Source organism: Streptomyces sp. NPDC059852 (assembly GCF_042731455.1).
GTDB lineage: Bacteria > Actinomycetota > Actinomycetes > Streptomycetales > Streptomycetaceae > Streptomyces.
Genome location: NZ_JBHWJK010000010.1, coordinates 137,881 through 194,523 on the forward strand (window position 1 = coordinate 137,881; position 56,643 = coordinate 194,523).

Annotated in this window: 52 protein-coding genes and 1 tRNA gene (2 of these 53 cut by a window edge); 37 read left to right on the forward strand and 16 right to left on the reverse strand. The window is 72.3% G+C overall.

Annotation, left to right across the window (positions count from 1 at the left end; translation table 11 throughout):
- From ssd to ACFV46_RS15760, 7 genes are all read left to right on the forward strand, one after another.
- Window positions 1-537, forward strand: partial view of a septum site-determining protein Ssd gene (gene ssd / locus ACFV46_RS15730; protein ID WP_385498561.1) — the 3' end only. It extends 576 nt beyond the left edge of the window; the window shows 537 of its 1,113 coding nt (coding positions 577-1,113); the start codon falls outside the window, past its left edge; the stop codon is at window positions 535-537.
- Window positions 538-869: 332 nt separating this feature from the next.
- Window positions 870-2,042 (forward strand): TadA family conjugal transfer-associated ATPase, encoded by a 1,173-nt coding sequence (locus ACFV46_RS15735; protein ID WP_385498625.1) that lies wholly within the window; start codon window positions 870-872, stop codon window positions 2,040-2,042.
- A complete protein-coding gene (locus tag ACFV46_RS15740) occupies window positions 2,035-2,916 on the forward strand; it encodes a type II secretion system F family protein (RefSeq protein ID WP_385498562.1) in 882 nt (293 codons plus the stop codon). Before ACFV46_RS15735 ends, ACFV46_RS15740 begins: the two co-directional genes overlap by 8 nt.
- 85 nt (window positions 2,917-3,001) lie before the next feature.
- Window positions 3,002-3,805 carry a type II secretion system F family protein gene (locus ACFV46_RS15745; RefSeq protein WP_385498563.1) on the forward strand — a complete coding sequence of 268 codons (804 nt, stop codon included), beginning with the start codon at window positions 3,002-3,004 and terminating at the stop codon, window positions 3,803-3,805.
- A 101-nt stretch (window positions 3,806-3,906) separates the two neighbouring features.
- Window positions 3,907-4,116, forward strand: coding sequence for a DUF4244 domain-containing protein (locus tag ACFV46_RS15750; RefSeq protein ID WP_385498564.1), 210 nt, complete (start codon window positions 3,907-3,909; stop codon window positions 4,114-4,116).
- Window positions 4,103-4,546 (forward strand): TadE family type IV pilus minor pilin, encoded by a 444-nt coding sequence (locus tag ACFV46_RS15755; protein WP_361931527.1) that lies wholly within the window; start codon window positions 4,103-4,105, stop codon window positions 4,544-4,546. Before ACFV46_RS15750 ends, ACFV46_RS15755 begins: the two co-directional genes overlap by 14 nt.
- Window positions 4,543-4,974, forward strand: coding sequence for an Rv3654c family TadE-like protein (locus ACFV46_RS15760; RefSeq protein WP_361931524.1), 432 nt, complete (start codon window positions 4,543-4,545; stop codon window positions 4,972-4,974). Before ACFV46_RS15755 ends, ACFV46_RS15760 begins: the two co-directional genes overlap by 4 nt.
- 56 nt (window positions 4,975-5,030) lie before the next feature.
- Here the strand turns inward: ACFV46_RS15760 and ACFV46_RS15765 are convergent, their stop codons facing one another.
- Window positions 5,031-7,643, reverse strand: a complete 2,613-nt coding sequence (locus ACFV46_RS15765; protein WP_361931522.1) for a DEAD/DEAH box helicase — start codon at window positions 7,641-7,643, stop codon at window positions 5,031-5,033.
- Window positions 7,644-7,725: 82 nt separating this feature from the next.
- On the opposite strand from ACFV46_RS15765, the gene bldG reads away from it, so the two are divergent.
- From bldG to ACFV46_RS15830, 13 genes are all read left to right on the forward strand, one after another.
- Window positions 7,726-8,067, forward strand: coding sequence for an anti-sigma factor antagonist BldG (gene bldG / locus ACFV46_RS15770; protein ID WP_003975386.1), 342 nt, complete (start codon window positions 7,726-7,728; stop codon window positions 8,065-8,067).
- A 122-nt stretch (window positions 8,068-8,189) separates the two neighbouring features.
- A complete protein-coding gene (locus tag ACFV46_RS15775) occupies window positions 8,190-8,615 on the forward strand; it encodes an ATP-binding protein (protein ID WP_151785173.1) in 426 nt (141 codons plus the stop codon).
- Between the two features lie 316 nt (window positions 8,616-8,931).
- The gene (locus ACFV46_RS15780; protein WP_361931519.1) at window positions 8,932-11,337 is read left to right on the forward strand and encodes a sodium-translocating pyrophosphatase; all 2,406 of its coding nucleotides are present in this window, start codon (window positions 8,932-8,934) and stop codon (window positions 11,335-11,337) included.
- A gap of 215 nt (window positions 11,338-11,552) precedes the next feature.
- A complete protein-coding gene (locus ACFV46_RS15785; protein WP_361931518.1) occupies window positions 11,553-12,134 on the forward strand; it encodes a small secreted protein in 582 nt (193 codons plus the stop codon).
- A gap of 35 nt (window positions 12,135-12,169) precedes the next feature.
- On the forward strand, window positions 12,170-13,714 hold the full coding sequence (locus ACFV46_RS15790; protein WP_385498566.1) for a methyltransferase: 1,545 nt from the start codon (window positions 12,170-12,172) through the stop codon (window positions 13,712-13,714).
- A 190-nt stretch (window positions 13,715-13,904) separates the two neighbouring features.
- Window positions 13,905-14,102, forward strand: coding sequence for a hypothetical protein (locus tag ACFV46_RS15795; protein ID WP_385498567.1), 198 nt, complete (start codon window positions 13,905-13,907; stop codon window positions 14,100-14,102).
- Window positions 14,103-14,349: 247 nt separating this feature from the next.
- Window positions 14,350-17,214, forward strand: coding sequence for a type I DNA topoisomerase (gene topA, locus ACFV46_RS15800; protein WP_385498569.1), 2,865 nt, complete (start codon window positions 14,350-14,352; stop codon window positions 17,212-17,214).
- A gap of 196 nt (window positions 17,215-17,410) precedes the next feature.
- Window positions 17,411-20,641, forward strand: a complete 3,231-nt coding sequence (gene tmk / locus ACFV46_RS15805) for a dTMP kinase (RefSeq protein WP_385498570.1) — start codon at window positions 17,411-17,413, stop codon at window positions 20,639-20,641.
- Window positions 20,642-20,730: 89 nt separating this feature from the next.
- Entirely contained in the window at window positions 20,731-21,936 is a 1,206-nt protein-coding gene (locus ACFV46_RS15810) for a DNA polymerase III subunit delta' (protein WP_385498571.1), read from the forward strand.
- Between the two features lie 104 nt (window positions 21,937-22,040).
- Window positions 22,041-23,669 carry an alpha/beta hydrolase gene (locus tag ACFV46_RS15815; RefSeq protein ID WP_385498572.1) on the forward strand — a complete coding sequence of 543 codons (1,629 nt, stop codon included), beginning with the start codon at window positions 22,041-22,043 and terminating at the stop codon, window positions 23,667-23,669.
- A 129-nt stretch (window positions 23,670-23,798) separates the two neighbouring features.
- Window positions 23,799-23,875 (forward strand) — tRNA-Thr (locus tag ACFV46_RS15820).
- 528 nt (window positions 23,876-24,403) lie between these two features.
- Window positions 24,404-25,804 (forward strand): Tat pathway signal sequence domain protein, encoded by a 1,401-nt coding sequence (locus ACFV46_RS15825; RefSeq protein ID WP_385498573.1) that lies wholly within the window; start codon window positions 24,404-24,406, stop codon window positions 25,802-25,804.
- Between the two features lie 99 nt (window positions 25,805-25,903).
- Entirely contained in the window at window positions 25,904-26,797 is an 894-nt protein-coding gene (locus ACFV46_RS15830; protein ID WP_385498574.1) for a glycosyltransferase family 2 protein, read from the forward strand.
- Between the two features lie 28 nt (window positions 26,798-26,825).
- Here ACFV46_RS15830 and ACFV46_RS15835 read toward each other — a convergent pair whose 3' ends face one another.
- Window positions 26,826-28,535, reverse strand: a complete 1,710-nt coding sequence (locus ACFV46_RS15835; RefSeq protein WP_361931495.1) for a bifunctional 3'-5' exonuclease/DNA polymerase — start codon at window positions 28,533-28,535, stop codon at window positions 26,826-26,828.
- Window positions 28,536-28,569: 34 nt separating this feature from the next.
- Window positions 28,570-29,340 (reverse strand): Clp protease N-terminal domain-containing protein, encoded by a 771-nt coding sequence (locus ACFV46_RS15840; protein ID WP_385498575.1) that lies wholly within the window; start codon window positions 29,338-29,340, stop codon window positions 28,570-28,572.
- Window positions 29,341-29,421: 81 nt separating this feature from the next.
- Here ACFV46_RS15840 and ACFV46_RS15845 point away from each other — a divergent pair, with 81 nt between their 5' ends.
- Complete coding sequence (locus ACFV46_RS15845) at window positions 29,422-30,540, forward strand: DUF2786 domain-containing protein (protein ID WP_385498576.1); 1,119 nt, start codon at window positions 29,422-29,424, stop codon at window positions 30,538-30,540.
- Window positions 30,541-30,546: 6 nt separating this feature from the next.
- Here the strand turns inward: ACFV46_RS15845 and ACFV46_RS15850 are convergent, their stop codons facing one another.
- Window positions 30,547-31,077 carry a DUF4232 domain-containing protein gene (locus ACFV46_RS15850; protein ID WP_385498577.1) on the reverse strand — a complete coding sequence of 177 codons (531 nt, stop codon included), beginning with the start codon at window positions 31,075-31,077 and terminating at the stop codon, window positions 30,547-30,549.
- A 46-nt stretch (window positions 31,078-31,123) separates the two neighbouring features.
- Window positions 31,124-31,594, reverse strand: coding sequence for a hypothetical protein (locus ACFV46_RS15855; protein ID WP_361931486.1), 471 nt, complete (start codon window positions 31,592-31,594; stop codon window positions 31,124-31,126).
- Between the two features lie 277 nt (window positions 31,595-31,871).
- Between ACFV46_RS15855 and ACFV46_RS15860 the strand changes: the two genes are divergently transcribed.
- The 4 genes from ACFV46_RS15860 to ACFV46_RS15875 all read left to right on the forward strand — a co-directional run bounded on the left by ACFV46_RS15860 (window position 31,872) and on the right by ACFV46_RS15875 (window position 33,520).
- Window positions 31,872-32,243, forward strand: a complete 372-nt coding sequence (locus ACFV46_RS15860; protein WP_385498578.1) for a VOC family protein — start codon at window positions 31,872-31,874, stop codon at window positions 32,241-32,243.
- A 16-nt stretch (window positions 32,244-32,259) separates the two neighbouring features.
- Entirely contained in the window at window positions 32,260-32,613 is a 354-nt protein-coding gene (locus tag ACFV46_RS15865) for an ArsR/SmtB family transcription factor (RefSeq protein WP_376729235.1), read from the forward strand.
- On the forward strand, window positions 32,610-33,128 hold the full coding sequence (locus tag ACFV46_RS15870; protein WP_376729236.1) for an SRPBCC domain-containing protein: 519 nt from the start codon (window positions 32,610-32,612) through the stop codon (window positions 33,126-33,128). The genes ACFV46_RS15865 and ACFV46_RS15870 overlap by 4 nt, the downstream gene beginning before the upstream one ends.
- Window positions 33,129-33,241: 113 nt before the next feature.
- Window positions 33,242-33,520, forward strand: coding sequence for a DUF397 domain-containing protein (locus ACFV46_RS15875; RefSeq protein ID WP_055624727.1), 279 nt, complete (start codon window positions 33,242-33,244; stop codon window positions 33,518-33,520).
- A 90-nt stretch (window positions 33,521-33,610) separates the two neighbouring features.
- Here the strand turns inward: ACFV46_RS15875 and ACFV46_RS15880 are convergent, their stop codons facing one another.
- Window positions 33,611-34,126: an ATP-binding protein gene (locus ACFV46_RS15880; RefSeq protein WP_376729237.1), complete on the reverse strand. Its 516-nt coding sequence runs from the start codon at window positions 34,124-34,126 to the stop codon at window positions 33,611-33,613.
- Window positions 34,127-34,459: 333 nt separating this feature from the next.
- Between ACFV46_RS15880 and ACFV46_RS15885 the strand changes: the two genes are divergently transcribed.
- The 3 genes from ACFV46_RS15885 (at window position 34,460) to ACFV46_RS15895 (ending at window position 37,449) form a co-directional block, all read left to right on the forward strand.
- Entirely contained in the window at window positions 34,460-35,284 is an 825-nt protein-coding gene (locus ACFV46_RS15885) for a helix-turn-helix transcriptional regulator (protein WP_062673215.1), read from the forward strand.
- Window positions 35,285-35,375: 91 nt separating this feature from the next.
- Entirely contained in the window at window positions 35,376-36,836 is a 1,461-nt protein-coding gene (locus tag ACFV46_RS15890) for an aldehyde dehydrogenase family protein (protein ID WP_385498579.1), read from the forward strand.
- Between the two features lie 10 nt (window positions 36,837-36,846).
- Window positions 36,847-37,449, forward strand: a complete 603-nt coding sequence (locus tag ACFV46_RS15895) for a PadR family transcriptional regulator (RefSeq protein WP_385498580.1) — start codon at window positions 36,847-36,849, stop codon at window positions 37,447-37,449.
- Here the strand turns inward: ACFV46_RS15895 and ACFV46_RS15900 are convergent.
- Window positions 37,446-38,873: a glutamate decarboxylase gene (locus ACFV46_RS15900; protein ID WP_385498582.1), complete on the reverse strand. Its 1,428-nt coding sequence runs from the start codon at window positions 38,871-38,873 to the stop codon at window positions 37,446-37,448. The two genes, ACFV46_RS15895 and ACFV46_RS15900, sit on opposite strands and share 4 nt — an antisense overlap.
- Before the next feature lie 87 nt (window positions 38,874-38,960).
- Between ACFV46_RS15900 and ACFV46_RS15905 the strand changes: the two genes are divergently transcribed.
- Window positions 38,961-39,722: a MerR family transcriptional regulator gene (locus ACFV46_RS15905; RefSeq protein WP_385498583.1), complete on the forward strand. Its 762-nt coding sequence runs from the start codon at window positions 38,961-38,963 to the stop codon at window positions 39,720-39,722.
- 13 nt (window positions 39,723-39,735) lie between these two features.
- Here the strand turns inward: ACFV46_RS15905 and ACFV46_RS15910 are convergent, their stop codons facing one another.
- Entirely contained in the window at window positions 39,736-40,101 is a 366-nt protein-coding gene (locus tag ACFV46_RS15910) for a YbjQ family protein (RefSeq protein ID WP_361931465.1), read from the reverse strand.
- A gap of 138 nt (window positions 40,102-40,239) precedes the next feature.
- On the opposite strand from ACFV46_RS15910, the gene ACFV46_RS15915 reads away from it, so the two are divergent.
- Window positions 40,240-41,187 (forward strand): DedA family protein, encoded by a 948-nt coding sequence (locus tag ACFV46_RS15915; protein ID WP_385498584.1) that lies wholly within the window; start codon window positions 40,240-40,242, stop codon window positions 41,185-41,187.
- Between the two features lie 58 nt (window positions 41,188-41,245).
- On the opposite strand, the gene ACFV46_RS15920 is transcribed toward ACFV46_RS15915, so the two are convergent.
- A complete protein-coding gene (locus tag ACFV46_RS15920) occupies window positions 41,246-42,877 on the reverse strand; it encodes a threonine/serine exporter family protein (protein WP_361931461.1) in 1,632 nt (543 codons plus the stop codon).
- 112 nt (window positions 42,878-42,989) lie between these two features.
- Window positions 42,990-43,481, reverse strand: coding sequence for an inorganic diphosphatase (locus ACFV46_RS15925; protein ID WP_031487466.1), 492 nt, complete (start codon window positions 43,479-43,481; stop codon window positions 42,990-42,992).
- A 79-nt stretch (window positions 43,482-43,560) separates the two neighbouring features.
- Here ACFV46_RS15925 and dacB point away from each other — a divergent pair, with 79 nt between their 5' ends.
- The 6 genes from dacB (at window position 43,561) to folE (ending at window position 51,344) form a co-directional block, all read left to right on the forward strand.
- Window positions 43,561-45,123 carry a D-alanyl-D-alanine carboxypeptidase/D-alanyl-D-alanine-endopeptidase gene (gene dacB, locus ACFV46_RS15930; RefSeq protein ID WP_385498585.1) on the forward strand — a complete coding sequence of 521 codons (1,563 nt, stop codon included), beginning with the start codon at window positions 43,561-43,563 and terminating at the stop codon, window positions 45,121-45,123.
- Window positions 45,124-45,202: 79 nt separating this feature from the next.
- Window positions 45,203-46,336 carry a zinc-dependent metalloprotease gene (locus ACFV46_RS15935; RefSeq protein ID WP_385498586.1) on the forward strand — a complete coding sequence of 378 codons (1,134 nt, stop codon included), beginning with the start codon at window positions 45,203-45,205 and terminating at the stop codon, window positions 46,334-46,336.
- A gap of 211 nt (window positions 46,337-46,547) precedes the next feature.
- The gene (gene tilS, locus ACFV46_RS15940) at window positions 46,548-47,711 is read left to right on the forward strand and encodes a tRNA lysidine(34) synthetase TilS (protein WP_385498587.1); all 1,164 of its coding nucleotides are present in this window, start codon (window positions 46,548-46,550) and stop codon (window positions 47,709-47,711) included.
- A gap of 113 nt (window positions 47,712-47,824) precedes the next feature.
- Window positions 47,825-48,385, forward strand: coding sequence for a hypoxanthine phosphoribosyltransferase (hpt, locus tag ACFV46_RS15945; protein ID WP_062673159.1), 561 nt, complete (start codon window positions 47,825-47,827; stop codon window positions 48,383-48,385).
- A 174-nt stretch (window positions 48,386-48,559) separates the two neighbouring features.
- On the forward strand, window positions 48,560-50,599 hold the full coding sequence (gene ftsH / locus ACFV46_RS15950; protein ID WP_361931638.1) for an ATP-dependent zinc metalloprotease FtsH: 2,040 nt from the start codon (window positions 48,560-48,562) through the stop codon (window positions 50,597-50,599).
- 139 nt (window positions 50,600-50,738) lie between these two features.
- Entirely contained in the window at window positions 50,739-51,344 is a 606-nt protein-coding gene (gene folE / locus ACFV46_RS15955) for a GTP cyclohydrolase I FolE (protein ID WP_361931450.1), read from the forward strand.
- Between the two features lie 8 nt (window positions 51,345-51,352).
- Here folE and ACFV46_RS15960 read toward each other — a convergent pair whose 3' ends face one another.
- The 6 genes from ACFV46_RS15960 to ACFV46_RS15985 all read right to left on the reverse strand — a co-directional run bounded on the left by ACFV46_RS15960 (window position 51,353) and on the right by ACFV46_RS15985 (window position 56,408).
- On the reverse strand, window positions 51,353-51,844 hold the full coding sequence (locus tag ACFV46_RS15960; protein WP_283287365.1) for a DUF3180 domain-containing protein: 492 nt from the start codon (window positions 51,842-51,844) through the stop codon (window positions 51,353-51,355).
- A gap of 61 nt (window positions 51,845-51,905) precedes the next feature.
- Window positions 51,906-52,517, reverse strand: coding sequence for a 2-amino-4-hydroxy-6-hydroxymethyldihydropteridine diphosphokinase (gene folK, locus ACFV46_RS15965; protein ID WP_361931447.1), 612 nt, complete (start codon window positions 52,515-52,517; stop codon window positions 51,906-51,908).
- Window positions 52,514-52,873: a dihydroneopterin aldolase gene (gene folB, locus ACFV46_RS15970; RefSeq protein WP_385498588.1), complete on the reverse strand. Its 360-nt coding sequence runs from the start codon at window positions 52,871-52,873 to the stop codon at window positions 52,514-52,516. The genes folK and folB overlap by 4 nt, the downstream gene beginning before the upstream one ends.
- 248 nt (window positions 52,874-53,121) lie before the next feature.
- Window positions 53,122-53,628 (reverse strand): nuclear transport factor 2 family protein, encoded by a 507-nt coding sequence (locus ACFV46_RS15975; protein WP_361931443.1) that lies wholly within the window; start codon window positions 53,626-53,628, stop codon window positions 53,122-53,124.
- Window positions 53,625-54,515 carry a dihydropteroate synthase gene (folP, locus tag ACFV46_RS15980; RefSeq protein WP_385498589.1) on the reverse strand — a complete coding sequence of 297 codons (891 nt, stop codon included), beginning with the start codon at window positions 54,513-54,515 and terminating at the stop codon, window positions 53,625-53,627. The genes ACFV46_RS15975 and folP overlap by 4 nt, the downstream gene beginning before the upstream one ends.
- A gap of 66 nt (window positions 54,516-54,581) precedes the next feature.
- On the reverse strand, window positions 54,582-56,408 hold the full coding sequence (locus ACFV46_RS15985; RefSeq protein ID WP_385498591.1) for a phosphatidylglycerol lysyltransferase domain-containing protein: 1,827 nt from the start codon (window positions 56,406-56,408) through the stop codon (window positions 54,582-54,584).
- A 180-nt stretch (window positions 56,409-56,588) separates the two neighbouring features.
- On the opposite strand from ACFV46_RS15985, the gene ACFV46_RS15990 reads away from it, so the two are divergent.
- On the forward strand, window positions 56,589-56,643 hold the 5' portion of the coding sequence (locus tag ACFV46_RS15990) for an alpha/beta hydrolase-fold protein (RefSeq protein WP_361931435.1). The gene runs 1,091 nt beyond the window's last position; only the first 55 of its 1,146 coding nucleotides appear in the window; its start codon is at window positions 56,589-56,591; its stop codon lies off the right edge, out of view.

Below are 56,643 nucleotides of genomic sequence, written 5' to 3' on the forward strand. Positions count from 1 at the left end.
CCCGCCTTCGCCGGCTCACGCGGACGGCTGGGCAGCGGCGCCCTCGAGGAGTCCCTGCCCGAACTGCACTCCCTGCGGGTGCTCAGCTGGGACCGGGGCGACAGCGTCGCGGTGCCTCCCCAGGCGATGCGCGCCGTCCTGGCGGCGGCCCGGCGCCGCGGTGGAGCCGTCGTCGTCGACCTGCCCCGCCGGATCGACGACGGCGTCGCCGAAGCACTGGCCCAGCTCGACGTCGGCCTCCTCGTCGTCCCCGCCGAGCTGCGCGCCGTCGCCGCCGCCCGGCAGGTGGCCTCGGCGGTCCAGCTGCTGTTGAGAGACCTGCGCCTGGCCGTACGAGGCCCCTACGCGCCCGGACTCGACGACCGGGAAGTGGCCCGGCTCCTGGACCTGCCACTGGTGGGCGAGGTGCCGGTGGAGCCGGGGCTGCTGCGGCCGCACGAGCACCGGGAACCACCCGGCGCGGCGGCGCGGGGTCCGCTGGCCCGCTTCTGCCGGGAGTTCTGGGAGCGGGCGCTGTGCGAGGCGAGGGCGGCGTGAGCGGCCGGAGCGAGGTGGAGGGCGGAGTTGTGCGAGAGGTCGGCGGTGGCCGGGTGCGTGCGGGGTCGGCGCGTGGAGGTGCAGAGATGGTGACCGGTGCGAGTGCGAGTGCGAGTGCGAGTGCGCGTGCTGGTGCACGGGCGCGGGTGCCCAGTTGGGCGGCGCGGGGTTCCGAGGGCGCAGGTGGGGCGCGGGTCCGGTCGGACGCTCATGAGGGGCCAGCTCGGACGGTGGTCGGTGAAGTCGGGGCCCGGTCGGGTGGCGTGGGTGGTGCGGCCGGCGGGCGGTGGACGCCCGGCGGTGTCGGTGGCGCGGCGGACGTGCCGGCGGGGCTGCTCGACGGGGTGCGGCAGTGGCTGGCGGAGAGCGGGTCCGAGCCGACTCCGGCCCGGGTCGCGCAGGCCCTGCGGGAGCAAGGCAGGGTGCTGGGTGACGCCGAAGTGCTCGGCGCGGCCGAGCAGTTACGGTCCGAGCTGGTCGGCAGCGGGCCGCTGGAGCCACTGCTCGCCGATCCCGCCGTGACCGACGTGCTGGTCTCGGCACCGGACCGGGTCTGGGTCGACCGGGGCGGGGGCCTGGAGCTGACCTCCGTGTCCTTCCCCGACGCGGCGGCCGTACGACGTCTCGCGCAGCGCCTCGCCGCGGTGGCCGGCCGGCGCCTGGACGACGCGCGGCCCTGGGTGGACGCCCGGCTCCCCGACGGGACCCGTCTGCACGCGGTGCTCCCACCGGTGGCCGTGGGGTGTGCCTGTCTGTCGCTCCGGGTGGCGCGGCCACGGGCGTTCAGGCTCGGCGAACTGGTCGCGGCGGGGACGGTGCCGCCGGGCGGCGACCGGGTGCTGCGGGCCCTGGTCGGCGCGCGGCTCTCCTTCCTCATCAGCGGCGGGACCGGCAGCGGCAAGACGACGCTGCTGAGCGCCCTGCTCGGGCTGGTCGGGCCGGGCGAGCGGATCGTGCTCGCCGAGGACTCGGCCGAGCTGAAGCCGGACCACCCCCATGTCGTACGGCTGGAGAGCCGGCCCGCCAACCAGGAGGGGGCGGGGCTCGTCACCCTGGAGGATTTGGTGAGGCAGGCGCTTCGGATGCGGCCGGACCGGCTGGTCGTCGGCGAGGTGCGCGGACCCGAGGTGGTGCATCTGCTCGCCGCCCTCAACACGGGTCACGAAGGCGGCTGTGGAACTGTCCACGCCAACGCGGCCGGCGATGTCCCCGCCCGCCTGGAAGCCCTCGGGACGGCGGCGGGGCTCGACCGGGCCGCCCTGCACAGCCAGTTGGCCGCCGCGTTGTCGGTCGTCCTTCATCTCGTACGGGACCGGACCGGCCGCCGGCGGATCGCCGAGGTGCATGTGCTGGAGCGGGACCCGGCCGGGCTGGTGCGGACCGTGCCGGCGCTGCGCTGGGCCCCGGAGGGGTTCGTGGCCGAGCGGGGCTGGGAGCGGCTCCAGCCGCTTCTGCGCGGGGGCGGCGAGGTCAGGAGCGCCGCGGGCGGTGGGAGCCATGGGTGAGCTGGTCTCCGGCGCGCTGGACGGGTTGGGCGCGGCCGGTGCGTGCCTCGGAGCGGCGGCCGTCTGTCTGGTGGGTGGGCGGGACCAGGGTGTGCGGCGGGCTCGGGTGCTGCTCGCGGGCGGCGAGGGTCTGGATGCCGGGCCGTCCGACTGGCGGCGGGTGACCGGGACGCTGCGCCGGGTGCGGGGGCGTCTGAGACCCGAGGGGTGGGCCCTGGTCGCCGGTCTGGTGCTGGCGGTGCTCGGCTCGTCGGTGTTGCCGCTGGTCGCGGGGGCGGTCGGGGTGCCGTTGCTGAGACGGATGCGGCTGGCCCAGGAGGCGAGGCGCGCGCGGGAACGGCGCGGAGGTGCGGTGATCGCGTTGTGCGGGGCGTTGGCCGGTGAGGTGCGGGCCGGACGGCAGCCGGGCGAGGCGTTGCTGCGGGCGGCGCATGACTCCGGCGGGCTTGGCGCGGCGCAGTCCGCGGTGCTGGCGGCGGCGCGGTTCGGCGGTGATGTCCCCGGCGCGCTTGTCTCCGCGGCTCGGCAGCCCGGTGCGGAAGGACTGTCGGGGCTGGCCGCGTGCTGGCGGGTCGCCGTCGACCAAGGCGCCGGCCTCGCGGCCGGGCTGGATCGGCTGGAGGCGGCACTCCGCGCGGAGCGCGATCAACGTGCGGATCTCCGGGCCCAGTTGGCGGGCGCTCGGTCGACGGTGGTGATGCTCGCCGGGCTGCCGGTGCTCGGGTTGCTGCTCGGAGCGGCCATAGGCGCCGATCCACTGCACGTGCTGCTGCACACCGGCGCCGGCTTCGGGTGCCTCGCGGTCGGCGGGGTGCTGGAAGGGGCCGGCATGTGGTGGGCGGCGCGGATCGTGCGGGGAGCGGAGGTGGGGTGAGAGGCGGGGTGAGGAGGCGGGGTGAGGAGGCGACCCCGGATGTGGACGGCGACAGGTTCGAGAGGAACAGGAAGGGGGCTGCGGTGTGAGCGGGGAAGTTGTCCACAGGCTGGGGATGGCTGTGGGGGCGGTACTGATCGCCGGGTGGCTGGTGCGGTGGTGGGCGGACGTCCGCCGGGAGCGCAGGGTCCGGAGGCGGCTGGTGGACCTGATGAGGAGAGCCGACCTGGCACCGACTCGTAGACGGCTCGACGTCCGGCGCGGGATGCGGCGCTGGGCGCCCGTCGCGGCCGTCGGGGTGGCCGGATGGGCCCTGGTGGGCGGTGTGGTGGGGCTGGTGGTCGGGGCGGCCGGGGCCGTCGGCCTGTGGTGGTGGCGTCGGAGGCAGGGGGCCGGTGGAGGCGCGGCGGGCACGGAGGTGGACGCGGTCGACGCGGGGGAGGTGTCACGTCGACTCCCGCTCGCAGGGGACCTGTTGGCGGCCTGTATCGCCGCCGGCGCGAGTCCGGTGGTCGCGGCGCAGGCCGTGGGCGAGGCGTTGGGCGGGCCGGTCGGCGATGCGCTGGCGAGGGGTGCCGCGGAGTGCCGACTCGGTGGTGAACCGGGGGATTCATGGCGGCGGTTGGCCTCGATGCCGGGGGCCGGGGCGCTGGCGCGGCTGCTGGAACGCGCCGGTGTCTCCGGTCTCCCGGCGGCCGGACCGGTCGCACGGCTCGCGGCGGAGGCCCGCGCCGACTGGACGCGCGCGGCGACGGAGCGGGCCAGGAGAGCGGCCGTCATGGTCACCGCGCCGGTGGGCCTGTGCTTCCTGCCCGCGTTCATCGCGGTCGGGGTGGCACCCGTGGTCATCGGGCTGGCGGGCGGCGTGTTGGGAGGAGGTGGCACGTGACGGAGTGAGCGGTGAGGACGCGCGGCGCGCGGAGAGAGCGCGTCGAGCGCGGATGTGTGTGGGACCTGGATCAAGAGAAGCGGACCTTACGGGGGTTACGGATGTTCAAGGCGGTACGGGCACGGATGGCGGCTCTGGTGCGTAGGGCGCGGGCGGCGCGGAGGGACGCGGGGATGGTCACCTCCGAATACGCGATGGGCATCGTGGCGGCGGTGGCCTTCGCCTTGGTGCTCTACAAGGTCGTGACGAGCGGGGAGGTCAGCGAGGAGCTCCAGGGCATCGTGAAGCGGGCGCTCGATGGCGGGGCGTGAGCGGGGTGACCGACGCGGGCCGGGCGGTCGTCCGGCCCGTGGGGCCCCCGCGGGGAACGGGAAGGGCCGGGTGGGAGTGCTCGGTTCGGATCGGGGGTTCGTGACGGCCGAGTCGGCTGTCGTGCTGCCGGTGCTCGTGATGTTCGCCATGGCGCTGGTGTGGGGGTTACTCGCGGTGGCGGCGCAGATCCAGTGCGTGGACGCGGCTCGCGCCGGGGCCCGCGCGGCGGCCCGGCAGGACCCGGACGACGCCGTCATCGAGGTGGCCGGCGACGTCGCGCCGGACGGGGCGGACGTCACGGTCGCCCGGGAGGGGGGCGTGGTCCGAGTGGTCGTGGTGGCCAGACCGCCGGTGCTGCGAGGGCTGCCCTTCGAGGTGCGCGAGGAGGCCGTGGCGTCGGCGGAGGAGATGGTGGGGGTGGAGTCGTGAACGCGCGGTGCGGGCGCAGGCGCCGTTTCGCAGCGTCCTGTACCGGTCCCGGTTCCGATCGGGGATCGGCCACCGCCTGGAGCCTCGGCCTGATCGCCGTCCTGTGTGTCGTGTTCGGCGTGGTGCTGGCCCTCGGACAGGCGGTGGTGATCCGGCACCGTGCGGCGGGTGGCGCGGATCTGGCGGCCCTCGCGGCGGCCGACCACTGGGCGGAGGGCACGGCCGGGGCCTGTGCCCGGGCGGAGCGGGTCGCTGCGGCGAGCGGGGCGCGGCTCGTGCGGTGCGTGGTCGCGGGCGACGTGTCGGACGTGACGGCGGCGTCGGGGCGAGGCCCGTTCACCGCGGAGGTCAGGGCTCGGGCAGGACCTGGGGGACCGGGTGTGCCTGGCCCGAGTCCGGGAGGTGCGGCTGGCGCCGGGAAGCCGTAGGAGTCTCCCCCGGAGGATGGCCGTGGGCGCTGAACCCACCGCCTACCGCCCACCGCCTACGCCCGCGCCTCCTCCTCGTCCGGAGCCGGGAAGGCCCCTTCGTCCGGAGCCGGCGATGCCTCCTCGTCCGGAGTCGAAGAAGCCCCTTCGTCCGGAGCCGGCGATGCCCCCTCGTCCGGAGCCGGGAGGGCCCCACCGTCCGGAGTGAGCGGAGCCTCCTCGTCCGGAGCCCCCCGCAGCAGCACCGTCAGCAGCCGTACGGCTCCCCGCTTGTGCAGAGGGTCGTTGCCGTTGCCGCACTTGGGGGACTGGATGCAGGACGGGCAGCCGGCCTCACACTCGCAGGAGGCGATGGCCTCGCGGGTGGCCGTCAGCCAGGCGCGGGCCGTGTGGAAGGCGCGCTCCGCGAAGCCGGCGCCGCCGGGGTGGCCGTCGTAGACGAAGACCGTCGGGAGCAGCGTGTCGGGGTGCAGCGGGATCGACACCCCGCCGATGTCCCAGCGGTCGCAGGTCGCGAAGAGGGGCAGCAGGCCGATCGAGGCGTGTTCGGCGGCGTGGAGGGCGCCGCCGAGGATCTCCGGGTCGATCCGGGCCTCGTCGAGCTGGTCCTCGGTGACCGTCCACCAGACCGCGCGGGTGCGCAGCGTCCGAGGAGGGAGGTCGAGTTTCGTCTCGCCCAGCACTTCGCCGGTGATCAGCCGGCGCCGGAGGAAGGAGACCACCTGGTTGGTGACCTCGACGGAGCCGTAGCAGAGGCGGCCGTCGCCCCACGGGATCTCGGTCTCGGTCTCGAGGACGGAGATGGCCGTCGTGTCCCGGGCGACCGTGGAGTACGACGGGGACGCCTGCTCGACCAGGGCGACCGAGTCCTCGAGGTCGAGGGAGCGGACGAGGTAGGTCCGGCCCTGGTGCAGATGGACCGCGCCCTCGTGCACGCTCGTGTGTGCGGCGCCCGCGTCGACGGTGCCGAGCAGGCGGCCCGTGCCGGCCTCGACGACCTGGACCGGGCGTCCGCCCTCGCCGCGGATGTCGGTGAGGTCGGCGGCCCGTTCCCGGCGGGTCCAGTGCCACGCCCGGGTGCGGCGGCGCAGCAGCTTCGCGGCCTCCAGCTGGGGCAGCAGCCCCTCGGCCTCCGGGCCGAAGAGGGTCAGGTCCTCCTCGGTGAGCGGGATCTCGGCGGCCGCAGCGCACAGGTGGGGGGCGAGGACGTACGGGTTGTCGGGGTCGAGGACCGTCGACTCCACCGGGCGGTCGAAGAGGGCCTCCGGGTGGTGGACGAGGTAGGTGTCCAGCGGGTCGTCACGGGCGACGAGGACGGCCAGCGCGCCCTGCCCGGAGCGGCCGGCCCGCCCCGCCTGCTGCCACAGGGAGGCGCGGGTGCCCGGATAGCCGGAGATCAGGACGGCGTCCAGACCGGAGACGTCGATGCCGAGTTCCAGGGCGGTGGTGGCGGACAGGCCGAGGAGTTCGCCGGAGTGCAGGGCCTGTTCCAGGGCGCGGCGCTCCTCGGGGAGGTAGCCGCCCCGGTAGGCCGCGACACGCCCGGCGAGCGAACGATCTACTTCGGCCAGCCGTTCCTGCGCGATGACCGAGATGAGCTCGGCGCCACGCCGGGAGCGGACGAAGGCGACCGAGCGGATGCCCTGCACCGCGAGGTCGGTCAGGAGGTCCGCCGTCTCGGCGGTGGCGGTACGCCGGACGGGTGCGCCTTTCTCACCCTGGAGCTCGGTGAGCGGCGGCTCCCAGAGGGCGAAGACGAGCTCACCGCGCGGGGAGGCGTCGTCGGCGATCTCCACCACGGGCAGCCCGGTCAGGCGCCGCGCCGCGACGGCGGGATCGGCGGCGGTGGCGGAGGCCAGCAGGAAGACGGGGGAGGAGCCGTAGCGGGCGCACAGGCGGCGCAGACGCCGCAGCACCTGGGCGACGTGGGAGCCGAAGACACCGCGGTAGGTGTGGCACTCGTCGATGACGACGTACTTCAGCGCCTTCAGGAAGGAGGACCAGCGCGGGTGGGACGGGAGTATGCCCCGGTGGAGCATGTCGGGGTTGGTGAGGACGTAGTTCGCGTACTGACGGATCCACTCGCGTTCCTCGAACGGAGTATCGCCGTCGTACACGGCCGGCCGGACCGCATTGCCCAGTGGATGTGAAAGTTCCTTCACGGAGCGGCACTGATCCGCCGCGAGGGCCTTCGTCGGCGACAGGTACAGCGTGGTGGCGCCGCGTCCGTTCGGGGCCTCGGAGCCGTCCAGGAGCGTGGAGAGGACCGGCACGAGGTACGCGAGGGACTTGCCGGAGGCGGTGCCCGTGGCGACGACCACGGACTCGCCGTCGAGGGCGTGCTCGGCGGCGCGTGCCTGGTGGGCCCAGGGATGCTCGATCCCGGCGCTCTGCACGGCGGCGATGACCTCGGCGCGGATCCGGTCGGGCCAGACGGCATGGCGGCCCGCTCGCGGGGGCACATGCTCCGTATGAGTGATGCGCGAAGCCCGACTCGGCCCCGAGGCGAGTCGGCCCAGCACCGCGCCCGGGTCCATCCGGGAGGCGGTGCCCGTCGGGGATCGATCGGATCGGTGATTCTCGGCCATCGGCACCGAGTGTGTCACTGGAGTGACGGACAATGGGACCAAGGCGTCGTGCACGCCTGCCGGTAAGTGATTGAATGCCATCGCGGCTGGCGAACCGACCTTGGGGTTGCAAGCCGAGGTGTCCCGAGGGGCGACCGCTCGATAGCAAGGTGCTGGAGGATCCGTGGACCTGTCCCTGTCGACCCGTACCGTCGGCGATCGTACGGTCGTCGAGGTCGGTGGCGAAATCGACGTATATACCGCGCCCAAGCTGCGCGAGCAGCTGGTCGAGCTGGTGAACGACGGGAGTTTCCACCTCGTCGTCGACATGGAGGGCGTGGACTTCCTCGACTCCACCGGGCTCGGCGTGCTGGTCGGCGGCCTGAAGCGCGTGCGTGCCCATGAGGGCTCCCTGCGCCTGGTCTGCAACCAGGAGCGCATTCTGAAGATTTTCCGTATCACCGGCCTGACCAAGGTGTTCCCGATCCACACCTCGGTCGAGGAAGCGGTGGCGGCGACCGACTGAGTCACCGCACACCCGGGGGCGCGGTGACGCGTGCCCGGGGTGGGAAGTGGTAGGAGACGGGGGACCGGGCTTTCGGCGGCCCGGTCCCCCTGACAGCACGCCCGAAGTTCCGAGGGGGATGCATGGCCACCGTTGAACTCCGCTTCAGCGCGCTGCCCGAGCACGTCAGGACCGCCCGTCTGGTGGCGGCAGCGGTGGCGCGCAGGGCCGGAGTGGACGAGGCCGTCCTGGACGAGGTCAGGCTCGCCGTGGGTGAGGCGTGCAGCCGTGCCGTCGGACTGCACCAGAGCGTCGGCATCACGGCGCCGGTGAAGGTGGCGCTGATCGAAGAGGAGAAACAGTTCTCCATCGAGGTCGGCGACGAGGCTCCGCACACCGTTCCCGGTGAGCGGGTCGTCGGCGCCGACGAGGCCGACGCCGAGGAGGACGAGATGGGTCTCGCGGTCATCAGCGGGCTCGTCGACGACGTCGAGGTCTCGGCGGGCGAGCACGGCGGCCTGATCCGTATGACGTGGCCGACCGCGCCGCAGACCGTGGTGCTGCCCTGATCCATCCCCGTACTTCCGAAGGGGCCCTGCTGAGCAGGGCCCCTTCGTGTTTTATCGCACGGCGGCGGTGAATTCGTGAAGGAATTCACTATCGATTGTCCGATCATTGATCAAGGTCGCGATCATCGGATCAAGGGTCAATCAGGGCGTCAATGGTTTTGGGGCATTAGCGCTTTCGGGTTCTGTGGTCGGATGTCGATCATTTGCTGAACGGCATGTGAAGGCCAATTCCGCTTACCGCCATCTGTTTTGATCAGGTTCCGGTACCTAGAATCCGTCCACATCTTGAGCTCAGCCCAAGCGTCAAGGAGGACGAATGGCGGGGCTTTCTACCCCTCATCAGCTTGACCATCCCACTACTCTCGCAGCGGCCGTACTGACGGATGACAACCGGGTGATCATCTCGGTGATCGGCGTGGTCGCCCTGGCGGCGCTCGTCGTCGCCGGCGTCCTGGTGCGTCAGGTGCTCGCCGCCGGCGAGGGCACCGACAGCATGAAGAAGATCGCCGCCGCGGTCCAGGAAGGCGCCAACGCCTATCTGGCCCGGCAGCTGCGCACGCTCGGCGTATTCGCCGTCGTCGTGTTCTTCCTGCTCATGCTGCTGCCCGCGGACGACTGGAATCAGCGCATCGGCCGATCGGTCTTCTTCCTGATCGGCGCCGCGTTCTCGGCGGCCACCGGCTATATCGGCATGTGGCTCGCCGTGCGCAGCAATGTGCGCGTCGCCGCGGCGGCACGGGAAGCGACCCCCGCGGAAGGTGAACCGGAAAGGGACCTCACCGCCGTATCGCACAAAGCCATGAAGATCGCTTTCCGCACGGGCGGCGTCGTCGGCATGTTCACGGTGGGGCTCGGTCTGCTGGGCGCCTCCTGTGTGGTGCTCGTCTACGCGGCCGACGCGCCGAAGGTGCTCGAAGGATTTGGTCTCGGTGCCGCGCTGATCGCGATGTTCATGCGTGTCGGCGGCGGCATCTTCACCAAGGCCGCCGACGTCGGCGCCGACCTGGTCGGCAAGGTCGAACAGGGCATTCCGGAGGACGACCCGCGCAATGCCGCGACCATCGCCGACAACGTGGGCGACAACGTCGGAGACTGCGCCGGAATGGCGGCCGACCTCTTCGAGTCGTACGCGGTGACGCTGGTCGCCGCCCTGATCCTGGGGTCGGCCGCGTTCGGCGACCTGGGGCTCGCGTTCCCGCTGATCGTGCCCGCGATCGGCGTGATCACCGCGATGATCGGCATCTTCGCGGTGGCCCCGCGCCGCTCCGACCGCAGCGGCATGACCGCGATCAACCGCGGGTTCTTCATCTCCGCGGTCATCTCGATCGTGCTGGTCGCGATCGCCGTGTTCGCCTACCTGCCGTCGTCCTACGCGGACCTCGACGGCGTCACCGACGGCGCCATCGCGGCCAAGGCCGGCGACCCGCGGATCCTGGCGCTCGTCGCCGTCGGCATCGGCATCCTGCTCGCGGCCGTCATCCAGCAGCTGACCGGGTACTTCACCGAGACCAACCGGCGCCCCGTCCGGGACATCGGCAAGACCTCGCTGACCGGTCCCGCGACCGTCGTCCTCGCCGGTATCTCCGTCGGCCTGGAGTCCGCCGTCTACACCGCCCTGCTGATCGGCCTCGGCGTGTACGGGGCGTTCCTGCTCGGCGGCACGTCGATCATGCTGGCGCTGTTCGCGGTGGCGCTGGCCGGCACCGGTCTGCTCACCACGGTCGGTGTGATCGTCGCCATGGACACCTTCGGTCCGGTCTCGGACAACGCGCAGGGCATCGCCGAGATGTCCGGCGACGTCGAGGGCGCGGGCGCCCAGGTGCTCACCAACCTGGACGCGGTCGGCAACACCACCAAGGCCATCACCAAGGGCATCGCCATCGCCACCGCCGTCCTGGCGGCCGCGGCGCTCTTCGGGTCCTACCGTGACGCCATCACCACCGGTGCGCGGGACGTGGGCGAGAAGCTCAGCGGCGAGGGCGCGCCGATGAACCTGATGATGGACATCTCGCAGCCCAACAACCTGGTCGGCCTCATCGCGGGCGCCGCGGTCGTCTTCCTCTTCTCCGGGCTCGCCATCAACGCCGTGTCGCGGTCGGCGGGTTCCGTGGTCTACGAGGTGCGGCGGCAGTTCCGTGAGCGGCCCGGGATCATGGACTACACGGAGAAGCCGGAGTACGGCAAGGTCGTGGACATCTGTACCCGGGACGCGCTGCGCGAGCTGGCCACGCCCGGTCTGCTCGCCGTGATGGCGCCGATCTTCATCGGGTTCACCCTCGGCGTCGGCGCCCTGGGCGCCTACCTCGCGGGTGCCATCGGCACCGGCACGCTGATGGCGGTCTTCCTCGCCAACTCCGGTGGTGCCTGGGACAACGCCAAGAAGCTCGTCGAGGACGGCCACCACGGCGGCAAGGGCAGCGAGGCCCACGCCGCGACGGTGATCGGTGACACGGTCGGCGACCCCTTCAAGGACACCGCCGGACCGGCGATCAACCCACTGCTGAAGGTGATGAACCTGGTCGCGCTGCTCATCGCGCCCGCGGTCATCCAGTTCAGCTACGGCGACGACAAGAACGTCGCCGTGCGCGTGCTGATCGCCGTCGCCTCGCTGCTGGTGATCATCGGCTCGGTCTACGTCTCCAAGCGCCGTGGCATCGCCATGGGCGACGACGGCAACGCCGAGAGGGTGTCCAACCCGGCGGATCCCGCGGTGGTCTCGTAGGCGGTCTTACGGCAGCACGGCTCCATGGGCGGGCGGCCCGGCGCGCATCGACGTGTCGGCCGCCCGCTCCGCGCTTGTTCACGCCCCACGCCGTGACGCTTGTCTCACATGGTGTAAACGGCGCGAAGAGGTAATAAAAGCCGCAAATAGCATGCTGTCATCATCTGCCCGCCGTGTAGGGTCCCGTGGCCGAGAGCCACGAAGGGACCAGACCGGTGAACAAGAAGCTCGCTGCCTCGCTGTCCGGCGGTGCGGTACTGATACTGGCGCTGACGGGCTGCACGAGCGACGAGGGCAACAAGGAACTCGACGCCTGGGCCAAGAAGGTCTGCGACCAGGTGCCGGCCCAGAACGCCAAGATCTCGGCCGCCTACGTCGCGATCACCAAGGCCGCCAAGGACACCTCCAGCACGCCCAAGGAACTGCAGGCCGCCGACTCCAAGGCCTTCCAGGACCTCGCCGACGGCTACAAGGCGCGCGCCACGCTCATCCGTGACGCCGGTGCGCCCCCCGGCGTCGAGGACGGCGCGAAGAACCAGCAGGATGTCGTCAAGAGGCTGACGGAACTCTCCACCGCCTACGGCGACCTGAAGAAGCAGGTCGACGGGCTGGACACCAAGGACCAGGGGAAGTTCGCGTCCGGCCTGAAGGACGTGTCGGCCGAGATGAAGCAGGTCGAGACACAGCGTCAGAGCGCCATCGCCTCGCTGAAGAAGCTCGAGTCGGGTGACGTGAAGACGGCCCTCACCTCCCAGGAGGGCTGCAAGCAGGCCGTCGAGTCCGGCTCCGCCGGCTGACCGCCGCATGAGGCGGCACGGGTCACAATGAGGGCGTGAGCGACTCCAGCCAGCCTGACCCGACCGTCCTGCCCGACCTCCCCGCGCTGCCCGGCTCCGGGCAGCCGGATGTCGCAGCCCGTCTGCGGGAGGCCCTGCTCGGGGCCTCCTTCACCGCCGACGGGCTGCTCGAGCTGCTCGGCGCGCCCGCGTACGCGGCGCTCGCCCGCAGCGAGACGGTGCCCGCGCTCCGGGCCACGCGCGGGGACACCCCGCTCGAGGCGCTCGTACGGCTGTTCCTGCTCCAGCAGCCGGTGCCGTACGCGCGCGTGGCGGACGTCCTGCCCCTCGAACCGTGCCTGGAGAGCGGCTGGCTGGCCCGGGCCGGCGACGACGTCCGTGCCACGGTCGATGTGCGGCCGTACGGCGGGCCGGGGGGCGAGGACTGGTTCATCGTGTCCGACCTGGGGTGCGCGGTCGGCGGGGCCGGCGGTATCGGGAACACGGCCGAGGAGGTCGTCCTCGGCGTCGGCGGCGCCTCCACGACACTCGCCGGCATCACCGTGCGCACGCCGGTCGCCTGCGCGCTCGACCTCGGCACCGGCTCCGGCATCCAGGCCCTGCACGCCGCGCAGCACGCCACGCGCGTGACGGCGACCGACCTCAACCCGCGCGCGCTGCACATCACCGCGCTCACCCTGGCGCTCTCCGGAGCCCCGGCGGCGGACCTGCGGGAGGGGTCGCTGTTCGAGCCGCTCGAGGACGGGGAGACGTACGACCTGATCGTCTCCAACCCGCCCTTCGTGATCTCGCCGGGCGCCCGGCTGACGTACCGCGACGGCGGGATGGGCGGCGACGACCTGTGCCGCTCGGTCGTCCAGGGGGCGGGGGACCGCCTGAACGAGGGCGGGTACGCCCAGTTCCTCGCCAACTGGCAGCACGTGGAGGGCGAGGACTGGCAAGACAGGGTCCGCGCGTGGGTGCCGCGCGGCTGCGACGCGTGGATCGTGCAGCGCGAGGTGCAGGACGTCACGCAGTACGCCGAGCTGTGGCTGCGGGACGCCGGTGACCACCGCGGGGACACGGCCACGTACCAGGCCCGGTACGACGCGTGGCTGGACGAGTTCGAGGCGCGCAAGGTGAAGGCCGTCGGGTTCGGCTGGATCACCCTGCGGCGGACGTCGGCCGCCGAGCCGTCGATCACGGTCGAGGAGTGGCCGCACCCCGTCGAACAGCCGCTCGGGGACACCGTGCGCGCGCACTTCGAGCGCCTCGACTACCTGCGCGGGCGGGATGACGCCGCGCTGCTGGAGGACCGCTTCCGGCTGGTGGCCGAGGTCGTGCAGGAGCAGATCGGGCTGCCGGGCGCCGAGGACCCCGAGCACGTGGTGCTGCGGCAGCACCGGGGCATGCGCCGGGCCACCCAGGTCGACACGGTCGGCGCGGGCTTCGCCGGCGTGTGCGACGGCTCGCTCACCGCGGGCCGGATCCTGGACGCCATCGCCCAGCTGATGAGCGAGGACCCGGTGGTGCTGCGCGACCGTACGCCCGCGCAGATCCGGCTGCTGGTCGAGCAGGGGTTCCTCGAACCGGCTCGCTGACGGGGCGCCGAGCGCGGCCGGGAGGCGGGCGAAACAGGCCAACCTCCAGGAACCGGCCAGTGCGCGGGCGCCCCGCGCGAACTCCCGTTCACCCCGGGTTCGCCTGCCCGTCCCCCGCGCCTGACAGCCTCGCCGGGCCGAGGCACGCGCCTGTGGGGACGGGCGGCGGGAAAGAGGGGCGAGCGGGATCATGGAAACCGGACCGGCGATCTTCACAGGTGTCGTGTTCGCCCTGTTCGGCGGGGGCCTCCTGATCTGGACCGGGGTCCGGGTGCGGCAGCGCCGGCCCGTCGCCCTCGGTGTGAACCCCGTCGCATCGGCGGCGCTCGCGGGCCTTGTCTCGGTGCTCGCGCTGATCATCGGCTTCTGGGGCTTCGGCCGTCTCTGAGAACGGCTCGTGAGCTGCGCGGCCGATATTTGAGGGCCGATCTTCCGGAAAGGCTCGAAAAGGCCGGTGGCCACTCCGGGCGGCAGGAATGGCGGAAGTCGGGTTACCGTTCGAGTGGCCGTTGCGGGCTTTTCCCGTTTGACAACGGGGCGGGATGTACCGTCACACTCCGCAGCGTCACCACCACCCGACCCCGGGCGCTACCGATCCTGGGGAGGCCCAGCGTCGACCGGAGAGAAGAGCGAAGTTGTCCCCGACCAGCGAGACCGCACAGGGCGGCCGCCGACTCGTCATCGTCGAGTCGCCTGCCAAGGCGAAGACGATCAAGAGCTATCTCGGCCCCGGCTACGTAGTCGAGGCGAGCGTCGGGCACATCCGCGACCTTCCCAACGGCGCCGCCGAGGTGCCGGAGAAGTACACGGGTGAGGTCCGCCGTCTCGGCGTGGACGTCGAACACGACTTTGAGCCGATCTATGTGGTCAACGCCGATAAGAAGGCTCAGGTCAAGAAGCTCAAGGACCTGCTGAAGGAATCCGACGAGCTCTTCCTCGCCACCGATGAGGACCGCGAGGGCGAGGCCATCGCCTGGCACCTCCAGGAGGTGCTGAAGCCCAAGGTCCCGGTCAAGCGGATGGTCTTCCACGAGATCACCAAGGCCGCGATCCAGGCCGCCGTCGCCAATCCCCGCGAGCTGAACCAGAAGCTGGTCGACGCCCAGGAGACCCGCCGCATCCTCGACCGCCTCTACGGCTACGAGGTCTCGCCGGTCCTGTGGAAGAAGGTCATGCCGCGCCTGTCGGCCGGCCGTGTCCAGTCCGTCGCCACGCGTCTCGTCGTGGAGCGGGAACGCGAGCGCATCGCCTTTCGTTCTGCCGAGTACTGGGACCTGACGGGTACCTTCGCGACCGGCCGCGCGGGGGACCCCTCGGACCCGTCGACGCTGGTCGCCCGCCTCCAGACCGTCGACGGCAGGCGGGTCGCGCAGGGCCGCGACTTCGACTCCCTGGGACAACTCAAGAGCGCGAACACCCTCCACCTCGACGAGGCCAACGCCCGCGCGCTGGCCGCCGCCCTCGAGCAGACGCAGTTCGCCGTCCGCTCCGTCGAGTCCAAGCCGTACCGGCGCTCGCCGTACGCCCCGTTCCGTACGACGACGCTGCAGCAGGAGGCGAGCCGCAAGCTCGGCTTCGGCGCGAAGGCCACCATGCAGGTCGCGCAGAAGCTGTACGAGAACGGCTACATCACGTATATGCGTACAGACTCGACGACGCTGAGCGACACCGCGATCGCAGCCGCCCGCGCCCAGGTCACGCAGCTGTACGGCGCCGACTACCTGCCCCCGCAGCCCCGCACCTACGCGGGCAAGGTCAAGAACGCGCAGGAGGCGCACGAGGCGATCCGCCCCTCCGGCGACCGCTTCCGCACGCCCGCCGAGACCGGTCTGACCGGCGACCAGTTCAAGCTGTACGAGCTGATCTGGAAGCGGACCGTCGCCTCCCAGATGAAGGACGCGACCGGCAACAGCGTGACCGTCAAGATCGGCGGCACCGCGGCCGACGGCCGGGACGTCGAGTTCAGCGCGTCCGGCAAGACGATCACCTTCCACGGCTTCCTCAAGGCGTACGTCGAAGGCGCCGACGACCCGAACGCCGAGCTCGACGACCGCGAGCGCCGCCTGCCGCAGGTCGGCGAGGGCGACCGGCTGACCGCCGAGCAGATCACGGTCGACGGGCACGCCACCAAGCCCCCGGCCCGCTACACCGAGGCGTCCCTGGTCAAGGAGCTCGAGGAGCGCGAGATCGGCCGGCCGTCGACGTACGCGTCGATCATCGGCACGATCCTCGACCGCGGCTACGTCTTCAAGAAGGGCACGGCACTCGTCCCGTCCTTCCTGTCCTTCGCCGTGGTCAACCTGCTGGAGAAGCACTTCGGGCGCCTCGTCGACTACGACTTCACCGCCAAGATGGAGGACGACCTCGACCGCATCGCCCGCGGCGAGGCACGGTCCGTGCCGTGGCTGAAGCGCTTCTACTTCGGTGAGGGCGACGGCCCGGGCATCGGCGGCGCGGCCGAGGCCGGCAACGGCGACGGGGACCACCTCGGCGGCCTCAAGGAACTGGTGACCGACCTGGGCGCGATCGACGCCCGCGAGGTCTCCTCGTTCCCCGTCGGCAACGGCATCGTGCTGCGCGTCGGCCGCTACGGCCCGTACATCGAGCGCGGCGAGAAGGACACCGACGAGCACCAGCGCGCCGACATCCCCGACGACCTGGCGCCCGACGAGCTGACCGTCGAGCTGGCCGAGGAACTGCTGGCCAAGCCCAGCGGCGACTTCGAGCTGGGCACCGACCCGGCCACCGGCCACACCATCGTCGCCAAGGACGGCCGCTACGGCCCGTACGTCACCGAGGTGCTCCCCGAGGGCACCCCGAAGACCGGCAAGAACGCGGTCAAGCCGCGCACCGCCTCCCTCTTCAAGTCGATGTCGCTCGACACGGTCACGCTCGACGACGCGCTGAAGCTGATGTCGCTGCCGCGCGTCGTCGGCAAGGACGCCGAGGGCCAGGAGATCACCGCGCAGAACGGCCGCTACGGCCCGTATCTGAAGAAGGGCACGGACTCGCGGTCGCTGCAGTCCGAGGAGCAGCTCTTCACGATCACGCTGGACGAGGCGCTGGCGATCTACGCCCAGCCCAAGCAGCGCGGTCGCGCGGCCGCCAAGCCGCCGCTGAAGGAGCTCGGCACCGACCCGGTGAGCGAGAAGCCCGTCGTCGTCAAGGACGGCCGCTTCGGCCCGTATGTGACGGACGGCGAGACGAACGCGACCCTGCGCTCCGGCGACAGCGTCGAGACGATCACCCCGGAGCGCGGCTTCGAGCTGCTCGCCGAGAAGCGGGCCAAGGGTCCCGCGAAGAAGACGGCGAAGAAGAGCGCCGCCAAGAAGACGACCGCCAAGAAGGCCGCCCCGGCCAAGAAGGCGGCCGCCAAGAAGACCGCGGCGAAGAAGACGACGACGGCCAAGAAGACAGCGGCGAAGAAGACCGCCGCGAAGGCCACCGCCGCGAACGGGGCGGGCGCCTCCGACACGCCGGACTCGTCCGACGAGGACTGAGTCCGGGCGACGGCCTGGACGGGAAGAGGGCGCGGGTCGATATCGGTCCGAATCCGGCGCTCCCGGCCCGGCGTTGAGGGCCCGTACCGCGTTTCGGGTTCGCGAAACGAACGCCTCGGCATCAGTTTGGTGTCGGGGCGGGCGTACGTTCGGGCGGGCGCGCCGGGCTGTCGGTGCGTCCCGATAGGCTGAACGCATGACGCGAGCCGAGCAGCCAACGGCCCACCCCGAAGCCCCCGACGACGCGCTGGTCGCGGACTCCCGAGAGCGTGCCATCCGCGCCCTGCTGCGCCGACCGCAGTTGAGGCGGCTGTGGAGCGCGCAGCTCGTCGGCGGTGTCGGCGACTTCCTCGCGCTGCTCGTGCTGGTCCTGTTGGCCCTTCAGGCGGCGATCGCCGAAGGGTCGTTCGGCAGCGGCTACCGCGGCGCGGCGTTCGCAGTGGCGACGGTCTTCGGTGTGCGTCTCCTGGCGACGCTCCTCTTCGGTGCCGTGCTCCTCGGCCCGCTGACCTCGCTGACCGGCCAGGACGGCCCGCTCGACCGGCGCTGGACCATGGTCGGCGCCGACGGGCTGCGTGCCGCCCTGCTGATCGTGGCCCCGCTCTGGATCGACTGGACCCCGGACAACGCGCCGGCACTCCTGCTGGTCACCGTCTTCGTGACGGGCGTCGCCGAGCGGTTCTGGACGGTGGCCCGCGAGAGCGCGGCCCCCGCCCTGCTGCCGCCCCCGCCCCCGGAGGGCGCCACCGTACGGCCGCTGCCGGACCACCTCGACGCGCTGCGCCGACTGTCGCTGCGCACCGCCTTCGTGGCCGTCCCGCTGGCCGCCGCCACCCTGATCGCCGCGTCCCTGCTGAACAACCTGCTCGGCGCCGGGCTCGACTGGTTCGCCCAGCACCAGGCGGCCCTCGGCTCGTACGTCGCCGCCGGGCTGTTCGCCGCCTCGCTGTCCGTCGTCACCTTCCTGGAGCTGCCCGACACGCGCACCCCGCGCGCGCGGTCGCCGCTCGAAGGGCTGCGCCGTCCCAAGACCGGCACCGGCGCCGACAAGGGCCGTACCGGCGCGATGGCCCTGCTCGTGACGGCGTGCGCGGCCGTCGCCGCCGCGGTGGCCGCCGCCGTCGCCGTGGCCGTCCTGCACGCCAAGGACCTGGGCGGCGGTCCCGTCCTGTACGGCCTGATGGTGCTCGCCCTGACCGGCGGCGTGGTCGCCGGCATCCGTACGGCGCCCTCCGTGCTGCCGGCCCTGTCCCGGCGCCGCCTGCTGGCGCTCGCCGTCGCCGTCACCGGCGTCGCCCTGCTCGCCGCGGGCCTGGTCCCGGACGTCACCACCGTGCTGCTGATCCTCGCCCTGGCCGGATACGGCGCGGGCGTCTCCGCCAACACCGGGCACGCGCTGCTCGACCAGGAGGCCGAGGAATTCCGCCGCCCCCGCACCACGGAGCACCTGCACGCGGTCGTACGGCTGTGCGTCGCGCTCGGCGCCGTGCTCGCCCCGCTGGTGGCCGCGCTCATCGGGCCGCACCGGTTGGAGAGCGGCAAGTTCGTCTTCGCGCACGGGGGCGCCGCCTTCACGCTGATGCTGGTCGGCGCGCTGCTGCTGCCCGTCGCCGTGCTGGTCCTGGCCAAGGTCGACGACCGGTCCGGGGTGCCGCTGCGCAAGGACCTGCGGGACGCCGTCCTCGGCGGCGACGACCCCGAGCAGGTCCCGGCCGACGCCGGCTTCTTCATCGCCCTGGAGGGCGGCGACGGCGCCGGGAAGTCCACCCAGGCCGAGGCGCTGGCCGAGTGGATCCGGGGCAAGGGCCACGAGGTCGTCGTCACCCGCGAGCCCGGGGCCACGCCCGTCGGCAAGCGGCTGCGCTCGATCCTGCTGGACGTGTCGAGCGCCGGCCTTTCGCACCGCGCGGAGGCGCTGCTGTACGCGGCGGACCGCGCCGAGCACGTGGACACCGTCGTCCGGCCCGCGCTGGAGCGCGGCGCCGTCGTGATCTCCGACCGGTACGTCGACTCCTCGGTCGCCTACCAGGGCGCGGGCCGCGACCTGTCGCCGACGGAGATCGCCCGTATCAACCGCTGGGCCACCAACGGCCTGGCCCCCCATCTGACCGTCCTGCTGGACGTGGCGCCGGAGACCGCGCGTGAGCGGTTCACCGAGGCGCCGGACCGGCTGGAGTCGGAGCCGGCCGAGTTCCACGCGCGCGTGCGCTCCGGCTTCCTGACGCTGGCAGCCGCCGACCCCGGCCGCTATCTGGTGGTGGACGGCGCCCAGGAGCCCGAGGCCGTCACCACGGTTATCCGGCACCGGCTCGACCAGATGCTCCCGCTCTCCGAGGCCGAGATCCAGGCCCGCGAGGAGGCGCGCCGCAAGGCCGAGGAGGAGGCCCGCCGCAAGGCCGAGGAAGAGGCCGCCCGCAAGGCCGAGGAGGAGCGCCTGGAGCGCGAGCGCCAGGAGCAGCTCGCCCGGCTGCGCGCCGAGGAGGAGGAGCGCAAGCGGCGCGAGCTGGAGGAGGCGCAGCGCCGCGAGGCCGAGCGGCAGGCCGAGGAGGCCCGGCTGCGGGCCGAGGAGGCGCAGCGCCGTGCCGAGGAGGAGCGCAAGCGGCTCCTCGCGGAGGAGAAGGCGCGCGCCGAGGAGGAGGCGCGCCGCAAGGCCGAGGAGGAGCGGCGCCGCAAGCAGGCCGAGGAGGAGGCGCGCATCCGCGCCGAGGCCGAGGCGCGGCGCCTGGAGAAGCAGCGCGCGGCGGAGGAGGCCCTGCTGCGGGCCGAGGAGGCCCGGCGGCTCGCCGAGCAGGCCGCGGCCGCCGCACAGGCCGGCCCCCGGCCGACGGCTCCCGCGAGCCCGCCCGCCCCGGACGACGCGATGACCGTCCCGACGCCCGTGGTGACCCCGGAGCAGGCGGCGGCGGGCAGGGCGGCCGACGAGACGACGGTCCTGCGCCCGGTGCAGGGCGAGAAGCCCGGGCAGGACGAGGAGTCCGCCGTGGAGTCCACCTCGAAGCTGCCCCGGGTGTCGCCGCCGTCCGGTGCCGCCGACGAGACGGCCGTACTGCCTCCGGTCCCGCCGGGTGCCGCGGACGAGACGGCAGTGCTGCCGCCCGTGCCGCCGGGTGCCGCGGACGAGACCGCGGTGCTGCCGCCCGTGCCGCCGGGTGCCGCGGACGAGACCGCGGTGCTGCCGCCGGTGCCGGCGGACGGACCCGGCGACCGTGTCCCGCCGGGGTACTTCCGCGAGGAGGAGCGCACGCGCGAGATGCCCCAGGTCGACGAGACGGGCGCACCGCGCCGCCGGTCCCGCTCCGACTGGGCCGAGGAGACCCCGCTGGACGACTTGCCGTCCCTGGCGGACGAGCTGCTGGGCCCGCACGAGGACGCCTATGACGACGAGGACGGCGGCGGCCGGGGCAGGGGCCGGGGCCGACGGCGCTGACCCCACCGGTCCTGGCCGGCCGGGTTGTCAGTGCCGCCCCGCACAATGGACGCGGTGACCCGACGTGTGACGAAAGGCGGGCGGCGCCCATGACCGTGTGGGACGACCTGGTGGGGCAGGAGCGGATCAGCGAGCAGCTGGACGCCGCCGCCAGGGACGCGGACGCCCTCGTCACGGCCGCGGCCACGGACGCCCCGCCGCCCGAGGCGTCCAAGATGACGCACGCCTGGCTGTTCACCGGCCCGCCCGGCGCGGGCCGGAACCAGGCGGCGCGGGCGTTCGCCGCCGCCCTCCAGTGCGTCAGCCCCGACCGCGCCCTGGGCGGCTCGCCCGGCTGCGGTTTCTGCGACGGCTGCCACACGGCACTGCTGGGCACGCACGCCGACGTGACCACCGTCGCCGCCGTGGGCACCCAGATCCTCGCCGACGACATGCGGGACACCGTCCGCAAGTCCTTCACCTCACCGGCGAACGCCCGCTGGCAGGTCATCCTCGTCGAGGACGCCGAGCGGCTGAACGAGAAGTCGGCCAACGCCGTGCTCAAAGCCGTCGAGGAGCCGGCCCCCCGGACCGTGTGGCTGCTGTGCGCGCCCTCCATCGAGGACGTCCTGCCCACGATCCGCTCCCGCTGCCGCCATCTGAACCTGAGCACCCCCTCGGTCGACGCCGTCGCCGACCTGCTCGTCCGGCGCGAGGGCGTCGAGCCGGAGGTCGCCGCCGCCGCGGCCCGCGCCACGCAGGGGCACGTCGACCGGGCGCGCCGGCTGGCCACGGACCCGGCCGCGCGGCAGCGCCGGGCCGCCGTCCTCAAGCTGCCCCTGCGGCTGGGCGAGATCGGCGCCTGCCTCAAGGCCGCCCAGGAACTGGTGGACGCCGCCGCCGAGGACGCCAAGCAGCTCGCGGAGGAGACCGACGCCAAGGAGACCGACGAGCTGAAGGCGGCGCTGGGCGCGGCCCAGGGCGGCCGGATGCCGCGCGGCACCGCCGGGGTCATGAAGGACCTGGAGGACAAGCAGAAGCGCCGCCGCACCAGGACGCAGCGTGACAGCCTGGACCTCGCGCTGACCGACCTCACGGCGTTCTACCGGGACGTCCTCGCCCTCCAGCTCGGCTCCCGGGTGGCCCTCGCCAACACCGACGTGGAGGACGCCCTGGAGCGCCTGGCCCGGGAGAGCTCCCCTGAGTCCACGCTCCGCCGGATCGAGGCGATCGCCGCCTGCCGGACCGCCCTGGACGGCAATGTGGCGCCGCTGCTGGCGGTGGAGGCGATGACGATGGCACTCAGAGCGGGCTGACACCGGGCGCGTCTCCGACCCTGGGGTGACCCTGCGGGTAACACGTACGAGCGGAGACCCGCACGGAGAGCGTCTGTCCGACTCCATAGAGTTACGCTCGCCAGATGCACATCTGGCGCAGCACCTCAGCCCACCCCGGACCGGCCCCGAGCACGCCGGGCGCCCGCGACCGCCGTCGCCGCTCCCGGCGGGCGGGCACCCTCGGCGCCCTGCTCGGCGTCGCGGCGCTGCTGGTCTCGGCCTGCTCCTCCGGCGGAACCGCGAAGCCGGCCGGGCACCCGGCGGCCGGGGCGGCCCTGGCCGCGCTGCCGCGCTCGACACCGGCGGCGCTCACGCCGTACTACGAGCAGAAGCTGAGCTGGCGGGCGTGCGGCGTGCCCGGGTTCCAGTGCGCCACGCTGAAGGCGCCGCTCGACTACGCCGACCCGGACGCCGGGCAGACCCGGCTCGCCGTGGCCCGCAAGAAGGCGACCGGCCCGGGCGAACGGCTCGGATCCCTCCTGGTCAACCCGGGCGGACCCGGCGGCTCGGCCATCGCCTACCTTCAGCAGTACGCCGGGATCGGCTACCCGGTCGACGTGCGGGCCCACTACGACATGGTGGCCGTCGACCCGCGCGGGGTCGCCCGCAGCGAGCCCGTCGAATGCCTCGACGGACGGCAGATGGACCGGTACACGCAGACCGACTTCACGCCGGACGACGAGAAGGAGGTCGGTGAGCTGGTCGACGCGTACAAGAGGTTCGCGGAGGGCTGCGGGGCGGACGCCCCCGGTCTGCTGCGGCATGTCTCGACCACCGAGGCGGCGCGCGACATGGACCTCCTGCGCGCGGTGCTCGGCGACGAGAAGCTGGCCTACGTGGGGGCGTCGTACGGCACCTTCCTCGGGGCGACGTACGCCGGTCTGTTCCCGGACCGGGTGGGGCGGATGGTCCTGGACGGCGCGATCGACCCGTCCCTGCCCGCGCGGCGGATGAACCTCGACCAGACGGCGGGCTTCGAGACGGCGTTCCGGGCGTTCGCCCGGGACTGTGTCCGGCGTGCGGACTGCCCGCTCGGCGACGAGGCGAAGAACGTGGGCACCAACCTGAAGGCGTTCTTCAAGAAGCTCGACGCGCGGCCGGTCCCCACCGGGGACGCGGACGGCCGCAAGCTCGGCGAGTCCCTGGCCACCACGGGCGTGATCGCGGCGATGTACGACGAGGGCGCCTGGCCGGCCCTGCGGGACGCGCTGAACTCGGCGATGCGGGAGGACGACGGCTCCGGACTGCTCGCCCTGTCCGACAGCTACTACGAGCGGGACGCCGACGGCCGCTACACGAACCTGATGTTCGCCAACGCCGCCGTGAACTGCCTGGACCTGCCGTCCGCCTTCTCCACCCCGGACGAGGTCCGCAAGGCCCTGCCGGCCTTCGAGAAGGCGTCCCCGGTGTTCGGGGAGGGCCTGGCCTGGGCCACCCTGAACTGCGCGTACTGGCCGGTGGCGCCCACCGGGCAGCCGCAGCGCATCGAGGCGCGGGGAGCGGCCCCGATCCTCGTGGTCGGCACGACCCGCGACCCGGCGACCCCGTACCGCTGGTCCCGCGCCCTCTCCCACCAGCTCTCCTCGGCCCGCCTCCTCACCTACGACGGCGACGGGCACACGGCGTACGGGCGGGGCAGCACGTGCATCGACCGCACGATCAACACGTACCTCGTCCGGGGGAAGGCCCCGGCTAAGGACAAGCGCTGCTGACGCCCCGCGCCCGGCCTCGCGCCCGCCTCGCGGCCGGGGCCGGGCCGGGCCCCGAGGGCTGGTTCGGAGCACCACAGAAACTGTGTAGACTTACCGACGTTGCCGATCGCACCATAGTGCGGGCAGCGCGCCGCCTTAGCTCAGATGGCCAGAGCAACGCACTCGTAATGCGTAGGTCTCGGGTTCGAATCCCGAAGGCGGCTCCATCCGAAGCCCAGCTCAGATCTTCCTGAGCTGGGCTTTTCGCGTCAGCGGATGCGGCGACGGCGTAGCGAGCGGGCCGCGCGGGTGTCGGCGGTCTCAGTTCTGACGGTTACCGCCAAAAACCCGCCCCGCCCTTTGGCGGTCCTCTGCCCTGTGGCGGCGCGTCGGCCGTCGCTAGCGTCCCCGTATGAGGCGACGTACACGGATCGGCGCGCGGCGTATACGGGACTTACAGCGGGTGCGGGACAAGGTGCTCAGCCGGCGGGAGAGTCGCCGGTCCGTGGGCTGGGGGAGACGGCTGGGGCGGCGGGCGGAGCGTGCCCGGCCCTGGCTGCAGTTCCTCGCCGACCTGGCCGCCCTGCTCGCCAAGGCCGTGCGGTAGCACAGGGTGGGTCCGGTCCTCGGCCCTCGGCCTGTCAAGTTCCGGTGCCTGCACGAGCGTTGACCCGGCTCTCGGCCACCAGCAGAATGAGCGCGCGTTCTGAGAGCGCTCTCAAACAATTGCCGCCCGCTCCGGCCGAGGGAGATCCATGACCGACTTCAGCGACAGACAGCGCCCGGGGCTCAGCCGCCGCGGCCTGCTCGGGGCCGGCATCGGCGCCGCCGTGCTCACCGCGGCCGGCGTGGGCACCGCACAAGCGGGTGGCCCCTCCGGCGGGAGCGTGGCCGGGTCGGCCGGGCGGCGGGCCGTGGCCTTCCTCGGCGCAGCGATGGACGCCTACCCCGAGCACGGGCGCATCCGGCTCGCCCAGAGCTACACCGACCAGGCGGGCCTCTTCAGCACCGCCTTCACGTACGACAACGGGCTCGCGATCCTCGCCCTGCTCGCCGCCCGTACGCCGGACGCGCACGCCCGCGCGGTCGCGCTCGGGGACGCGCTGCTGTACGCGCAGGCGCACGACCCCGAGCATGACGACGGGCGGCTGCGGCAGGCGTACAACGTGGGGCCGTACACCTTCTACGACGGCTCGCTCCAGCCCGACGGGTTCGTGCGGGCGGACGGCACGGCCAACGTGGGGACGCAGTTCGGGTTCACGGGGACGGCCGTCGGCGACATGGCCTGGGCCGGGATCGCGCTGGCCGCGCTGGCCGGGCGGACCGGGAAGCGCCGCTTCCGTGACGGTGCCGTGCGGATCGGGGAGTGGATCGAGCGCAACGGGCGTACGGACGACGAACCCCTCGGCGGCTACAAGTTCGGTGTCGACGGGGCCGGGGCGAAGCTGCCGTTCTCCTCCACCGAGCACAACACCGACCTCGTCGGCCTCTTCGGGCGGCTCGCCCGGCTGACGGGGGACCGCGTCTGGCGGGAGCGGCGGGCGCACGCCCGGGCCTTCGTGGAGCGGATGTGGGAGGCGGACGGAGGCTTCTTCTACACCGGCACCAACGACGGGGTGACCGTCAACCGCTCGCCGATCCCCGAGGACACCCAGACCTGGACCTACCTCGCCCTCGACGCGCGGTCCCGGGCCCGCTCCCTGGACTGGGCCGCGCGCCACCTCGCCGTCCTCGACCACGCGGGCCGGCCCAACAGCACGGTCCCGGCGGGGCAGTCGTACGAGGGCGTCACCTTCAGCTCGGCCAGTCTCCTCGCCGACGAGAGCGCCCCGATCGCCGACGGGCAGCCCAGGCCCGACCGCAACGGCGTGTGGTTCGAGGGGACCGCCCACCTCGCGCTCTGCCTGCGCGACCGGCACGGCCGGGGTGACGAGGCCGGGGCGCGGCGGCTGCTCGACTCGATCGAGCGGGCCCAGGACCGGCTCGGCGACGGCCAGACGGTCGGCGGGCGGGCCCTGCCCGCGCGGGCCGGAGTGGTGTCGGCCAGCAGCCCGATCGACACCGGGTTCGGGTTCGGGTACTACCCGTACCGGCACGTGGGGGCGACGGCCTGGTACGTGATGGCGGCCGAGCGCTTCAATCCGCTGCGGGCCTGAGGCCGGCGGGCGGGGGGCGAACGCGGGACGGCATCCCGGTGAACCACTAGCATCACGCCGGTGAGGGCGGGAGCCGGACGAGACGGACGAGGGACGGGCATGACGGAACCGAGGATCGCCGTGGCCGTGGTGACCATGGGCAACCGGCCCGCGGAGGTCGACGCGCTGCTGGAGTCCGTGGCCAAGCAGGACCTCGCCCCCCACCGCATCGTGGTCGTCGGCAACGGCTGCCCGCTGCCCGAGTTCGCCGAACGCCTGTCCCTGCCCGGTGAGTTCACCGGGATCGAGCTCGACGAGAACCTCGGCTGCCCCGGCGGACGCAACGCCGCCCTGGAGCGGCTGCGCGCGTTCGGGGACGTCGACGTCGTGGTCGAGCTGGACGACGACGGACTGCTCGTCGACGCCGACGTGCTGCGCCGGGTACGGGACCTGTACGCCGCCGACGACCGTCTCGGCATCGTCGGGTTCCGTATCGCCGACGAGAACGGCGAGACCCAGCAGCGGCACGTGCCGAGGGTCGGCAAGTCCGATCCGATGCGCGGCGGTTACGTCACCGGCTTCCTCGGCGGCGGGCACGCGCTGAGCATGGCGATGCTGGCGCAGACCGGGGACTGGCCCGCCCGCTTCTTCTTCGCGCACGAGGAGACCGATCTGGCGTGGCGGGCGGTGGACGCCGGCTGGCGCATCCTCTACGCGCCCGAACTCCTCCTCCAGCACCCGAAGACCTCACCCGCGCGGCACGCCATCTACTACCGCGTGAACGCCCGCAACCGGGTCTGGCTGACCCGCCGCCGGCTGCCGCTTCCGCTGATCCCGGTCCATCTGGGGATCTGGGTGCTGCTCACGCTCGCCCGCACCCGGTCGGCGGCCGGTCTGCGGGCCTGGTTCGGCGGTTTTCTGGAAGGCGTCAGGGAATCCGCGGGCGAGCGACGGCCCATGCGCTGGCGCACGGTGGTACGGCTGACCCGGCTGGGCCGGCCGCCCGTCCTCTGAGGACGCGGAGCAGAGGGCTTCCACGCCCTCACTTCGCGTCCGCGTAGCACTCCACCACCGCCGTGGTGAACGGGAACCGCACCGGCGTGTCCCCGAACGTCAGCCGTCCGGCGAGCGCGGACGCCTCGCGGATCGCGGCCACGACGGCCGCGGCCTCCTCCTCGGGGCAGTGCACGATCACCTCGTCGTGCTGGAAGAAGACCAGCTCCGCCGCCATGTCCGCGCAGGACCGGCGCAGCGCGGCGAGCAGCAGCAGGGCCCAGTCGGCGGCGCTGCCCTGGACGACGAAGTTACGGGCGAAGCGGCCGCGGGCGCGGGCGTTGGTGGAGGCGTAGCCGGGCACCCAGTCCTGGGGCGACCCGTCGGCCGGTCCGTCGGGCCCCGAGGGGGTGTCGGGGACGGGGATGCCCGCCTCCTCGGCGGCGTCGTCCGAGGCCCCGGCGGCCGGGGGCGAGGTCCGTCCCAGCCAGGTCCGCACGAGCCGCCCCTCCTCGCCGGCCCGCGCCGCGTCGTCGACGTACGCGACCGCCCGGGGGAAGCGGCGGCGCAGCGCGGCGAGGTTCTTCAGTCCGTCGCCGGACGTCTGGCCGTAGACGGCGCCGAGCACGGCGAGCTTGGCCTGGGCGCGGTCGCCGGAGAAGGCGCGGTCGGAGACGGCCTGGTAGAGGTCGGTCTCCCGGGAGGCGACCTCCATCAGTCCGGGGTCCCGGGAGATCGCGGCGAGCACGCGGGGCTCCATCTGGTCGGCGTCGGCGACGACGAGCCGCCAGCCCGGGTCGGCGACGACCGCGCGCCGGATCACCTTGGGGATCTGCAGGGCGCCCCCGCCGTTGGTCACCCAGCGCCCGGTGACGGTGCCGCCCGCGAGGAACTCGGGCCGGAACCGCCCCTCGCGCACCCAGTCCTGCAGCCAGGACCAGCCGTGCGCGACCCAGATCCGGTACAGCTTCTTGTACTCGATGAGGGGCTTCACCGCCGGATGGTCGACGGACTGGATCTCCCAGCGCCGGGTCGACCGGACCTTGACGCCGGCCTGGGCGAACGCCTTGATCACGTCGGCGGGCAGATCGGGCCGCACCCGGCGCCCGAACGCGGCCGACACCTCGTCCGCCAGCTCGGCCAGCCGGCGCGGCTCCCCGCCGCCCGCGTACCGCTCGCCGAGCAGGTCGGTCAGCACCTGGCGGTGCACGTCGGCGCTCCACGGCAGCCCGGCGCGGTTCATCTCGGCGGCGACGAGCATGCCCGCGGACTCGGCGGCCGTCAGCAGCCGCATACGGTCGGGGTGGGCGGTCCGGTCGTGCCGTCGCTGCTGGTCGGCGTACACCTCGGCCAGGTCGGCGAGCGGCACGGGGGCCGTCTGCGGGTCGAACAGGGAGGACTGGGCGCCCGGGTGGGCGGCGCGCTGCGGCGGGTCGGGCGGCACGGGGCCGCCACGCAGCCGGGCGAGGGCGGCGGCGGCCGACCGGGGCGCGCCGTGCCGCCCCTCGTGGCCGAGGAGGAGGGTCTCGGCGTCCTCGATGTCGTAGCACCGCTCCACGCGGACGCCCGCCGCGAGCAGGCGCGGATAGACCTCGGCGGTGGACCGCCACACCCAGCGGACGACCCCGGGACGGGAGCGCACCGCCTCCGCGAGGCCGGGTGCGCGCAGCGGCGGTGCGGCGAGCAGCCCGTCCGGGCCGAGGGGGGCGAGTTCCGCGCCGCCGTCCTCGGCCGGGGCGAGCGCCCACCGGTCGGTCATGCCGCGAGTGTGGCACCCGGGTCTGACATCGGCTTCAGTCCTGGGCCGTGCCGTCCTCGCCGGCCGCGTCCCGGGCGGTCTGTTCACCGCCGCGCAGGTACTGCGAGAGCGCTGCGGCGATGAACGCCTCGGCGTCCTGCTTGGTGATGCCGAGGCCGGACAGGACGCCGGAGCCGTTCTCGAACTCCAGCAGGGCCAGCAGGATGTGCTCGGTGCCGATGTAGTTGTGGCCGAGGCGCAGGGCCTCGCGGAAGGTGAGCTCCAGGACCTTCTTGGCGTCGGAGCCGTAGGGGATGAGCTCGGGGACCTCGTCGGCGGCGGGCGGCAGGGCGGCGGTGGCGGCCTGGCGCACGGTGTCCAGGAGGACGCCCCGGTCCAGGATGGCCTTCGCGGCGATGCCGTCCGGCTCGGCCAGCAGGCCGAGGACCAGGTGCTCGGGGCGCCCCTCGGGGTTGCGGGCCGCGATGGCCTCGTTGTGGGCGGCCATCACCACGTTGCGGGCGCGCGGGGTGTAGCGGCCGAAGCCCTGCTGGGGGTCGAGGTCGTTGCCCTCCTTGGGCACGAACCGCTTCTGAGCGGCCTGCCGGGTGACGCCCATGCTGCGGCCGATGTCGGTCCAGGAGGCACCGGAGCGCCGCGCCTGGTCCACGAAGTGGCCGATCAGGTGGTCGGCCACCTCGCCGAGGTGGTCGGCGGCGATCACGGCGTCCTGGAGCTGGTCCAGGGGCTCCTCGTGGACCTTCTTGATGGCCGCGATGAGTTCGTCGAGACGGACGGATGACGTGATGCTGGGGTTCGTCGACATGTGTCAACCGTAGGTTGACAGTCCAGCAGTGTCAACCCGTAGTTGACAGCGGTGTGCCGTGAACAGACTTACGATCGCCTGGTGAGCACGCCCAGTACCGTCGACCGCGCCTTCGAGACCGCCCTCTACGACACCGGGCACGCGACGCTCGACACAGGCGCCTCGCTGCTCGCCGCCGACCCCGCGTCCGACGCCGAACTGGCCCGGCGTGGCGAGGAGTTCGTGGCGGCCGCCTGGCGACGCGGCTGGCAGCCCGCCGACGTCGTGCGGCTGGTGCGGCGGGACCTGGACGACGTGCACGTACGCCTGCTGGCGGCGCTGGTGCGGGCGCAGGCGCCCCGGGACCGGGTGCGGGGACCCCGCTGGCGGGCCCAGCTCGACGCCCTGCCCGGGGAGGCGCCGGCCCGTACCGACCGCTTCTCGCACGCCACCGCCGTCCTGGAGCTGTACCGCCTGCTGCTGCGCCTGCCCGCGCTGGAGCCCCTGGAGGAGACGGCCGCCCCGTCCGGCGGGGCCGCCCGCCCGGAGTCCCGCATGCTCACCCGGGTCCGCGCGCTGCTCGCGAAGGCCGAGGCGACCGGGTTCCCGCAGGAGGCCGAGGCGCTGACCGCCAAGGCGCAGGAGCTGATGGCGCGGCACAGCATCGACGAGGCACTGGTCGCCTCCCGCGCGCCGGCCGGCGCCGCCGACGCGCCCGGCGCCTGCCGGATCGGCGTGGAGCCGCCGTACGAGCAGGCCAAGGCCGTGCTGCTGGACGCGGTGGCGCGGGCCAACCACTGCCGGGCCGTGTGGAACGAGCCGTTCGGCTTCTCCACCGTCGTCGGGTTCGAGGCGGACCTGGAGGTGGTGGAGCTGCTGTACACCTCGCTGCTCGTGCAGGCCCAGACCGCGATGACCAAGGCGGAGGCGGCCCAGCGGGCGGGCGGCCGCAAGCGAACCAAGACGTTCCGGCAGTCGTTCCTGGCGGCCTACGCCCATCGGGTGAGCGCCCGTCTCACCGCCGCCGCGCGGACACAGGTGACCGACGACCTGCTGCCCGTCCTGGCGTCCCGCGAGGTGGCGGTCACCGGCCGGCTGGACCGGATGTTCCCGCAGACCACGACGACCCGGCTGCGCGGGGTGAGCGACGACGCCGGCTGGACGGAGGGGTCGGACGCGGCCGACCGGGCCCGGGTGGACCCGCGCCGGCCGCTGACCTGAGCGTCGTCAGTCGGTCGACTGCTGGAAGCCGGTCACCGAGGCGTCCGGCGTGCGCCCGTCGCCCTTCAGGGCCACGGCGCCGTACGCCCACTTGAAGCTCTCGGCCTTGGCGGCACCGGGCAGCCGCACCGTCGCCGACCGTGCCGCGAGGGAGGTGTCGCCGCCGTCCTCGCCGCGGACGTAGGTGAGTGTGAAGGCCAGCGAGGCGCCCTTGGCGAAGGTGGCCTTCCCGGCCGCGGCGGCGTCCGCGGCCGGGACCGCCGCGGTCGTGTCCCCGGCGACCAGGTCCACGCCGGGCAGGCCCTCCACGGTGCACGGGGCGTCCCCGCGGTTGGTGACGGTCACCGGGACGTTGCCGGTGTCCCCGGCGGCGGGCGCGGCGTTGGCGGGCCCGAAGCGCACGGTGAGATCGGCGACGCAGCCGGCACCGGCCGCCTTGTTCTGGGTGTTCTTGTCGTCCCCGGCGCTGTCGCAGGAGGTCAGGAGGAGCGCCGCGGCGAGGGCGGCGACGGTGGCGGTGACGGAGATGGTGCGCATGGAGTCCTCGGGGAGTCGCGTCGGTGAGCCGGTCACCGATCGGACATCACGATCCCAGACCGGCCGTGGGCAGGCCCGTGGGCAGTTTGCCACCCTCCGCCTTGGTGTACGTCTCCACGCCGAGGGTGCCCTCCCAGGTCACCTTCAACTCGCTCTTGCCGACGGAGTCGACGGTCCCGGCCGCCCGGTCCTTGCTGCCGTCCGTGCACTGCAGCCGGATGGTCCGCTTGCCGCCCTGCTCGCCGGCCGTTCCGCTGCACACGGAGCCGCCGGTCGCGAAGAGCCCGGCCTTGTCGCCGGTGACCACCAGGGCGACGGCCTTGCCGTCGGTGGTCGCCAGCCAGCTGCCCTCCAGCTCGCCGGCGGACGACGCGGAACCGCCTCCCGAGCCGCCGCCCGTGCCACCACTGCCGGTGTCGGTGCTGGTCGGGGCGGTGCTGGGAGCGGAGTCGCCGTCCGAGTCGCCGCCTCCGCTGCACGCGGTGAGCGCGAGCACGCCCACCAGAGAGGCGGCCACGGCCGCGCTCCTCGTCCACCGGCCCGGCGTGGTGCGCGTACGCGGGAAAGTCGCCGAGGTCACAGAGAGCCCCCAAGCTGTAGCGGTCGGCATGGCCGGATCGGCCGGGCGTGGCCGAAACGTCCGCAGCAAGTTACCAGGGAGTCGGTTCACGGTCGCCGGAAAGGCGGCGGGAAGGAAGGGACTTCTGTGCGGGCTGCCGGGCCCGCGGAGCCGGCGACGCGTAGGAAATCTCCTACGCTTGACGTGTAGGTAATCGCCTACGTATTCTCGTGCCATGACCATCACGCACGCCTCATTCGTCACGCTCCCCGTCACCGACCAGGACCGTGCCCTGCGCTTCTACACCGATGTCCTCGGCTTCCGGGTCGCCGCCGATCTCGCCACCCCCCAGGGCCGATGGCTCCAGGTCGCGCCCGAGGGCGCGCAGACGGTCTTCACGCTCTCCGGTCCGGGGATGGGCGGCTTCGAGCCCGGCACGGTGCGGGGGATCATGTTGGTCACCACCGACGTCGACGCGGACTGCGCGCGGCTCGCGGAGGCCGGAGTCGCCGTACAGGGTCCGGACGACATGCCCTGGGGGCGCATGGCAGGCTTCCAGGACCCCGACGGCAACGGCCTGATGCTGCTGACGGAGGCCGCTCACTGACCGGAGAGGGACGGGCATGACCACGACCGGGGTCCAGGAGACGCCGCAGGACCGCGTCTTCGCCGCGCTGGCCAACGGCACCCGCCGCGAGGTGCTGCGACTGCTCCGCGACGGCGGGCCCCAGGCGGTCCAGGACCTGGCCGCCCACTTCGCCATGCGCCGGCCCAGTCTGTCGGAGCATCTGCGGGTGCTCCGCGAGGCCGGGCTGGTCTCCGAGCAGCGGTCCGGCCGGCAGCGCATCTACCGGCTGGAGGCGGCTCCGCTCGCCGATGTGCAGGACTGGCTCCATCCGTACGAGCGGTTCTGGCGCGAGCGTCTGAAGGACCTCGGCGATCTGCTCGACCGCATGCCCGACGATGACCCGACATGAGCACAGACCCGGGCCGCGGCCCCGATCCGGTCCCCGAGCCCCCCGAGGACGACCTCACCGTCATCCGGGTGGATCAGTACTTCCCGCATCCGCCCGCCAAGGTCTGGCGCGCCCTGACCGAGCCCGAGCTGCTCGTGCAGTGGCAGATGCAGGGGGCCGAGGCGTTCCGGCTGGAGGTCGGGCACCGGTACACGATGACGTCCGTGCCGCGGCCGAACACCGACTTCTCCGGCACGGTCGAGGCGGAGGTCCTCGCCTACGCCCCCGAACGGATGCTGAGCGTCCGCTGGCGTGACGCCTCGTCGTCCAACTCCGCTGTCTGGACGGTTACTTGGAGTTTGGAACAAGAAGGGCGAGGAACACGTCTTTTTCTAGTGCACGAGGGGTTCGATCCGGACGACCCCGTTCAGCTCATGGCGCGGAAGATCATGGGCGGGGGCTGGCGCACTCAAGTGATGCGATCCCTGGGGCATGCGCTGGAACGCATGGACCACCCGCGTACGTCCCAGGAGTAACTGCGGGAACACCCCCCGTGCACGTGCATCTGCTCATGCAGGTGCACGTGAACAGAGGCTATGATCCGAAAGCAGTTGTCCGGCACACGCACCACTGCATCACCTCATGCCTCATGGCGAAGAGCCACCGCACCATCGGGGAGCGACCTGTGGACCACGACGTGTACAACGGCATGGCGGCCACGGAGCTGGACGGGGTGGCCTGGCAGAAGAGCAGGCACAGCAACTCCCAGGGCTCCTGCGTGGAGTTCGCGCGGCTGCCCGGCGGCGATGTCGCCGTGCGCAACTCGCGCTTCCCCGACGGCCCGGCCCTCGTCTACACCCGGGCCGAGATCGAGGCGATGCTCCTCGGGGTCAAGGACGGCGAGTTCGACCACCTGGTCGCGGGCTGACGCCTCCCGGCTTCCCGGATACGGAGGGCGCCGCCGCCCCGGCCGTGATGACGCGCGTAGACCCTGCGCATCACGGCACCCGGCCCCTCTTCAGTCCGCGGGGCCGGTACAGGCGCCGGGCTGGAGGCGGAACAGCGCCCACACCACCTTGCCGCTGAGGGTGCCGGCCATCGGGTGCCAGCCCCAGCTGTCGCTGAAGGACTCCACGAGGAACAGCCCCCGGCCGGACTCCGCCGAGAAGTCCTCGGAGTCGCGCGCGACCGGGCTGTCGTGACTGGGGTCGCGCACCGCGCACACCAGCCGCTCGGTCCACCGCATCAGATGCAGCCGCACCGGCGGGGGCTGGTCGGAGACACGGGGGGCGTTCGACGGCAGGGCGTGCCGCAGGGCGTTCGTCACCAGTTCGGAGACCACGAGGCAGACGTCGTCGAAACGGTCGCCCAGCTCCCACTGGTCCAGGGTGCGGCGCGTGAAGCCGCGGGCTTCCCGGACGGCCTCGTACCGGGCCGGCAGGGCGCAGGAGGCGGCGTTGGAGACGGCTGCGGGGTCCAGTGGCGGAAGGCCCTGCCGTAACGGCTCGAGCATGGTCGATCCATTCGTCCCCATGCGAGGCACTCCCGGGAGTTCGCGGTCGTGGCGATGCAGCGGTTGCGCGGGACCATGGTTTCGGAAGCCAAGAGCAGATGCAAGGGCAGATGCACGTGCACGTGACCGAATTGGACGCTCCCGTACCGCTTGTTGGCCATTTTTTCCGCCAACCTCACCCCCTCTTCTTGTCTTCCGCTGACTGCTTCACGAGTGGAATCCTTGGTTTCTCTCCGTCTCTGTAATCGGGCGAGTACTGCTCGAAGTGATTTAGTGGCAGACTGCGGGCCGGGAAGACGGTTGGGGAGGCTGGCGAACGTGAGCGCGGGAGAGCCCGGATCGGTGGTGCGGCGCATGCTGCTCGGCTCGCAACTGAGGCGACTGCGGGAAGCGCGCGGAATCACCCGTGAGGCCGCCGGATACTCGATCCGCGCGTCCGAGTCGAAGATCAGCCGGATGGAGCTGGGCCGGGTGAGCTTCAAGACGCGTGACGTGGAAGACCTGTTGACGCTGTACGGCATCACCGACGAGCAGGAGCGCGCCTCCCTGCTCTCCCTGGCCCGCGAGGCCAATGTCGCCGGCTGGTGGCACAGCTACTCGGACGTCCTGCCCAGCTGGTTCCCCACCTATGTCGGCCTGGAGGGCGCGGCCAGCTCGATCCGCGCCTACGAGGTGCAGTTCGTCCACGGCCTGCTGCAGACCGAGGCGTACGCGCACGCGGTCGTCAAGCGCGGTATGAAGGGCGCGAGCGCGTCCGACGTCGACAAGCGCGTCGCGCTGCGCCTGGAGCGCCAGAAGTACCTCGTCGCGGAGAACGCCCCCGAGTTCCACATCGTCCTCGACGAGGCCGCCCTGCGCCGGCCGTACGGCGACCGCGAGGTGATGCGCGGCCAGCTGCAGCACCTCATCGAGATCTCCGAGCGGCCCAATGTGCGCCTGCAGATCATGCCGTTCGGGTTCGGCGGGCACTCCGGCGAGTCCGGCGCCTTCACCATCCTCAGCTTCCCCGAGTCCGACCTCTCGGACGTCGTCTACCTGGAGCAGCTCACGAGCGCGCTCTACCTCGACAAGCGCGAGGACGTCGCCCAGTACGAGCTCGCCCTCAAGGAGCTCCAGCAGGACAGTCCGGGCCCGGACGAGAGCCGGGATCTTCTCCGGGGACTCCTTCAACTCTCTTGAAACACACGTACGATGACGTGTGATCAGACCGTGAGGACGATCACGATGGCGACCGGGCCGATCGGATGTCTGCAAGGGATTGAGGGATCACATGTCGTCCTATTTCACCGACCTCGCTCAGCAGTACATCGACGGTGAGTGGCGCCCGGGCACAGGCTCCTGGGACATCATCGACTTCAACCCGTACGACGGCGAGAAGCTGGCGTCGATCACGATAGCCACGGTCGACGAGGTGGACGAGGCGTACCGGGCGGCGGCCCGCGCCCAGGAGCAGTGGGCCGCGACCAACCCCTACGCCCGCCGCGCGGTCTTCGAGAAGGCGCTGCGCGTGGTCGAGGAGCGCGAGCAGGAGATCGGTGAGGTGATCGTCGCCGAGCTCGGCGGCACCCGGCTGAAGGCCGCGTTCGAACTGCACCTGGCCAAGGAGTTCCTGCGCGAGGCGGTGCATCTGGCGCTGCGCCCCGAGGGCCGGATCATCCCGTCGCCGGTGGACGGCAAGGAGAACCGCGTCTACCGGGTGCCGGTCGGTGTCGTCGGGGTCATCAGCCCGTTCAACTTCCCCCTGCTGCTCTCCCTCAAGTCGGTCGCCCCGGCCCTCGCGCTCGGCAACGGCGTGGTCCTCAAGCCGCACCAGAACACCCCGATCGTCGGCGGCTCCCTGGTCGCGAAGATCTTCGAGGAGGCGGGGCTTCCGGCCGGTCTGCTCAACGTCGTCATCACCGACATCGCCGAGATCGGCGACGCCTTCATCGAGCACCCGATCCCCAAGGTCATCTCCTTCACCGGCTCGGACAAGGTCGGCCGGCACGTCGCCACCGTCTGCGCCTCGCACTTCAAGCGCTCCGTGCTCGAACTCGGCGGCAACAGCGCGCTGGTGGTCCTGGACGACGCCGACCTCGACTACGCAGTCGACGCAGCCGTCTTCAGCCGGTTCGTGCACCAGGGCCAGGTCTGCATGGCGGCGAACCGCGTCCTCGTGGACCGTACGGTCGCCGACGCGTTCACCGAGAAGTTCGTCGCCAAGGTGAAGTCGCTCAAGGTGGGCGACCCGAGCGACCCCGAGACCGTCATCGGCCCGGTCATCAACTCCTCGCAGGCCGAGGCGCTCACCGGCACGGTCGCGCAGGCCCTCGCCGAGGGCGCGACGGCCCTCGTGCACGGCACGGCCACGGACAACCTGGTCGAGCCGTCCGTCCTGACCGGCCTCCCGGAGGACTCCGCGCTGCTGCGGCAGGAGGTCTTCGGCCCGGTCGTCTTCCTCGTGCCGTTCGACGGCGAGGAGGAGGCCGTCCGCCTGGTCAACGACACCCCGTACGGCCTGAGCGGCGCCGTGCACACGGCCGACGTCGAGCGCGGTGTCGCCTTCGCCAAGCGGATCGACTCCGGCATGTTCCACGTGAACGACGGCACCGTCCACGACGAGCCGATCGTCCCCTTCGGCGGCGAGAAGCACTCCGGTGTCGGCCGGCTGAACGGCGAGACGATGCTGGACGCCTTCACCACCATGAAGTGGATCTCCGTGCAGCACGGCCGCAGCGGGTTCCCGTTCTAACCTGGACGGCATGTCAGCCATCCGCCTCCTCGTCCTGGGCGCGGTCCGCATGCACGGCCGCGCCCACGGCTACCAGGTCCGCAACGACCTGGAGTACTGGGGCGCGCACGAGTGGTCCCACGCCAAACCGGGCTCGATCTACCACGCGCTGAAGCAGATGGCGAAGCAGGGACTTCTGTACGCGCACGAGATCGCCCCGTCCACGGCGGGCGGTCCGCCGCGCACCGAGTACGAGGTGACCGGCGAGGGCACCGAGGAGTACTTCCGGCTGCTGCGCGAGGCGCTGGTCACCTACGACCAGCGCGGCGACATGAAGACGGCCGCGGTGGGCTTCCTGGTCGACCTGCCGCGCGCGGAGGCCCTGGAGCTGCTGCGCGAGCGCGTCCGGCGGATCGAGGAGTGGCGGACGGACGTCCTCAAGCACTACGTGCCCGAGGACGGGCCCGAACAGCTCGGCCACATCGGCGAGATCATGAACATGTGGGTCCACACCGCCGACTCCGAGAGCGAGTGGACCCGCGGCCTCATCGCCCGTGTCGAGGGCGGCGCCTACACCTTCGCGGACGAGGGCGAGCCGTTCGTCGGCCTCCTGGCCGACGGTCGGCCCGACTAGTGGTGGAACCCGGTGGCCGCGCCCTTGTCGTGCGTCAACGGGTGCGGCTGCCGGCGCAGGTCCTCCAGGGAGCGGCGCAGGTCGTCCACGAACAGGTCCGCGAGGTCCTCCGAGAAGCCGTTGCGGCACACCACCCGCAGCACGGACAGGTCCTCGCGGTTCGGCGGGAACGTGTACGCCGGCACCAGCCAGCCCGCCTCCCGCAGCCGCCGGGACGCGTCGAACACGTCGAACCGGGTCACGTCCGGGGCCGTCGTGAACGCGAACACCGGCAACTCGTCGCCCCGCGTCAGCAGCCGGAAGTCACCCAGCTCCTCCACGGCCTTCGCGACCCGGCCCGCCACGTCCCGCGCCGCCTGCTGCACCGCCCGGTACCCGTCCCGGCCCAGCCGCAGCAACGAGTAGTACTGCGCCACCACCTGCGCGCCCGGCCGCGAGAAGTTGAGCGCGAACGTCGGCATGTCGCCGCCCAGGTAGTTCACCCGGAACACCAGCTCCTCGGGCAGCGCCTCCTTGTCCCGCCACAGCGCCCAGCCGACGCCCGGGTACACCAGCCCGTACTTGTGCCCCGAGGTGTTGATCGAGGCGACCCTCGGCAGCCGGAAGTCCCACACCAGGTCCTCGTCGAGGAAGGGCGCCACCATGGCGCCGGACGCGCCGTCCACGTGCACCGGGACGTCCAGGCCCGTGCGCTCCTGCAGAGCGTCCAGCGCGGCGCACAGGTCCGCGATCGGCTCGTAGGACCCGTCGAAGGTGGAGCCGAGGATGCCGACGACCCCGATGGTGTTCTCGTCGCACAGCTCGGCCGCCGCCTGCGGATCGAGGTGGAAGCGCTCGCCCTCCATCGGGACGAGCCGGGCCTCGACCTCCCAGAAGTTGCAGAACTTCTCCCAGCACACCTGGACGTTGACGCCCATGATCAGGTTGGGCCGGGCCTGTGGGGACGGGTACCGGTCGGCGTTGCGGCCCGCCCAGCGCCGCTTCAGCGCCAGGCCCGCGAGCATGCACGCCTCGCTGGAACCCGTGGTCGAACAGCCCACGGCCGCCGACGGATCGGGCGCGTTCCACAGATCGGCGAGCATCGACACACAGCGCCGCTCCAGCTCGGCGGTGCGCGGGTACTCGTCCTTGTCGATCATGTTCTTGTCCCGGCACTCCGCCATCAGCACCGCCGCCTCCGGCTCCATCCAGGTGGTGACGAAGGTGGCGAGGTTCAGCCGCGAGTTGCCGTCCAGCATCAGCTCGTCGTGCACCAGCTGGTACGCCGTCGACGGCGCCATGGGGGAGTCCGGGAGGCGATGGGTGGGCGGGGCCTCGGTCATGCCGGCGGCCGGGTTCGTCTCCCCGTAGAACGGGTTGACGGACAGCCTGCGTCCGCCGCCGCGTGGGTCCGGTGATGCGCTGTTCCCGCGGTGCAGTGCCATGAATCGACGGTATGCCCACACTTGAGGGCTTGCACCTCACGCGGCGTGAGGGCGCACCGTGGAGCTCGTACCGAGAAGGGAGCGGAAGTGGGCTACTCCGTGGGACAGGTCGCCGGGTTCGCCGGGGTGACGGTGCGCACGCTGCACCACTACGACGACATCGGCCTGCTCGTACCCAGCGAGCGCAGCCACGCGGGCCACCGGCGCTACAGCGACGCCGACCTCGACCGGCTGCAGCAGATCCTGTTCTACCGCGAGCTCGGCTTCCCCCTCGACGAGGTCGCCGCCCTGCTCGACGACCCGGACGCGGACCCGCGCGCACACCTGCGCCGCCAGCACGAGCTGCTGACCGCCCGGATCGAGAAGCTGCGGAAGATGGCGGCGGCCGTGGAACACGCCATGGAGGCACGCACGATGGGAATCAACCTGACGCCCGAGGAGAGGTTCGAGGTGTTCGGGGACAAGGACCCCGAGCAGTACGCCGCGGAGGCGGAGGAACGCTGGGGCGGCACCGGGGCGTACGCCGAGTCGCAGCGCCGCGCGGCGAGCTACACCAAGGAGGACTGGAAGCGCGTCCAGGCCGAGGTCGACGACTGGCAGGAGCGCTACACCACCCTGATGGCCGCCGGAGGGCAGCCGTCCGGCGAGGCGGCCATGGACCTGGCCGAGGAGCACCGCCGGCACATCGGCAAGTGGTACTTCGAGGTGCCGTACGAGATGCACAAGTGCTTCGCCGAGATGTACGTCTCCGACGAGCGCTTCAAGGCGTACTACGACTCCATGCGGCCCGGTCTCGCCGAGCACCTCAAGGAGGCGATCCTCGCCAACGCGGACCGCCACGCCGCCTGAGGGTCCTGGCCCCCTACTCCGGGGCCAGGACCACCGCGGTCCCGTAGGCGCACACCTCGGTGCCCACGTCGGCCGCCTCCGTCACATCGAAGCGGAAGGCCAGCACCCCGTTGGCGCCCCGCGCGCGTGCCTGCTCCACGAGGCGTTCCATCGCCTGGTTGCGGGTCTCCACCAGCGTCTTGGTGAGGCCCTTCAGCTCCCCGCCGACCAGCGACTTCAGCCCGGCGCCGATCTGGCTGCCGACGTGCCGGGAGCGCACGGTCAGTCCGAAGACCTCCCCGACGACCTGCGTCACGCGGTAGCCGGGGACGTCGTTCGTGGTCACTACAAGAACGTCGGGGCTCGGCCCCTGCCCGCCGCCGTACTCATCGATGCCCATGCCCCACAGCTTTGTCGCCGGGGGCGCACAGTGCATCCTGAACGGGTCCATGGAACCTGGGACACCGGTCGCGCGTTGATATTTTTGACTCGCTCGTGACCTACCGTCCGCCCCTTCCCCCGCAGGAGCCACAATCCCGTGACCACCCTTGCGCTCGGCCCCGAGTGGCTCAGCCCGGACTACCTCATCGAGACGTTCAGCCTTCCCGGCATCCTGCTGATCGTCTTCGCGGAGTCCGGCCTCTTCGCGTTCCTGCCCGGGGACTCCCTGCTGTTCACGGCGGGCCTGTTCGTCGCCGAGGGGACCTACATCAGCCAGCCGCTGTGGCTGGTCTGCACGCTCATCGTGCTGGCCGCCGTCCTCGGCGACCAGGTCGGCTACATGATCGGCAAGTTCTTCGGCCCGAGGCTCTTCAGCCGCCCCAACTCCAAGCTCTTCAAACAGGAGAACCTGGACAAGGCGCACGAGTTCATGGAGAAGTACGGTCCCAAGGCGATCGTGCTGGCGCGCTTCGTGCCGATCGTGCGTACCTTCGCCCCCATCGTGGCGGGCGCCGGCCGGATGAAGTACCGCACCTTCCTGACGTACAACGTCATCGGCGGCGTCGCCTGGGGCACCGGTGTCACCCTCGCGGGCTACTGGCTCGGGCAGATCTCGTTCATCAAGAGCAACGTCGAGGCGATCCTGGTCCTGATCGTCGTCGTCTCCGTGGTGCCGATCCTCATCGAGTACCTGCGCGAGCGCGGCAAGAAGAAGCGCGCCGGCGCCGAGGCCCCGGCCGCCCAGGACGGGCAGCAGCACCAGCGGTACCAGCCGATGGACGACGCGACGACGCAGCTGCGGCGCATCCCGTCCCACGACCAGCACGACCAGCACCATCAGCCGTACGGCGGCCAGAGCGGTCAGTACGGCTACGGGCAGCAGCAGGACCACGGCGGGCAGCAGGACCAGGGCGGGCAGCAGGGCCACGACCAGCAGTACTACGGGCAGCAGCACCCGCAGCACCCGCAGCAGCCGTACGCCCAGCAGTACCCGCAGGGCTACGGCCGGCAGAACCGGCAGTACCCGCCGGACCAGGGCTACTGAGGCCCCCGGCCGGTCCGCTCGCCACGGGCGCCCTCCCCGGAGGGCGTCCGTCGCCGTCTCAGAAGCCGCGCGTCCGCTTGGCGGAGCGGCGCTTCTCCGGAGAGCTGATCCGCAGGAAGAGCCGGGAGATCTCGGACCCGAGATTCACGCCGATCGCGATGGCCAGGGCCAGCGAGGCCGCGGTGGCCAGCGACGCCAGTCCCGCGTCCACCTCGTTCTGCGCGATCGACAGCAGCCCGAAGTACGTGGCCGAACCGGGCAGCAGCGGCCCGATCGCGGCCGTCGTGTACGGCAGCGCGGACGCGAAGCGGTAGCGGGCCATCAGCTGCCCGAACAGACCGACCAGGCCGGCGGCGACCGCCGTCGAGGCGACCGGCGACAGCTCGCCCGCGTAGCGCATCGCCCCGTACACCACCCAGGCCACACCCCCGTTGACGGTCACGGCGAGCACGGTGGACCGCTCCTGCTGGAGCAGCACCGCGAAGGTCAGCGACAGCAGCATCGACGCGGCGATCTGCCAGTACGGCCGCTCGGAGACGAGCAGCGCCGCGTCCGGGTTGAGCTTGGCGCCCAGGTTCACCCCGAAGTACAGGACCACCAGCACACCGGTCACGATGCCGACGAAGAAGTACATGACCTCCAGCAGCCGTGCCGACGCGGTGATGTAGAAGCCGGTCAGCCCGTCCTGCACGCCCGCCACCAGCGCCCGCCCGGGCAGCAGCGCGAACAGCCCACCGGTGATCACCGCGGACGCCTTCACGTCGGCGTGCGTCAGCGTCAGGGCGACCCCGACCGCGGCCGGCGGCATCGCCGCGACCGTGAACTGGTAGAACTCCGGCAGCCCCCGCCCCGCGGCCAGCCACGCCAGCCGGTCGCCGAGCATCGCGCCGACGGCCGCCGCGACGAACACCAGCAGCCCACCGCCGACCAGCACGGACGCCGCGCCCGCGAGCAGCCCGCTGGCCGCCGTCAGGACCCAGGTCGGGTACGGGTGCCGGTTGCGCCGGATCTCCGCGAGCCGCCGGTAGGCCTCCTCCAGGGAGATGTGGGTCTCGGCGTCGCTGAGGTCGTCGACCAGCTGGTACACGGCGGCCAGCCGGGTGTAGTCGGTGCCGCGCCGGCGCACCGTGCGCGCCGCCGACACCGGGTCGTCCACCAGCGACGGCTGGTACGAGATCGACAGCAGGGTGAAGGTGACGCTCGGCTCGCAGCGGTCGAGGCCGTAGGACCGGCACACCGCGAACATCGCGGCCTCCACGTCCTCGGCGCCCTCGCCGCCCGCCAGCAGCAGCTCACCGATACGCAGGGTCAGGTCCAGCACGCGCGGGACGGCCGGACCCTCCTCCTCGGTCTTCGGCATCCGCTCCGGCGCCGGCCGCTCGGCCACCGGCATCCGCAGCATCGTGCGCATCCGGTCCTGCCAGGGCACGTCCTTGGTCAGGCTGACCTGCGGTATGCCGCCCGGTGGCGTGAACCCGGGCAGGGTGTCCTCGGCGCCGTACCCTCTCGGCGCGCTGAAGGCCGAACCCTCCCGCTCCTGGGGAGGCGGCTGCGGGGCGTCGAGACCCTTGGGGAGCGCGAACTCCGACGTGGTCTCCGACTCGCTGTCCCCCACCTCCACCCCGGCGGGCGGCGTGAACGCCATCCTCGCCTCGTCCGACTGCGGCTTGCGGTCCTCCGCGTCCGTCACGTACGCAGCTCTCCTTGAACGACACCTTCCGCCGCTCTCAGTATGCGCACAGACACACGGACGGGCCGCACGCCCGGCGTGCGGCCCGTCCGTGGAACGGCCGGGGCAGGGCTCAGTGGCCGCCCTGGTCCTTGAAGCGCTTGTAGGACCGCTCGATCTCGGCCTCGGCCTCGGTACGGCCCACCCAGTCGGCGCCCTCGACGGACTTGCCCGGCTCCAGGTCCTTGTAGACCTCGAAGAAGTGCTGGATCTCCAGGCGGTCGAACTCCGACACGTGGTGGATGTCGCGCAGGTGCTCCACGCGCGGGTCGGTCGCCGGGACGCACAGCAGCTTGTCGTCGCCGCCGGCCTCGTCCGTCATCCGGAACATGCCGATCGCGCGGCACTTGATGAGGCAGCCCGGGAACGTCGGCTCGTCCAGGATGACCAGCGCGTCCAGCGGGTCGCCGTCCTCGCCGAGGGTGTTCTCGACGAAGCCGTAGTCGGTCGGGTAGGCGGTCGAAGTGAAGAGTCGACGGTCCAGGCGGATCCGACCGGTCTCGTGGTCCACCTCGTACTTGTTCCGCGAACCCTTCGGAATCTCGATCGTGACGTCGAACTCCACCGGTGGCTCCTCCATGATCAACACATAGTTCTGGTGATTAAGTGTCCCTCACGCAGGTGTGTGATCGCGAAAGGGGCTGGTGGTCGTGCCAGAGCTGAGGCCTTGGCGAGCCGCGGGACCGCGGGTGACGCGGCTCGCGAACGCCGTGCGACCGCGACTGACGCGGGCCGCGGACGCCCTGCGGCCACGTCTCGCACGCGGCACGAGGCCGAAGACCTGGCAGTACACCGCCTGCGCCGCCACCGCCGGACTGGCGCTGGCCGCCACGGTGGTGACCGCCGTGGGCCCCTGGGACTCCACCGGTCAGCGTACGGCCGAGCGGGACCGGGCGGCCGCCCGGGAGCGCACGGGTGGCACAGATCACGGCCGGGACGCCGATACCCCCGGCGCGCGGGACCGGGGCCCGCGCCCCGCGCCCAGCGCGGGCGCCGTCCTCACCGCCCTGGGCGCCGGTGCGGGGCACGCCGGGTCCGTGCCCGACGGCAAGGCCCTCGCGACCGTCCTGCGCCCTCTCCTCGACGCCCCCGGGCTCGGCCGCCGCACCGGCGCCGCCGTCGTGGACGTGGCCACCGGCCGGCGCCTGTACGGCGAGGGCGCCTCCGACGCCCTCACCCCCGCCTCCACCACCAAGATCGCCACCGCGGTCGCCGCCCTCGCCGCGATGGGCCCCGACCACCGCCTCACCACCCGCACCGCCCTGGAACCCGACACGAAGGAACTGGTCCTCGTCGGCGGCGGCGACCCCACCCTCACCGCCCGCGAGAAGACCGGCGGCTGGGCCGGACTGCGCGACCTCGCCGCGCGGACCGCCGACGCCCTGAAGAAGCGCGGCCTGCGCGAGGTCACGCTCTCCTACGACACGACGCTCTACGCCGGCTCCGAGCGGCACCCGATCGGCAAGAACCCGAACCTCGCCCCCGTCACCGCCCTGATGGCCGACGAGGGCCGCCTGGACGACTCGAGCAGCGGCACCGCGGACCGCAGCGACGACCCCGCCAAGGACACGGCGGAACGGTTCGCCGACCTCCTTGCCGACCACGGCGTGCGCACCAGCGCGCCCGGCCCCTCCAAGGCCACCAACCGCGCCGAGTCCCTCGCCCAGGTCACCTCGCCCCCGCTCACCGCCCTGGTCGAACGCATGCTGACCAACAGCGACAACGACATCGCCGAGGCCCTGGCCCGCCACACCGCCCTCGCGAGCGGCGAGCGTCCCGACTTCGCGGGCGGCGGCAAGGCCATCGCGGCCCGGCTCGGCGAACTCGGACTGCCCGTCTCCGGCGTCGCGTTCCGGGACGGCAGCGGCCTCGACCGGCGCGACGCCCTCACCGCCGACCTCCTCACCGCCCTGCTCGCCCACGCCGCCGACCCCGCCCACCCCGAACTGCGCGCCGCCCTCACCGGCCTGCCGGTCGCGGGGTTCACCGGCACCCTCACCAGCCGCTACGCGGACGGGGCCGCGGGCGTCGTCCGCGCCAAGACCGGCACCCTCACCGGCGTCAACACCCTGGCCGGCACCGTCGTCGACCAGGACGGACGCCTGCTCGCCTTCGCGTTCCTCGCCTCCGACACCACCGACCGGGACGCGGCCCAGGCGGCCCTCGACCGGGCCGCCACGGCCCTCGCCTCCTGCGGCTGCCGGTGACGGCCCCCCGGGCACCGGCCCGGGGACCGTCCGCTCGCACGCCCTGCCCCGACCGGGAACGCTCACGTACGGTTGACGCATGACGAGCATCGGTGGTGCTGCTTCTTCTCAGATGGTCGACTGGAACCTCGCGGTGGCGACCGCGACCCGGTTCGTACGGCCGGGCCCCGAGGTGAGCCGCGACGAGGCCAGGGCCGTCGTCGCGGAACTGCGCCGGCACGCGAAGTCCTCCGAGGAACACGTCCGCGGGTTCACCCGCATGGGCACCGAGGAGATCCACGACACCCCGGTCCTCGTCGTCGACCGGCCCGGCTGGATCCGGGCCAACGTCGCCGGGTTCCGCGAGATCCTCAAGCCCCTGCTGGAGAAGATGCAGGAGCGCCGGGGCAGCGGCACCGGGCAGGCCGTCCTCGGCGCGGTCGGCGGCAAGGTCACGGGCGTCGAGCTCGGGATGCTGCTGTCGTTCCTGGCCTCCCGCGTCCTCGGCCAGTACGAGACCTTCGCCCCCGCCACCCGTGACCTCCCCGCCGGGGAGCACGGCGGCGGCCGGCTGCTGCTCGTCGCCCCGAACATCGTCCACGTCGAACGCGAACTCGACGTCCACCCGCACGACTTCCGGCTGTGGGTGTGCCTGCACGAGGAGACCCACCGCACCCAGTTCAGTGCCGTGCCCTGGCTGCGGGACCACCTCGAGGGCGAAATCCAGTCTTTCCTCGGCGAGACCGACGTCGACCCCATGACCGTCCTGGAGCGGGTCCGCGAGGCCGCCCAGTCCCTCGCCGGCGGCCGGCCCGAGGCCGAGGAGGACGACGGCGGGCGCTCCTTCGTCGAACTCGTCCAGACCCCCGGCCAGCGGGAGATCCTCGGCCGCCTCACCGCCGTGATGTCCCTCCTGGAGGGCCACGCCGACTTCGTCATGGACGGCGTCGGCCCCGCGGTCGTGCCCTCCGTGGCCGAGATCCGCGAGAAGTTCCAGCAGCGGCGCGCCAAGGGCGCCTCCCGGCTCGACACGGCCCTGCGCAAGCTGCTCGGCCTCGACGCCAAGCTCCGCCAGTACCGCGACGGCGAGCGCTTCGTCCGGGCCGTCGTCGACGAGGTCGGCATGGACGGCTTCAACCGCGTCTGGACGTCCCCGAACACCCTGCCCACCAAGGCGGAGATCGCCGCACCGGCGGACTGGATCTCCCGTGTGCACCGCAAGGCCGACGGGTGACACCCGTTACCCGCCGCGCATCTCATACGACGGTCGTGAACCGAAATCGGCCGACGGCAGGGGAACGCCCCTCCAATCACCCGTCCGAGGGACCGTGAGCCATGGGTAGGCGTGCAATGCTCGGGGAACGGCCCGCTTCTGTCACCATCTACACACTCTGAGTGACCGAGCTCGGCCACATCCCCGGACAACTTCATGAAGGGAACCGGACATGGGTCCCCATCCTGCGGTCGCGGCGATACGCCTGGCGGTTCGCCGCGTACTCCACGACCTCCTCACCGAACACAACCGAACCACCGACGTCCCCGCCCCCGGCAGCCGCGGCCCCCGGCCGCAGGCCCCGGCCGTGACGCCGGTCGCCGCCGCGCGCGTCGCCTGCGACACCGCGCGTGAGACGGCGTACGACCTCCCCGGCCCGGCCCAGCGCACACCCCGGCGCGCCACCGCGCACGAGCGAACCCCCTCCCCGCTCGTCCTCGTGGCCTGCTCCGGCGGCGCCGACTCCATGGCCCTCGCCTCCGCGCTCGCGTTCGAGGCCCCCAAACTCGGCATCCGCGCCGGTGGCATCACCGTCGACCACGGTCTGCAGCCCGGCTCCGACCTGCGCGCCGAGGAAGTCGTGCTGCGCCTGCGCGAACTCGGCCTCGAGCCGGCCGAGTCGATCGCCGTCACCGTCGGCCGCGGCGGCGGGCCCGAGGCCGCCGCCCGCGACGCCCGCTACGCCGCCCTCGACGACGCGGCCGAACGCCACGGCGCCGCCGCCGTCCTCCTCGGCCACACCCGCGACGACCAGGCCGAGACCGTCCTGCTCGGCCTCGCCCGCGGCTCCGGCATCCGCTCCCTGTCCGGGATGGCCGCGGTCTCGGGGGCCGGCGGCCGTTACCGCCGCCCGTTCCTCGGCCTCGACCGGCAGACCGCGCGCAAGGCCTGCATGGTCCAGGCCCTGCCCGTCTGGGACGACCCCCACAACTCCGACCCCGCCTACACCCGCTCCCGGCTGCGCCAGGAGGGCCTGCCCGCCCTCGAGAAGGCGCTCGGCAAAGGCGTCGTCGAAGCCCTCGCCCGTACCGCCCAGCTCTCCCGCGACGACGCCGACGCCCTCGACGCGTGGGCCGGCCAGGCCGAGACCGCCGTCCGTGACGCCGCCGGACACCTCGACTGCGCCAAGCTCTACACGCTGCCCCCCGCGGTGCGCCGCCGGATCCTGCGCCGGGCCGCCATCGAGGCGGGCGCGCCCGCCGGTTCGCTCTTCGCCCGGCACGTCGAGGAAGTCGACCGCCTGATCACCGGCTGGCGCGGCCAGGGGGCCATCAACCTCCCCGGCAAAGTCGTCGCCCGTCGCCAGGGTGGCAGACTGGTGATTCGGCAAGGCTGAAAAAGACCCCAGGGAGAGACCGGGCCTCCGGACCGGAGGGCCCCGGACTCCCGCGGGGGACGTCAGCCGTAGGGCCGTGAGCCGTGCAGAAGCGGGACGACCGACCGAAAGTGATGCGGGTGGACGCGAAAGACATGGGTGCCGACCTCAAGAAGGTGCTCATCACCAAGGAAGAGATCGACGCGAAGCTGGCCGAGCTGGCCGCGAAGATCGACGCTGAGTACGCGGGCAAGGACCTGCTCATCGTCGGCGTGCTCAAGGGCGCGGTGATGGTCATGGCCGACCTCGCGCGGGCGCTGTCCACCCCCGTCACCATGGACTGGATGGCCGTCTCGTCGTACGGCGCCGGCACCCAGTCCTCCGGGGTCGTGCGGATCCTCAAGGACCTCGACACCGACATCAAGGGCCGGCACGTCCTGATCGTCGAGGACATCATCGACTCCGGCCTGACCCTGTCGTGGCTGCTGTCGAACCTCGGCTCGCGCGAGCCGGAGAGCCTCAAGGTGTGCACGCTGCTGCGCAAGCCCGACGCGGCCAAGGTGGCCATCGACGTCGAGTGGGTCGGCTTCGACATCCCCAACGAGTTCGTCGTGGGCTACGGCCTCGACTACGCCGAGAAGTACCGCAACCTCCCGTTCGTCGGTACCCTCGCGCCCCACGTCTACGGCGGCTGACCCCGTTCCGTAGGAAGATCGGGAACCCCGGCGGGCATAGCGCCGTTGGAGCAAGCAGACGGGCTTGACGGCCGTCCCGTGAGGCTACGGGCGTCGAAGCTGGGGTACCGTCAGAAGAACTGTCTTATCAAACTCACTATGGCAGGAGGGACGGGGCGGCACCGCTCCGTATGGATGGACGTGAAGCGATACTTCCGTGGGCCGGTCATGTGGATCGTGCTGGCCGTCCTTGCCGTGGTCGTGTTGATGCAGGTCGTCGGCTCGTCCGGCGGCTACAAGACGGTGGACACCGGCCAGGTCGTCCAGGCGATCAATGAGAACAAGGTCGAGTCGGCCAAGATCACCACCGGCGACGAGCAGAACATCAAGGTCCAGCTCAAGGACGGTGTGAAGGTCGACGGATCCACCAAGATCCAGGCCAGCTACATCGGCGACCAGGGCGTGGACATCGCCAACACCCTGCAGAACAAGTTCCAGCAGAAGCAGATCCCCGACGGCTACACGGTCTCGCCGTCCAAGCAGAACCCGTTCGTCGGCATCCTGCTCTCCCTGCTTCCCTTCGTCCTCATCGTCGTCGTCTTCCTGTTCCTGATGAACCAGATGCAGGGCGGCGGCTCCCGGGTCATGAACTTCGGGAAGTCGAAGGCGAAGCTCATCACCAAGGACACCCCGAAGACGACGTTCTCCGACGTCGCCGGCTCGGACGAGGCCGTCGAGGAGCTCCAGGAGATCAAGGAGTTCCTCCAGGAGCCCGCCAAGTTCCAGGCCGTCGGCGCGAAGATCCCGAAGGGCGTCCTGCTCTACGGCCCTCCCGGCACCGGTAAGACGCTCCTCGCGCGTGCCGTCGCCGGCGAGGCGGGCGTGCCCTTCTACTCGATCTCCGGTTCCGACTTCGTCGAGATGTTCGTCGGTGTCGGTGCCTCCCGGGTCCGCGACCTGTTCGAGCAGGCCAAGGCGAACGCCCCGGCGATCGTCTTCGTCGACGAGATCGACGCGGTCGGCCGCCACCGCGGCGCCGGCCTCGGCGGCGGGCACGACGAGCGCGAGCAGACGCTGAACCAGCTGCTCGTCGAGATGGACGGCTTCGACGTCAAGGGCGGTGTGATCCTCATCGCCGCGACGAACCGGCCCGACATCCTCGACCCGGCCCTCCTGCGCCCGGGCCGCTTCGACCGGCAGATCGCCGTCGACCGCCCCGACATGCAGGGCCGTCTGGAGATCCTCAAGGTCCACCAGAAGGGCAAGCCGGTCGCCCCGGACGTCGACCTGTCGGCGGTCGCCCGCCGTACGCCGGGCTTCACCGGTGCCGACCTGAGCAACGTCCTCAACGAGGCCGCCCTGCTCACGGCCCGCTCCGACAAGAAGCTCATCGACAACCACATGCTGGACGAGGCCATCGACCGCGTCGTGGCGGGCCCGCAGAAGCGGACCCGGATCATGTCGGACAAGGAGAAGAAGATCACCGCGTACCACGAGGGCGGACACGCCCTGGTCGCGGCGGCCTCCCCGAACTCCGACCCGGTCCACAAGATCACGATCCTGTCGAGAGGCCGGGCCCTCGGCTACACGATGGTGCTCCCGGACGAGGACAAGTATTCGACCACCCGCAACGAGATGCTGGACCAGCTGGCCTACATGCTGGGCGGCCGCGCGGCCGAGGAACTGGTCTTCCACGACCCGACCACGGGCGCCGCGAACGACATCGAGAAGGCCACGGCCACGGCTCGCGCGATGGTCACGCAGTACGGCATGACCGAGCGTCTCGGCGCCATCAAGTTCGGCGGCGACAACACCGAGCCGTTCCTCGGACGTGAGATGGCTCACCAGCGCGACTACTCGGAAGAGGTCGCCGCCCTGGTGGACGAGGAGGTCAAGAAGCTGATCGAGAACGCGCACAACGAAGCCTGGGAAATCCTGGTGGAGAACCGCGACGTCCTCGACAACCTCGTCCTCGCCCTGCTGGAGAAGGAGACGCTGGGCAAGGAGGAGATCGCCGAGATCTTCGCCCCCATCGTCAAGCGGCCGCCGCGGCCCGCCTGGACCGGCTCCTCCCGCCGTACGCCGTCCACCCGCCCGCCGGTGCTCTCCCCGAAGGAGCTCGCACTGACGAACGGCGCCAACGGCACGACCCCGGCGATCAGCACCGCCAAGTCGACGGTGACGGAGCCTTCCCCGGCGACCGAGTCGGCCCCCGAGGAGCGTCCCGAGAGCTGACGCTCCCACCCGGTCGGTGACCGGGCCCGGAATGGATGCCGTGCCCCCCTGGTTCTAGCCTGGGGGGCGCGGCATTTCGTATGACCGCAGATCAGACGCGTGACCCATACGCGCACCCGCGAAGGAACGAGGCACCCAGATGACCGACCCGGTGACGCTGGACGGCGAAGGCCGCATCGGCGAGTTCGACGAGAAGCGCGCCGAGGCCGCCGTACGGGAGCTGCTGATCGCGGTGGGCGAGGACCCGGACCGCGAGGGCCTCAAGGAGACACCGGCGCGGGTGGCGCGGGCGTACCGGGAGCTGCTGGCGGGGCTGCGTCAGGACGCCGAGGACGTGCTGACGACGACCTTCGACCTCGGGCACGACGAGATGGTGCTCGTGAAGGACATCGAGATCGTCAGCCTCTGTGAGCACCACATGCTGCCGTTCCACGGCGTGGCGCACGTGGGCTACATCCCGGCCGAGAGCGGCAAGATCACCGGTCTGTCGAAGCTCGCCCGGCTGGTCGAGGTGTTCGCCCGCCGGCTCCAGGTGCAGGAACGTCTCACCACGCAGATCGCCGACTCCCTGATGCGGATTCTGGAGGCCCGGGGCGTGATCGTGGTCGTCGAGGCCGAGCACATGTGCATGTCGGTGCGCGGCATCCGCAAGCCCGGAGCCAAGACCACGACGTCGGCGGTGCGCGGTCAGCTCCGCGACGCCACGACGCGCGCCGAGGCGATGAGCCTCATCCTGGCCCGCTGAGACACCCCCTAGGTGGTGGGGGCCGCCCCCGTGCCGTTGTGGTCGTCCTCGTCGTCCGGGAGCTTGCAGACGCGCTCCAGGAAGAGGGCGGCCGCTATGACACCGACGGCGGCCACGACCGAGAAGCCGGCGTAGATGGCCTGGTCGCGGCGGGCGGGGACGTCCAGGAGCTCCAGCAGGAAGACGCCGGTGCCGCCGTACATGCCGGCGACCAGGGCGGCCACCAGCGCGCTGGCCTGGCCGAAGACGACGGCGCGGGCCGCCATCAGGGGGTCGACGCCCTTGGCCTCGGGGTCGCGCTCGCGCTGCGCCCTGAGCCGGGAGCGGATGGACAGCGCCGTGGACAGCAGGATCACGGCGATGATCGCCAGCACGATGGGGGCGGCCAGCGGGACGCTGGGGAGGGTCCCCACCGCGTTCCACAGGCGGGCGCCCGCCCAGGACAGGACTCCGGCGACCACGAACACGCCGACCAGCAACCTGATGCGCAGCTCTCTCACGGTGTCCCTTCAGCTCCCCCCGGGGCCCCACGGTGTGGGGGCCGGCTCTTGACCTTAACGACTACTCGGGCAGCCGGAGTTCCAGGTCCTGGCGGGGGACGACGCCCTGGCGGGTGACGGTGCCGAGCAGGTCGGAGACCGCGCCGCGGCCGGGCAGCAGGGCCTCCGGGTCCAGGTCGAGCCAGGGCGCGAGGACGAAGGCCCGCTCGTGGGCGCGCGGGTGGGGGAGGGTGAGCACCGGGTCGTCGGAGACGACGTCGGCGTAGGCGACGATGTCGACGTCGAGGGTGCGGGCGCCCCAGCGCTCGTCCCGGACGCGGTGGAAGGCCTCCTCGACGGCGTGGGCCCGCTCCAGCAGCGAGGACGGCGGCAGGGTGGTCTTCAGGACGACGACCGCGTTGAAGTACGACGGCTGGCTGCCGGGCTCGACGCCCCAGGGCTCCGTCTCGTAGACGGGGGACACGCCCTTGATGCGCAGGCCCGGGGTGTCCGCGAGGGCGTCCACGGCGCCCTGGAGGGTCTCCAGGCGGTTGCCCAGGTTGGAGCCGAGGGAGATCACGGCCCATTTGGGGTTGTGGAGGGTGGTGTCGGCGGCGTCGACCTTGTCGACGACGGAGGCGGGTACCGGCTGGACGGTCGGGTCGCTGGGGCCCTTGATGAACGGTGCGGTCATACTCGGCTCCGGGTGATGGTGACGGTCACGTCGTCGAAGGGCACGGTGATCGGCGCGTCCGGTTTGTGGACGGTGACCTCGACCTCCTGGACTCCTTCGTGCTTCAGACAGGCCTGGGCGACGCGCTCGGCGAGCGTCTCGATGAGGTTGACCGGCTCGCCCTGGACGACGGCCACGACCTCCTCCGCCACGACGCCGTAGTGCACGGTCTTCGCCAGGTCGTCGTCGGCGGCGGCGGGCCGGGTGTCCAGACCGAGGACGAGGTCCACGACGAAGGTCTGGCCCTCCCTGCGTTCCTCGGGGAACACACCGTGGTACCCGCGGGCCCTCAGGCCGCGCAGCGCGACACGATCCACGCGAATCACTCCTGCAGTCGTCGGTGACGGCCGGTCGGTGCCGTGTGCGGGCGGCACACCGGCCTCGACCGAATCTACCCGCGGACACCGACAGGGCCGGGCCGCGGGGGAGCGGCCCGATCCGTCGCCCCAGGGGGCGCGACGCCTGTTTCCCCTGGGGATCGCGGCGCCTCACGGGTTGGTAGCCGCCCCTACCCGCGGGTGCGTGATTCCAACCACCTCTTGGTCCCTGTGGCCCGCGTACCCACTCAGCCGGGGGTCTCGTCGCCCTCTTCCGGGTCGTTCTCGGCGAGGACGGGGGAGGCGTGGTGGGTCCACATCTTCCAGCCGTCGGGTGTGCGCCGGAACACGTTCGTGGCGACGACGAGCTGTCCCACGAGGGGCCCGAGCTCGTCGTCGTGTCCCTCGGGGGCGGGGCCCCCGCTGAGGATGTTCTCGGTGCAGGTGACGATCGCGGTGTCCCCGGTCACGGAGGTGTGCACGTCGGTGAGGAAGAACTGGATGTAGTCGGTGTTCGCCATGATCAGCGCGTACGACCGCAGGACCTCGCCGCGGCCGGTGAGCACGGGCCAGCCGGGGTGCACGCAGGAGACCACGCCGGAGTCGGCCGGGTCGTGGTAGCTCTCGTCGACGCCGAGGTCGGACGGGGTGAGCCAGAGCGAGGACAGCGTCTCGAAGTCGCCGCGCTCCAGCGCCTCGTAGAAGGCAGTGTTGGCGGCCTCCACCTGCTCGACGTCGGTGTGGGGGGCGCTCACCGGGCTCCTTCGCGGCCCGCCGCGCCGCCGCGCGCCTCGTCGACGGCGCGCACGACGCGTACGGCGTCGGCGGTGGCGCGCACCTCGTGGACACGGACGGCCCAGGCCCCCGCGTGCGCGGCGAGCGCCGAGACGGCGGCGGTCGCCGCGTCGCGTTCCCGCGCGGGCGGCGGCTCGCCCTCGGGGCCGGCGAGGACGCGGCCCAGGAACCGCTTGCGGGAGGCGGCGACCAGGACCGGGTGCCCGAGGGCGTGCAGCCGGTCGAGGTGGGCGAGCAGGACGAGGTCGTGCTCGGCGTCCTTGGAGAAGCCCAGGCCGGGGTCGACGACGATGCGGTCGGGGGCGATGCCGCCGGCCAGGACGGCGTCCACACGCGCGTGGATCTCGTCGACGACCTCGGAGACGACGTCGTCGTACACGCCCCTGACGTTGCCGCCCTCGAGGAACCCGCGCCAGTGCATGACGACGAACGGGGCGCCCGCCGCGGCGACGACCGGGATCATCGCGGGGTCGGCCTGGCCGGCGCTGACGTCGTTGACGAGGGCGGCGCCGGCGGCGAGGGCCTGCTCGGCGACGGAGGCGCGCATGGTGTCGACGGAGATCGTGACGCCGTCCGCGGCGAGGCCGCGGACGACGGGTATGACGCGGCGCAGCTCCTCGTCCTCGTCGACCCGGGTGGCGCCCGGGCGGGTGGACTCGCCGCCGACGTCGATGAGGTCGGCGCCCTCCTCGACCAGCGCGAGACCGTGCTTGACGGCGGACGTGGTGTCGAACCAGCGGCCGCCGTCGGAGAAGGAGTCGGGGGTCACGTTGACGACTCCCATGACCGCGCACCGGTCCCACTGCGGAAGGCCCGCCACCCGCTCGCGTCCGCTCTGCTTGCTCATACGTTCAGCCTAGGCCCAAGCCGGGGCGGTGACGTGCCGTGGCCCGGGCCCGCCCTGGTGAGGGCCTCAGGCCGCCCGGACGCCGCTCTCCGGGACGCGGTGCGGGCAGGGGCGCGGGGCGGCGCCGCGGCGGCGCAGGAAGCGCGGCAGGGCCAGGTTCACGAAGCCCTCCGCCTGCATGGCGGCGATCCCGAGGCGGGGCAGGTCCGCGGAGGCGCGGTAGACGACGAAGCGGGGCTCCCAGCGCGGCTGGAACTTCGCGTTGAACTTGTACAGCGACTCGATCTGGAACCAGCGCGACAGGAAGACCAGCAGCCCGCGCCAGGCCCGCAGGACGGGTCCCGCGCCGATCTTCTCGCCGCGCGCGAGGGCCGAGCGGAACATGGCGAAGTTCAGCGACACGCGCGCGATGCCGAACCTGGGGGCGGCCTGGAGGGCGGCCACGATCAGCAGTTCGTTCATGCCGGGGTCGGCGGAGCGGTCGCGGCGCATCAGGTCCAGGGAGACGCCGTCGGTGCCCCAGGGCACGAAGTGCAGGATGGCCTTGAGGTCGCCGTACGGGCCGGGTTCGGCATCGCTCTTGTGGGCGGTGGCGATGAGGCAGTCGCCGTCGGCGGGGTCGCCGACGCGGCCGAGGGCCATGGAGAAGCCGCGCTCGGTGTCGGTGCCGCGCCAGTCCTCGGCGGCGCGGCGGACGCGCTCCAGTTCGGTGGGACCGAGGTCACGGACGCGGCGTACGCGGGTCTCGTAACCGGCACGCTCGATGCGCTTGACCATCTGGCGTACGTTGCGCATCGCGCGGCCGGCGAGCGAGAAATCCGGGACGTCCACCACCGCCTCGTCGCCCAGTTCGAGGGCGTCGAGCCCGGTCTCACGGGTCCAGACCTCGGCGCCGGTCTCGGAGCAGCCCATCACGGCCGGGGTCCAGGAGTGGGCCTTGGCCTCGTCCATGAAGCGCTCGATGGCGCCGGGCCACGCCTCGACGTCACCGATGGGGTCGCCGCTCGCGAGCATGACGCCGGAGACGACGCGGTAGGTCACCGCGGCCTTGCCGCTGGGGGAGAAGACGACGGCCTTGTCGCGGCGCAGCGCGAAGTGGCCGAGGGAGTCGCGGCCGCCGTGTCGGGCGAGCAGCGCCCGCAGGCGTGCCTCGTCGTCCTCGGTGAGGTGTGCGGCCGGGTGTTCGGGCCGGAACGCGAGATAGATGGTGGTGACGGCGGTGATCCAGCCGAGGGCGCCGAGGGAGAAGGCGACGGTCCAGGAGGTGCTGCCCCGGTAGTCGACCGGGCCCTCGAAGCCGGCCATGCCGTACAGGACGTGGCTGATGCGGTCGGCCAGGCTCGGGTCGCCGAGGAGCGTGCCCGGATGGGCGCTGACGATGACGAGTCCGAGGGCGAGCGAACCGGCGCCCATGAGCACGAGGTTGGCCAGCGCCCGCCAGCGGCTGCGCGGGTCGGGCAGGGCCACGAACTGGTCGCGGTGGCGCAGCAGGGTGGCGAGGAGCCAGACGGAGATGAGGACGCCGACGACGGAGTGGCGGTAGGCGAACTGGGCCACCGCCCCGGCGGGCAGCAGGACGACGGCCGCGCGCCACGCCCGGCGCTTGCCGCGCCTGAGCCCGTGGGCGAGCAGCAGCAACAGCACACCGGCGCTGAGCGACAGCGCCGCCGCGAACGGGCCGAAGGAGCCCGGCAGTACCTCGGCGAGGGCGTGCATCCGGCTGTGCCGGAAGCGCGGGAAGACGCCCGCCGCGACGTCCAGCAGCCCGACCAGGGCGCAGGCTCGTCCGACCAGCAGGGGAGCGGACTCGGGGCGCGGGCCCAGCAGAAGCGGCCGCAGACGGCCCGACAGATGCCGTATCCGGCTCACCCGTTGCGGAACCCCGCCCGACATATCCACATCTGTCCTGACAGACATCGCATCCCATGAGTTCTGCGAGAGTTTTGGATCCGGTCCCGATTCGGGCATCCGGCGACATTGCGCCCTCTAGGACGGTGTCGTGGAGGGAGAGGTTCACTCGGCCCCCCAAAAGCGTGTTCAAAGGCCAAGGAAAGTGCGGACGGGTGACCATCGATGGGTCTTACGAGCGACAAGGTGCTGGCGCTGGCGGTCCTGGCGGCCGTGGGGC

What these genes read in the sequence shown, in the direction of transcription:
- ACFV46_RS15910 (WP_361931465.1), bottom strand. Translation starts at nt 40,101, where the DNA reads ATGGGCATCGATGAGTACGGCGGCGGGCAGGGGCCGAGCCCCGACGTT.
- ACFV46_RS15860 (WP_385498578.1), top strand. Translation starts at nt 31,872, where the DNA reads ATGACCATCACGCACGCCTCATTCGTCACGCTCCCCGTCACCGACCAG.
- ACFV46_RS15885 (WP_062673215.1), top strand. Translation starts at nt 34,460, where the DNA reads ATGCTGCTCGGCTCGCAACTGAGGCGACTGCGGGAAGCGCGCGGAATC.
- ACFV46_RS15870 (WP_376729236.1), top strand. Translation starts at nt 32,610, where the DNA reads ATGAGCACAGACCCGGGCCGCGGCCCCGATCCGGTCCCCGAGCCCCCC.
- ftsH (WP_361931638.1), top strand. Translation starts at nt 48,560, where the DNA reads ATGGACGTGAAGCGATACTTCCGTGGGCCGGTCATGTGGATCGTGCTG.
- ACFV46_RS15825 (WP_385498573.1), top strand. Translation starts at nt 24,404, where the DNA reads ATGACCGACTTCAGCGACAGACAGCGCCCGGGGCTCAGCCGCCGCGGC.
- ACFV46_RS15795 (WP_385498567.1), top strand. Translation starts at nt 13,905, where the DNA reads ATGGAAACCGGACCGGCGATCTTCACAGGTGTCGTGTTCGCCCTGTTC.
- ACFV46_RS15890 (WP_385498579.1), top strand. Translation starts at nt 35,376, where the DNA reads ATGTCGTCCTATTTCACCGACCTCGCTCAGCAGTACATCGACGGTGAG.
- ACFV46_RS15830 (WP_385498574.1), top strand. Translation starts at nt 25,904, where the DNA reads ATGACGGAACCGAGGATCGCCGTGGCCGTGGTGACCATGGGCAACCGG.
- ACFV46_RS15780 (WP_361931519.1), top strand. Translation starts at nt 8,932, where the DNA reads ATGGCGGGGCTTTCTACCCCTCATCAGCTTGACCATCCCACTACTCTC.
- ACFV46_RS15840 (WP_385498575.1), bottom strand. Translation starts at nt 29,340, where the DNA reads ATGTCGACGAACCCCAGCATCACGTCATCCGTCCGTCTCGACGAACTC.
- ACFV46_RS15865 (WP_376729235.1), top strand. Translation starts at nt 32,260, where the DNA reads ATGACCACGACCGGGGTCCAGGAGACGCCGCAGGACCGCGTCTTCGCC.
- folE (WP_361931450.1), top strand. Translation starts at nt 50,739, where the DNA reads ATGACCGACCCGGTGACGCTGGACGGCGAAGGCCGCATCGGCGAGTTC.
- ACFV46_RS15875 (WP_055624727.1), top strand. Translation starts at nt 33,242, where the DNA reads ATGGCGAAGAGCCACCGCACCATCGGGGAGCGACCTGTGGACCACGAC.
- ACFV46_RS15880 (WP_376729237.1), bottom strand. Translation starts at nt 34,126, where the DNA reads ATGGGGACGAATGGATCGACCATGCTCGAGCCGTTACGGCAGGGCCTT.
- hpt (WP_062673159.1), top strand. Translation starts at nt 47,825, where the DNA reads ATGCGGGTGGACGCGAAAGACATGGGTGCCGACCTCAAGAAGGTGCTC.
- ACFV46_RS15765 (WP_361931522.1), bottom strand. Translation starts at nt 7,643, where the DNA reads ATGGCATTCAATCACTTACCGGCAGGCGTGCACGACGCCTTGGTCCCA.
- ACFV46_RS15835 (WP_361931495.1), bottom strand. Translation starts at nt 28,535, where the DNA reads ATGACCGACCGGTGGGCGCTCGCCCCGGCCGAGGACGGCGGCGCGGAA.
- ACFV46_RS15985 (WP_385498591.1), bottom strand. Translation starts at nt 56,408, where the DNA reads ATGTCGGGCGGGGTTCCGCAACGGGTGAGCCGGATACGGCATCTGTCG.
- ACFV46_RS15810 (WP_385498571.1), top strand. Translation starts at nt 20,731, where the DNA reads ATGACCGTGTGGGACGACCTGGTGGGGCAGGAGCGGATCAGCGAGCAG.
- ACFV46_RS15755 (WP_361931527.1), top strand. Translation starts at nt 4,103, where the DNA reads ATGGCGGGGCGTGAGCGGGGTGACCGACGCGGGCCGGGCGGTCGTCCG.
- ACFV46_RS15775 (WP_151785173.1), top strand. Translation starts at nt 8,190, where the DNA reads ATGGCCACCGTTGAACTCCGCTTCAGCGCGCTGCCCGAGCACGTCAGG.
- ACFV46_RS15740 (WP_385498562.1), top strand. Translation starts at nt 2,035, where the DNA reads ATGGGTGAGCTGGTCTCCGGCGCGCTGGACGGGTTGGGCGCGGCCGGT.
- folK (WP_361931447.1), bottom strand. Translation starts at nt 52,517, where the DNA reads ATGACCGCACCGTTCATCAAGGGCCCCAGCGACCCGACCGTCCAGCCG.
- ACFV46_RS15850 (WP_385498577.1), bottom strand. Translation starts at nt 31,077, where the DNA reads ATGCGCACCATCTCCGTCACCGCCACCGTCGCCGCCCTCGCCGCGGCG.
- ACFV46_RS15815 (WP_385498572.1), top strand. Translation starts at nt 22,041, where the DNA reads ATGCACATCTGGCGCAGCACCTCAGCCCACCCCGGACCGGCCCCGAGC.
- tmk (WP_385498570.1), top strand. Translation starts at nt 17,411, where the DNA reads ATGACGCGAGCCGAGCAGCCAACGGCCCACCCCGAAGCCCCCGACGAC.
- ACFV46_RS15750 (WP_385498564.1), top strand. Translation starts at nt 3,907, where the DNA reads ATGTTCAAGGCGGTACGGGCACGGATGGCGGCTCTGGTGCGTAGGGCG.
- folP (WP_385498589.1), bottom strand. Translation starts at nt 54,515, where the DNA reads ATGAGCAAGCAGAGCGGACGCGAGCGGGTGGCGGGCCTTCCGCAGTGG.
- tilS (WP_385498587.1), top strand. Translation starts at nt 46,548, where the DNA reads ATGGGTCCCCATCCTGCGGTCGCGGCGATACGCCTGGCGGTTCGCCGC.
- ACFV46_RS15935 (WP_385498586.1), top strand. Translation starts at nt 45,203, where the DNA reads ATGACGAGCATCGGTGGTGCTGCTTCTTCTCAGATGGTCGACTGGAAC.
- ACFV46_RS15900 (WP_385498582.1), bottom strand. Translation starts at nt 38,873, where the DNA reads ATGGCACTGCACCGCGGGAACAGCGCATCACCGGACCCACGCGGCGGC.
- ACFV46_RS15895 (WP_385498580.1), top strand. Translation starts at nt 36,847, where the DNA reads ATGTCAGCCATCCGCCTCCTCGTCCTGGGCGCGGTCCGCATGCACGGC.